This window comes from Acidovorax sp. AC410 (assembly GCF_979253235.1).
Genome location: NZ_CEEDCG010000001.1, coordinates 1,387,675 through 1,432,500, shown reverse-complemented (window position 1 = coordinate 1,432,500; position 44,826 = coordinate 1,387,675). Strand labels below are relative to the sequence as shown.

General features: G+C 66.6%; 42 protein-coding genes and 2 rRNA genes (2 of these 44 cut by a window edge). 28 read left to right on the top strand and 16 right to left on the bottom strand.

Translation table 11 applies throughout. The features are described from left to right. Positions 1-2,579, top strand: a 23S ribosomal RNA gene (locus AC0IZS_RS06645) (it extends 300 nt beyond the left edge of the window). 130 nt (positions 2,580-2,709) lie between these two features. Continuing rightward, positions 2,710-2,822: ribosomal RNA gene (gene rrf, locus AC0IZS_RS06640) — 5S ribosomal RNA — on the top strand. Between the two features lie 302 nt (positions 2,823-3,124). Here the strand turns inward: rrf and AC0IZS_RS06635 are convergent. Genes AC0IZS_RS06635 through AC0IZS_RS06620 form a run of 4 tightly spaced genes read right to left on the bottom strand, consistent with a single transcriptional unit; the run spans position 3,125 to position 5,919 of the window. Then, entirely contained in the window at positions 3,125-3,892 is a 768-nt protein-coding gene (locus tag AC0IZS_RS06635; protein ID WP_471634901.1) for a class II glutamine amidotransferase, read from the bottom strand. 29 nt (positions 3,893-3,921) lie between these two features. Next, the gene (locus tag AC0IZS_RS06630; RefSeq protein ID WP_471634900.1) at positions 3,922-5,415 is read right to left on the bottom strand and encodes an MFS transporter; all 1,494 of its coding nucleotides are present in this window, start codon (positions 5,413-5,415) and stop codon (positions 3,922-3,924) included. Positions 5,416-5,443: 28 nt separating this feature from the next. Then, on the bottom strand, positions 5,444-5,632 hold the full coding sequence (locus tag AC0IZS_RS06625; RefSeq protein ID WP_471634899.1) for a 4-oxalocrotonate tautomerase: 189 nt from the start codon (positions 5,630-5,632) through the stop codon (positions 5,444-5,446). A 41-nt stretch (positions 5,633-5,673) separates the two neighbouring features. Then, positions 5,674-5,919 (bottom strand): cysteine-rich CWC family protein, encoded by a 246-nt coding sequence (locus AC0IZS_RS06620; RefSeq protein ID WP_471634898.1) that lies wholly within the window; start codon positions 5,917-5,919, stop codon positions 5,674-5,676. Between the two features lie 182 nt (positions 5,920-6,101). Here AC0IZS_RS06620 and AC0IZS_RS06615 point away from each other — a divergent pair, with 182 nt between their 5' ends. From AC0IZS_RS06615 to AC0IZS_RS06595, 5 genes are all read left to right on the top strand, one after another. Then, on the top strand, positions 6,102-6,890 hold the full coding sequence (locus AC0IZS_RS06615) for a GntR family transcriptional regulator (protein WP_471634897.1): 789 nt from the start codon (positions 6,102-6,104) through the stop codon (positions 6,888-6,890). Between the two features lie 225 nt (positions 6,891-7,115). Next, on the top strand, positions 7,116-7,700 hold the full coding sequence (locus AC0IZS_RS06610) for a malonic semialdehyde reductase (protein WP_471634896.1): 585 nt from the start codon (positions 7,116-7,118) through the stop codon (positions 7,698-7,700). A gap of 290 nt (positions 7,701-7,990) precedes the next feature. Next, positions 7,991-8,770, top strand: coding sequence for a Bug family tripartite tricarboxylate transporter substrate binding protein (locus AC0IZS_RS06605; protein WP_471634895.1), 780 nt, complete (start codon positions 7,991-7,993; stop codon positions 8,768-8,770). A gap of 43 nt (positions 8,771-8,813) precedes the next feature. Next, a complete protein-coding gene (locus AC0IZS_RS06600) occupies positions 8,814-9,746 on the top strand; it encodes a fumarylacetoacetate hydrolase family protein (RefSeq protein ID WP_471634894.1) in 933 nt (310 codons plus the stop codon). A gap of 75 nt (positions 9,747-9,821) precedes the next feature. Next, a complete protein-coding gene (locus AC0IZS_RS06595) occupies positions 9,822-10,373 on the top strand; it encodes a VOC family protein (protein WP_471634893.1) in 552 nt (183 codons plus the stop codon). Positions 10,374-10,445: 72 nt separating this feature from the next. Here the strand turns inward: AC0IZS_RS06595 and AC0IZS_RS06590 are convergent, their stop codons facing one another. Next, entirely contained in the window at positions 10,446-11,372 is a 927-nt protein-coding gene (locus tag AC0IZS_RS06590; RefSeq protein WP_471634892.1) for a 2-hydroxyacid dehydrogenase, read from the bottom strand. A 12-nt stretch (positions 11,373-11,384) separates the two neighbouring features. Then, entirely contained in the window at positions 11,385-11,801 is a 417-nt protein-coding gene (locus AC0IZS_RS06585; RefSeq protein ID WP_471634891.1) for a VOC family protein, read from the bottom strand. A gap of 94 nt (positions 11,802-11,895) precedes the next feature. On the opposite strand from AC0IZS_RS06585, the gene AC0IZS_RS06580 reads away from it, so the two are divergent. From AC0IZS_RS06580 to AC0IZS_RS06570, 3 genes are read left to right on the top strand one after another with little or no spacing between them, the layout of a single operon-like run. Further along, complete coding sequence (locus tag AC0IZS_RS06580) at positions 11,896-12,825, top strand: alpha/beta hydrolase (protein ID WP_471634890.1); 930 nt, start codon at positions 11,896-11,898, stop codon at positions 12,823-12,825. 41 nt (positions 12,826-12,866) lie between these two features. Next, positions 12,867-13,775: a dihydrodipicolinate synthase family protein gene (locus AC0IZS_RS06575; protein ID WP_471634889.1), complete on the top strand. Its 909-nt coding sequence runs from the start codon at positions 12,867-12,869 to the stop codon at positions 13,773-13,775. Continuing rightward, positions 13,772-14,185, top strand: coding sequence for a RidA family protein (locus tag AC0IZS_RS06570; protein ID WP_471634888.1), 414 nt, complete (start codon positions 13,772-13,774; stop codon positions 14,183-14,185). The genes AC0IZS_RS06575 and AC0IZS_RS06570 overlap by 4 nt, the downstream gene beginning before the upstream one ends. A gap of 171 nt (positions 14,186-14,356) precedes the next feature. Here AC0IZS_RS06570 and AC0IZS_RS06565 read toward each other — a convergent pair whose 3' ends face one another. Continuing rightward, positions 14,357-14,827: an Lrp/AsnC family transcriptional regulator gene (locus tag AC0IZS_RS06565; RefSeq protein ID WP_007860817.1), complete on the bottom strand. Its 471-nt coding sequence runs from the start codon at positions 14,825-14,827 to the stop codon at positions 14,357-14,359. Between the two features lie 106 nt (positions 14,828-14,933). Between AC0IZS_RS06565 and kynU the strand changes: the two genes are divergently transcribed. The 5 genes from kynU to AC0IZS_RS06540 all read left to right on the top strand — a co-directional run bounded on the left by kynU (position 14,934) and on the right by AC0IZS_RS06540 (position 21,470). Then, positions 14,934-16,223, top strand: coding sequence for a kynureninase (gene kynU / locus AC0IZS_RS06560; RefSeq protein ID WP_471634887.1), 1,290 nt, complete (start codon positions 14,934-14,936; stop codon positions 16,221-16,223). 46 nt (positions 16,224-16,269) lie between these two features. Then, positions 16,270-17,322 (top strand): porin, encoded by a 1,053-nt coding sequence (locus AC0IZS_RS06555; protein WP_471634886.1) that lies wholly within the window; start codon positions 16,270-16,272, stop codon positions 17,320-17,322. A gap of 14 nt (positions 17,323-17,336) precedes the next feature. Beyond that, positions 17,337-19,007 (top strand): LVIVD repeat-containing protein, encoded by a 1,671-nt coding sequence (locus AC0IZS_RS06550; protein WP_471634885.1) that lies wholly within the window; start codon positions 17,337-17,339, stop codon positions 19,005-19,007. A 23-nt stretch (positions 19,008-19,030) separates the two neighbouring features. Beyond that, the gene (locus AC0IZS_RS06545; protein ID WP_471634884.1) at positions 19,031-20,170 is read left to right on the top strand and encodes a branched-chain amino acid ABC transporter substrate-binding protein; all 1,140 of its coding nucleotides are present in this window, start codon (positions 19,031-19,033) and stop codon (positions 20,168-20,170) included. Positions 20,171-20,354: 184 nt separating this feature from the next. Further along, the gene (locus AC0IZS_RS06540; RefSeq protein ID WP_471634883.1) at positions 20,355-21,470 is read left to right on the top strand and encodes a porin; all 1,116 of its coding nucleotides are present in this window, start codon (positions 20,355-20,357) and stop codon (positions 21,468-21,470) included. Positions 21,471-21,534: 64 nt separating this feature from the next. Here AC0IZS_RS06540 and AC0IZS_RS06535 read toward each other — a convergent pair whose 3' ends face one another. After that, complete coding sequence (locus AC0IZS_RS06535) at positions 21,535-23,751, bottom strand: malate synthase G (protein WP_471634882.1); 2,217 nt, start codon at positions 23,749-23,751, stop codon at positions 21,535-21,537. Positions 23,752-23,923: 172 nt separating this feature from the next. Between AC0IZS_RS06535 and AC0IZS_RS06530 the strand changes: the two genes are divergently transcribed. Both AC0IZS_RS06530 and AC0IZS_RS06525 read left to right on the top strand, forming a co-directional pair. Continuing rightward, a complete protein-coding gene (locus tag AC0IZS_RS06530; RefSeq protein WP_471634881.1) occupies positions 23,924-24,856 on the top strand; it encodes a LysR family transcriptional regulator in 933 nt (310 codons plus the stop codon). Positions 24,857-24,916: 60 nt separating this feature from the next. Next, entirely contained in the window at positions 24,917-25,561 is a 645-nt protein-coding gene (locus AC0IZS_RS06525) for a LuxR C-terminal-related transcriptional regulator (protein ID WP_471634880.1), read from the top strand. Positions 25,562-25,570: 9 nt separating this feature from the next. On the opposite strand, the gene AC0IZS_RS06520 is transcribed toward AC0IZS_RS06525, so the two are convergent. After that, positions 25,571-28,225 carry a hybrid sensor histidine kinase/response regulator gene (locus AC0IZS_RS06520; protein ID WP_471634879.1) on the bottom strand — a complete coding sequence of 885 codons (2,655 nt, stop codon included), beginning with the start codon at positions 28,223-28,225 and terminating at the stop codon, positions 25,571-25,573. 231 nt (positions 28,226-28,456) lie between these two features. Between AC0IZS_RS06520 and AC0IZS_RS06515 the strand changes: the two genes are divergently transcribed. Both AC0IZS_RS06515 and AC0IZS_RS06510 read left to right on the top strand, forming a co-directional pair. Beyond that, a complete protein-coding gene (locus AC0IZS_RS06515) occupies positions 28,457-29,821 on the top strand; it encodes a dicarboxylate/amino acid:cation symporter (RefSeq protein ID WP_471634878.1) in 1,365 nt (454 codons plus the stop codon). Between the two features lie 183 nt (positions 29,822-30,004). Next, positions 30,005-30,451 carry a DUF2214 family protein gene (locus tag AC0IZS_RS06510; RefSeq protein WP_471634877.1) on the top strand — a complete coding sequence of 149 codons (447 nt, stop codon included), beginning with the start codon at positions 30,005-30,007 and terminating at the stop codon, positions 30,449-30,451. Positions 30,452-30,607: 156 nt separating this feature from the next. On the opposite strand, the gene AC0IZS_RS06505 is transcribed toward AC0IZS_RS06510, so the two are convergent. Continuing rightward, a complete protein-coding gene (locus tag AC0IZS_RS06505; RefSeq protein WP_471634876.1) occupies positions 30,608-30,958 on the bottom strand; it encodes a PsiF family protein in 351 nt (116 codons plus the stop codon). Positions 30,959-31,168: 210 nt separating this feature from the next. On the opposite strand from AC0IZS_RS06505, the gene argS reads away from it, so the two are divergent. The 6 genes from argS to AC0IZS_RS06475 all read left to right on the top strand — a co-directional run bounded on the left by argS (position 31,169) and on the right by AC0IZS_RS06475 (position 37,501). Further along, on the top strand, positions 31,169-32,878 hold the full coding sequence (argS, locus tag AC0IZS_RS06500) for an arginine--tRNA ligase (RefSeq protein ID WP_471634875.1): 1,710 nt from the start codon (positions 31,169-31,171) through the stop codon (positions 32,876-32,878). 16 nt (positions 32,879-32,894) lie between these two features. Continuing rightward, positions 32,895-33,566: an SPOR domain-containing protein gene (locus AC0IZS_RS06495; protein ID WP_471634874.1), complete on the top strand. Its 672-nt coding sequence runs from the start codon at positions 32,895-32,897 to the stop codon at positions 33,564-33,566. Positions 33,567-33,639: 73 nt separating this feature from the next. Then, positions 33,640-34,296 (top strand): thiol:disulfide interchange protein DsbA/DsbL, encoded by a 657-nt coding sequence (locus AC0IZS_RS06490; RefSeq protein ID WP_471634873.1) that lies wholly within the window; start codon positions 33,640-33,642, stop codon positions 34,294-34,296. A gap of 110 nt (positions 34,297-34,406) precedes the next feature. Then, a complete protein-coding gene (gene lptA, locus AC0IZS_RS06485) occupies positions 34,407-35,057 on the top strand; it encodes a lipopolysaccharide transport periplasmic protein LptA (protein WP_322591219.1) in 651 nt (216 codons plus the stop codon). Beyond that, positions 35,054-35,836, top strand: a complete 783-nt coding sequence (gene lptB / locus AC0IZS_RS06480) for an LPS export ABC transporter ATP-binding protein (protein ID WP_471634872.1) — start codon at positions 35,054-35,056, stop codon at positions 35,834-35,836. The genes lptA and lptB overlap by 4 nt, the downstream gene beginning before the upstream one ends. Positions 35,837-35,899: 63 nt before the next feature. After that, complete coding sequence (locus AC0IZS_RS06475; protein WP_471639474.1) at positions 35,900-37,501, top strand: RNA polymerase factor sigma-54; 1,602 nt, start codon at positions 35,900-35,902, stop codon at positions 37,499-37,501. A 7-nt stretch (positions 37,502-37,508) separates the two neighbouring features. Here the strand turns inward: AC0IZS_RS06475 and AC0IZS_RS06470 are convergent, their stop codons facing one another. The 3 genes from AC0IZS_RS06470 to AC0IZS_RS06460 are packed head-to-tail and all read right to left on the bottom strand — an operon-like array spanning position 37,509 to position 38,933. Next, positions 37,509-37,877 carry a VOC family protein gene (locus AC0IZS_RS06470; RefSeq protein ID WP_471634871.1) on the bottom strand — a complete coding sequence of 123 codons (369 nt, stop codon included), beginning with the start codon at positions 37,875-37,877 and terminating at the stop codon, positions 37,509-37,511. Beyond that, on the bottom strand, positions 37,877-38,425 hold the full coding sequence (locus AC0IZS_RS06465; RefSeq protein ID WP_471634870.1) for a hypothetical protein: 549 nt from the start codon (positions 38,423-38,425) through the stop codon (positions 37,877-37,879). The genes AC0IZS_RS06470 and AC0IZS_RS06465 overlap by 1 nt, the downstream gene beginning before the upstream one ends. A 19-nt stretch (positions 38,426-38,444) precedes the next feature. Beyond that, the gene (locus AC0IZS_RS06460; RefSeq protein WP_471634869.1) at positions 38,445-38,933 is read right to left on the bottom strand and encodes a glutaredoxin domain-containing protein; all 489 of its coding nucleotides are present in this window, start codon (positions 38,931-38,933) and stop codon (positions 38,445-38,447) included. Between the two features lie 198 nt (positions 38,934-39,131). Here AC0IZS_RS06460 and AC0IZS_RS06455 point away from each other — a divergent pair, with 198 nt between their 5' ends. The 3 genes from AC0IZS_RS06455 to AC0IZS_RS06445 are packed head-to-tail and all read left to right on the top strand — an operon-like array spanning position 39,132 to position 41,373. Beyond that, the gene (locus AC0IZS_RS06455; protein ID WP_322591225.1) at positions 39,132-39,575 is read left to right on the top strand and encodes an acyl-CoA thioesterase; all 444 of its coding nucleotides are present in this window, start codon (positions 39,132-39,134) and stop codon (positions 39,573-39,575) included. 24 nt (positions 39,576-39,599) lie between these two features. After that, the gene (locus AC0IZS_RS06450; protein ID WP_471634868.1) at positions 39,600-40,892 is read left to right on the top strand and encodes a THUMP domain-containing class I SAM-dependent RNA methyltransferase; all 1,293 of its coding nucleotides are present in this window, start codon (positions 39,600-39,602) and stop codon (positions 40,890-40,892) included. Further along, the gene (locus AC0IZS_RS06445; RefSeq protein ID WP_471634867.1) at positions 40,882-41,373 is read left to right on the top strand and encodes a putative toxin-antitoxin system toxin component, PIN family; all 492 of its coding nucleotides are present in this window, start codon (positions 40,882-40,884) and stop codon (positions 41,371-41,373) included. Before AC0IZS_RS06450 ends, AC0IZS_RS06445 begins: the two co-directional genes overlap by 11 nt. A gap of 8 nt (positions 41,374-41,381) precedes the next feature. On the opposite strand, the gene AC0IZS_RS06440 is transcribed toward AC0IZS_RS06445, so the two are convergent. The 3 genes from AC0IZS_RS06440 to AC0IZS_RS06430 all read right to left on the bottom strand — a co-directional run. Beyond that, on the bottom strand, positions 41,382-43,106 hold the full coding sequence (locus AC0IZS_RS06440; protein WP_471634866.1) for an ABC transporter ATP-binding protein/permease: 1,725 nt from the start codon (positions 43,104-43,106) through the stop codon (positions 41,382-41,384). A gap of 259 nt (positions 43,107-43,365) precedes the next feature. Further along, positions 43,366-44,205: a BUD32 family EKC/KEOPS complex subunit gene (locus AC0IZS_RS06435; protein WP_471634865.1), complete on the bottom strand. Its 840-nt coding sequence runs from the start codon at positions 44,203-44,205 to the stop codon at positions 43,366-43,368. Then, positions 44,202-44,826, bottom strand: partial view of an FMN-binding glutamate synthase family protein gene (locus AC0IZS_RS06430; RefSeq protein ID WP_471634864.1) — the end only. It continues 1,118 nt past the right edge of the window; the window shows 625 of its 1,743 coding nt (coding positions 1,119-1,743); its start codon lies off the right edge, out of view — the gene reads right to left on this strand; the stop codon is at positions 44,202-44,204. The genes AC0IZS_RS06435 and AC0IZS_RS06430 overlap by 4 nt, the downstream gene beginning before the upstream one ends.

The window sequence follows — 44,826 nt, the reverse complement described above, 5'->3', positions numbered from 1 at the left end:
GAAAGTCCGGCCATAGTGGGTGATAGCCCCGTATGCGAAAACAGACGTGTGGTACTAAGCTGGAGAAAAGTAGGGCGGGACACGAGAAATCCTGTCTGAATATGGGGGGACCATCCTCCAAGGCTAAATACTCGTAATCGACCGATAGTGAACCAGTACCGTGAGGGAAAGGCGAAAAGAACCCCGGGAGGGGAGTGAAATAGATCCTGAAACCGCATGCTTACAAAAAGTAGGAGCCCGCAAGGGTGACTGCGTACCTTTTGTATAATGGGTCAGCGACTTACATTCAGTGGCAAGGTTAACCGAATAGGGAAGCCGTAGAGAAATCGAGTCCGAATAGGGCGAATCAGTCGCTGGGTGTAGACCCGAAACCAAGTGATCTATCCATGGCCAGGATGAAGGTGCCGTAACAGGTACTGGAGGTCCGAACCGACTAGTGTTGCAAAACTAGCGGATGAGCTGTGGATAGGGGTGAAAGGCTAAACAAACTTGGAAATAGCTGGTTCTCTCCGAAAACTATTTAGGTAGTGCCTCAAGTATTACCGTCGGGGGTAGAGCACTGTTTAGGCTAGGGGGTCATGGCGACTTACCAAACCTATGCAAACTCCGAATACCGACGAGTACAGCTTGGGAGACAGAGCACCGGGTGCTAACGTCCGGACTCAAGAGGGAAACAACCCAGACCGCCAGCTAAGGTCCCTAAAATTGGCTAAGTGGGAAACGAAGTGGGAAGGCTAAAACAGTCAGGATGTTGGCTTAGAAGCAGCCATCATTTAAAGAAAGCGTAATAGCTCACTGATCGAGTCGTCCTGCGCGGAAGATGTAACGGGGCTAAGCCAGTTACCGAAGCTGCGGATGTGCAATTTATTGCACGTGGTAGGAGAGCGTTCTGTAGGCCTGTGAAGGTGTCTGGTAACGGATGCTGGAGGTATCAGAAGTGCGAATGCTGACATGAGTAGCGTTAAAGGGGGTGAAAAGCCCCCTCGCCGTAAGCGCAAGGTTTTCTACGCAACGTTCATCGGCGTAGAGTGAGTCGGCCCCTAAGGCGAGGCAGAGATGCGTAGCTGATGGGAAACAGGTCAATATTCCTGTACCGATCAATAGTGCGATGTGGGGACGGAGAAGGTTAGCTCAGCCAACTGTTGGATATGTTGGTTCAAGCCTGTAGTCGTGCCTGGTAGGCAAATCCGCCGGGCTTAGATGAGGGGTGATAACGAGTCTGCTTGCAGACGAAGTGAGTGATACCCTGCTTCCAGGAAAAGCCACTAAGCTTCAGCTATTGACGACCGTACCGCAAACCGACACTGGTGCGCGAGATGAGTATTCTAAGGCGCTTGAGAGAACTCAGGAGAAGGAACTCGGCAAATTGATACCGTAACTTCGGGAGAAGGTATGCCCCAAGTAGGTGAACTCGAACAGAGGGAGCCCAACGGGGTTGCAAAAAATCGGTGGCTGCGACTGTTTAATAAAAACACAGCACTCTGCAAACACGAAAGTGGACGTATAGGGTGTGACGCCTGCCCGGTGCTGGAAGATTAAATGATGGGGTGCAAGCTCTTGATTGAAGTCCCAGTAAACGGCGGCCGTAACTATAACGGTCCTAAGGTAGCGAAATTCCTTGTCGGGTAAGTTCCGACCTGCACGAATGGCGTAACGATGGCCACACTGTCTCCTCCTGAGACTCAGCGAAGTTGAAATGTTTGTGATGATGCAATCTCCCCGCGGAAAGACGGAAAGACCCCATGAACCTTTACTGTAGCTTTGTATTGGACTTTGAACAGATCTGTGTAGGATAGGTGGGAGGCTTTGAAGTGATGTCGCTAGATGTCATGGAGCCAACGTTGAAATACCACCCTGGTGTGTTTGAGGTTCTAACCTAGGTCCATTATCTGGATCGGGGACAGTGCATGGTAGGCAGTTTGACTGGGGCGGTCTCCTCCCAAAGCGTAACGGAGGAGTTCGAAGGTACGCTAGTTACGGTCGGACATCGTGACGATAGTGCAATGGCATAAGCGTGCTTAACTGCGAGACTGACAAGTCGAGCAGATGCGAAAGCAGGACATAGTGATCCGGTGGTTCTGTATGGAAGGGCCATCGCTCAACGGATAAAAGGTACTCTGGGGATAACAGGCTGATACCGCCCAAGAGTTCATATCGACGGCGGTGTTTGGCACCTCGATGTCGGCTCATCTCATCCTGGGGCTGTAGCCGGTCCCAAGGGTATGGCTGTTCGCCATTTAAAGAGGTACGTGAGCTGGGTTTAAAACGTCGTGAGACAGTTTGGTCCCTATCTTCCGTGGGCGCTGCAGATTTGAGGAAGCCTGCTCCTAGTACGAGAGGACCGGAGTGGACACACCTCTGGTGTATCGGTTGTCACGCCAGTGGCATTGCCGAGTAGCTAAGTGTGGAAGAGATAACCGCTGAAAGCATCTAAGCGGGAAACTCGTTTCAAGATGAGATCTGCCGGGGCCTTGAGCCCCCTAAAGAGTCGTTCAAGACCAGGACGTTGATAGGTCAGGTGTGGAAGCGCAGTAATGCGTTAAGCTAACTGATACTAATTGCTCGTGAGGCTTGACCCTATAACTTTGATAGCGCGTAATGTGCTTCAATGATTGTTATGCCAAGTTGACGCAGTCAAAACACATAAAATCTGATTCCACTCTATGAATTCGTTGTGTTGCTCCCAGAGCAGCGCGACACCCAGTTATGCCTGATGACCATAGCAAGTTGGTACCACTCCTTCCCATCCCGAACAGGACAGTGAAACGACTTTGCGCCGATGATAGTGCGGGTTCCCGTGTGAAAGTAGGTCATCGTCAGGCTCTTACAGCCCCAAATCCCCTCAGTCCCCAAAGGACTGGGGGGTTTTGCGTTTGGGGATGCGAAAAAGCGCGTTCAAATACCCCATTCGATGGGAAAAAAGGCCTGCTGCATGCCCCATGCCCCGCCACCGATTCGTGAGTGCTGCCGGCCGCGTGATCGCCGCAGCGTGAGCGGTGGCATGGAATCTCGCTGGGCCGGGCCCGCGGTCTGCTGCCAATAGATGCTGAGTCCAAAGAAGCCGCTCCGCCAGCGGCGTGGACAGCAATGGCCATCTTCCCGTGTGTCGGGACTCCGAAAGCGCTCAGCAGCCCTGGCGCTGCCCATCCACGAACACCAGCAGCTCTTCCTTGCCGAATGCCGTCCACTCCTCATTGGTGGTGAGTGGTGCGGTGACGATCACGGCCACGCGGTCGGTGGCGGTGGTCTGGGTGGCAAAGTCGATGCGCACGTCTTCGTCCGACAGTTGCGCCTCGCTGAACGGATGCTTGCGCTCGATGTAGTACAGGCCCGTGGAGGCATGGGCCCACAGCGCCTGCCCATTGGAGAGCAGGAAGTTGAAAGTGCCGTGCGGTGCGATGCGCGCGGCAAGCTCCTTCAAGGTGATGGTCAGCTCGGCAATGCTGGGCACGCTGGCATGGGACTTGGCCAACTCCTGCATGATCCAGCAGAACGCATGCTCGCTGTCCGTATCCCCCACAGGGTGGAAATGCGCGTGCAGTCGGGGGCGAAAGTCCTTCAGGTCACCGTTGTGTGCAAACACCCAGTACCGGCCCCAGAGCTCGCGCACGAACGGGTGGCAGTTCTGCAGGCTCACCAGGCCCTGGGTGGCCTTGCGGATGTGCGCAATCACGTTGCGGCTCTTGATGGGGTAGCGGCGGATCAGCTCCGCCACGGGGGAGTCCACGGCAGGCAGGTGGTCCACGAAGTGGCGCAGCCCGCGGTCCTCGAAAAACGCGATGCCCCAGCCGTCGGCATGGTCGGCCGTGTTGCCGCCGCGCTGTGCGAACCCGGTGAAGCTGAAGGTCACGTCGGTCGGCGTGTTGCAGTTCATACCGAGCAATTGGCACATGGTCGAGAGAAGTCCGGATCAGTCGGCCATCAGGCCTGGGGTGGGGGAGAGGTGTCGGCCGGCGCCGCAGGTGCTTCACGCAGCTGCCAGGCGGCCACCAGGGCCAGCAGGCACAGTGCGGTCAGCATCAGAAAGGTTTCGCCAAAGGCGTCGATGCGGGCTGCGTTGCTCGCGCCCGAAGTCAGCGATGCACCATGCGCGCCCAGGCGCCATTCGAGCACGATACCGCACAGGCTAACACCCGCAGCACCGCCGAGCATGCGCAGAAAGCCGATGGCGCTTGATCCCTGCGAGATCAGCGACTTGTCCAGCGGCCGCATGGCACCGAGGTTCAGGGAGGGCAGGATGAACCCGAGGCCGATGCGGCCCAGGATCGCAAAGGCCACCAGCATCCACAGCGCCGAGCCCAGGCCCACCAGCACCATGAGCCCGAACGAGAGGGCCAGCAGGGCCAGGCCAATGCTCACCAGCAGGTGCGTGGGCTGTCGGTCGGCCAGCCGACCCACCATGGCGATGGTGATGGCCAGCACGAAGCCAGCGGGCAGCATGATGGTGCCCACATGCGAGGCCGAGAGCGAAAGCCCCAGCTGCATGAACACCGGCAGCAGGTAGGTGGAGCCGAACAGCGCCGTGCCATAGATGAAGGCCACGATGCTGCCCATGGCGAACTGCCGGTATTGGAAGAGCCGCAGGTCCATCAGCGGCTTGCGGCCCTGCGCCAGTTGCCGGCGCTGCCAGCCGATGAACAGCCCGGTGGCCACGACCGCACCCGCCAGCAGCAGCACGGCCTCGGATACGGTGCCCCCGTGCAAGGCCACCAGTCCATTGAGCAGGCACAGCGTGCCGGCCGTGCCCAGCGCCAGACCGCGCCAGTCGAGCGCCTCGCCATTGCGATTGGCCGCCACGCCGCCCGGCGCGGTCACCGGCACGAACTTGTAGGCCAGCCAGAGGGATGCCAGGCACAGCGGCACCACCATGAAGAAGATCGAGCGCCAGCCGAACCAGTCGACCAGCAGCCCCCCGATGCTCGGGCCGATCGCCGGCGCCAGCACCACGCCCATGCCGAAGATGCCGCTGGCGCGGCCTTGCTCATGGGGTTGGAACGCATACAGGATGATGACGGCGGGAATGGGCTGCACCACCCCGGCCGCAAGGCCCTCGGCCACGCGCGCCACAAGCACCAGGCCGAAATCGCGCGCCAGCCCACCGCCGATGCCGCCCGCCAGCAGCAACAGCATGGCCCCCACATAGGTGGCGCGGTAGCCATAGCGCGACAGCAGCCAGGGCGTGGTGAGCATGGATACCGTGGTGGCCACCATGAAGCCCGAGGTCACCCACTGGGCGCGCTCCTGGCCCAGGGTGAAGTAATGGCTCATGTCCGGGATGGCCACGTTCACGATGGTCGAGGACATGATCGACGCCATCGTGCCGACCATGACTGACAGCAGCAGCAGCCAGCGGTAACGCTCGCCATGCCGCTCGCGCAGGGCGGAGAGGGAGCCGGAAGACGGCTGTGCGCTCATGGGGCCTGGCGGGTGCCTTAGCGGGCCATCACGTCCGTTCGGACCACAGCTTGCCGCCGGTGGCCCAGTTTTCGCGCTGGATGTCGGTGATCAGGATGTCCACCGACTCGGGCGAGCCACCCAGCACCTCGACGGACACGCGGGTGATCTCCTCCACCAGCTTGCGCTTTTGTTCGATCGTGCGACCTTCCATCATTTCGACGTGGTACGTGGGCATGGTGTGCTTTCTTCAGGAAAAGAGTTTGTGGGAAGTCCAAATCATATCGGCTGGGGGCCTGGTGGCTGGGCCGTTCCCGTGCTCCCGTCCGGCCCGCGCGCGCAGCCAGGGCAGATGCAGCGAAGGCCCCGCTGCTCGGCGGGCAGGCGCGCCAGCGCCGCGGGCGACACCGGGGTGTGCATGCACCAGCAGTCCTGCGCGGGCAGGCCGGCGGCAACGGCGCATTGGTTGGGCTGGCCGCACAAGGGGCAGCGCGACGGACTGGAAGGCGCGGGGGCGTGGGACATGGCCTGTCCAGTGTAGGCGCTGCCCGTGCCTGGAGGGGCGCCGGCGGACGTTCCACGACGCCGATGGGCAGAGCGCACCATGGTGCGTGCTTCTTGGCATGGGGCAGGTGTGCGGTTCAACCTGCACCGCCCTGGTGTGCAGCTGGCTAGAATGGAACGCACTTGCAAGGGTAAAAAATACAATGTCCACCATTGCTGCCAAAGTTCAGTCCCAGATCTCCGAACTGATCATCAGCGGTCAGTTCAAGCCCGGCACCCGCCTCGACGAGCGGGTGCTGGCCGAGCACTTCAACGTGTCGCGCACCCCCGTGCGCGAGGCATTGCGCCAACTCGCAGCACGCGGGCTGACCCAGTTGCTGCCCATGCGCGGTGTGGTTGTCATGGAAATCAGCGTCAAGGAGCTGGCGGAGATCCTGCACGCGGACTGCGAGCTGGAGGCCCTGTGCGCGCGGCTGGCCGCCGAGTCCATGACCACCATGGAGAAAACCGAACTGCGCTACATCCACGAGCGCTCCAACGAATACGTGGCCAAGGGCGACCTCGACAAATACCTCGAGGCCAACCGCGAACTGCATCGCCTCATCCTCGAAGGCGCGCACAACGCGGTGATCAGCCAGATGGTGGGCGAGATCCGCGATCGCCTGAGCCCCTACCGCCAGTACCACCCGGCCGAGACGGACCGCCTTGTGACATCGCACGATGCCCACAAGGAGATCGTCGATGCCATCGCCGAGGGCCACGGCGAGAAGGCCTACCTCGCCATGCGCGCACACAACGCGCACCTGGGCAATGCGGCGCTGCGGGCCCTGCGCCAGGCGAAGGAAGCCGAAAACACCGTGGAGCAGGCGCCTTCCCCGACGCCGCCAGCAGGCAAGCGTGCCCGTTCGACGGCTGCGCCCTCGGCGAAGATGGGCGTGCCCCCCGCTGCACGCAAGGCCAAGATGCCCACTTCAAAGAATACCAAAAAATAATTTGGTATACCAGGTGATGAAAATCGCCTAGAATCGCGGCAGCTTCTTCAGAAGGTGCCGCGCTGGTTTGCGCGCTGTCGGTCCTGCTTTGCAGGGGCGGCCCGGCCATCGGCCGCAGGCGCGTCTTCCACCGTCTCTGCCGGCGCATGCGCCGTCGGGTCGTTGATGGGTACCGGCGACCGGACGGGGGACGCTCGCACTCTTCAACTTCGACAAGGACTGGTGATGCTCGACAAGGCAGGCATGCACGCGCTTTTCCAGGGCGCGCGTTCGCACAACGGATTCCTGGACTCCCCGGTGCCCGAGGCACTGCTGCGCGATCTGTACGACCTGGTGAAGTGGGGGCCGACCAGCGCCAACTGTGCGCCCCAGCGCATCCTCTTTCTGGTCACCCCCGAAGCCAAGGCACGCCTGCTGCCTGCCCTCAGCCCGGGCAATGTGGCCAAGACGGCGTCTGCACCCGTGACCTGCATCCTGGGCTATGACCGGCGCTTCCACGAACACGCCGAGACCCTGTTTCCGCACAACCCCGGGCTGTACGACAGCTTTGCCCGCGACGAGCGCCATGCCGAGACCACGGCCTTTCGCAATGCCACGCTGCAGGCCGGCTACTTCCTGCTGGCGGCCCGGGCCCTCGGGCTCGATTGCGGCCCCATGTCCGGGTTCGACGAAGACCTGGTCAACACCCGCTTTTTCCCGGACGGCCGATGCCGTGTGAACTTCCTGTGCAACCTCGGGCAGGGCGATCCCGCCAGGCTTTTCGGCCGGTTGCCGCGGCTGCCGTTTGACCAGGCCTGCTCGGTGCTGTAGGCCGCGGGTGCGGCCCCACGTGCCGCCTGGCATGCAGGGTGGGGAAGCCTCTCATTGAAGTTTTGTATTTTATTGTGTATTCTTGGTATACCAAATAAAAACGAAAGGATGACAATGTACCGAGTGCTCGCAGGAATCGCCTTGGCGTTGTGCGCCACCACCGGCCTCGCGCAGGCCTGGCCGGCCAAGCCCATCACCATCGTCGTGCCGTTCGGCGCGGGGGGAACACGGACACGATCGCGCGCCTCACGGCCAGCCATCTCACCAAGGCGCTGGGCACTGCCGTGGTGGTGGACAACCGCCCCGGCGCCTCGGGCCTCATCGCCGCCAAGCAGGTGCTTGGGGCCCCGGCGGACGGCTACACCCTGTTCATGGCCACGGCCACGCAGATGGTCACGGCGCCTTTCGTGAACCCGAACTTCAACTACGACCCGGCCAAGGATTTTGCGCCGGTGGTCAACATCGGGGCCAACGCATTCGTCATCGCCACCAAGGCCGCGCTGCCGGTGAAGAACCTGGGGGAACTGGTGGCCCTGGCCAGGCAGCAGCCCGGCAAGCTCAGCTACGGCAGCGGAGGGACGGCTGCGCTCACCCACCTGTCGGCCTACATCCTCACCAAGCGGGCAGAGATCGACATGGTGCACGTCCCCTACCGGGGCGCCGCACCGGCCATGACGGACCTGCTGGGCGGCGTGATCGACATGTACTCGGCCAGCCCCTCCGAAGTGATTTCCCAGGCGAGCGGGGGAAAGATCCGGCTCCTGGCCATCTCCAGCGCCACGCGCTCGAAGGAGCTGCCGAATGTGCCGACCATCGCCGAGACCTTTCCCGGCCACGAAGTCACCACCTGGAATGGCCTCGTGGCGCGCGCAGGCACACCGCCCGAGGTGCTGGACCGCATCGCCGCGGAGGTGCTCCGCATGAAGGACGACCCGGTGGCGCTGCAAAAGCTCGAAGAGGCCGGTGTGGTGCCGCTGTTCACGGCGCGCGCCGCATTCGGTGCGCAGATCCAGCGTGAGCTGGTGATGTGGGGCAAGGTGCTCAAGAACTCCGGGATCCGCGCCGAATGAGGCCGCGGCCCGCAACTGCATGAATTCAAGGAAGGAAACTGCAATGAACTGGTTTGGAATTGCCACCTACATGGCTGGCACGGGCAGCACGGTGCCGCGCATGGGCCTGGTGGTCGACAATGCTGTCTACGATGCGCTGGCTGCCGTTCAGGCGGTCACGCCCGCCGCGCAACCGGTGCCTGCCGACCTGGGGGCCTTGCTGGCGGGCTGGGATGCGTCTGCAGCCACACTCCAATCGCTGGAGTCGGCTGCACTGGCCATCCGCGAGGGGCGCATCCAGCCACCGCGGCAAGCGGGGGCGCTGGCCGTTCCCTATGCGCCCGCCCGCATCTTTGCGACGGCCTCCAATTACTACGAGCATGCCGCGGAGATGGGCACCCAACTGGCGGCGCGCAGCGAGAGCTCGCCCTACATCTTCATGAAGGCCGAGACCAGCGTGACGCCCACGAAGACGGCTGTCGTCATGCCCGCCAGCACGATGAAGCTGGACTGGGAGGTGGAACTGGCGGTGGTCATCGGCCGCGGTGGCCGCCATATCTCGGAGAAGGATGCCTACGAGCACATCGCCGGCTATACGGTGATCAACGACGTCAGTGCCCGCGACCTCACGCGCCGCACGGACTACCCCTTCTCGCACGACTGGTTCCGCGGCAAGAGCTTCGACACCTTCGCGCCGATGGGACCGTGGTTCGTTCCCCGCGATTGCGTGGGGGACCCGATGGACCTGCGCATGCAGCTCACGGTCAACGGCGAGAGCATGCAGGACGCGAGCACGAAGGGCATGATCTTCAACATTGCCGAACAGATTGCCTACCTGTCGAGCATCCTCACGCTCAAGCCGGGCGACCTGATCGCCACGGGAACACCCACGGGCGTGGGCATGGGGCGCGGCCTGTTCCTCAAGCCGGGCGACGTAATGGTGGCCTCGATCGCGCAGATCGGTGCCATCGAAAACCACGTCACCGCGGCTTCCTGAAACAGCGCGCGCCATCCCCGCTCATGCCGGGATGCGCCGCGCCGCAAGCAAGATTCAAACGCAACGGAGTTCGCCATGGAAAAACTCAAACCCCGCCGCCTCGGGCACATCGTGCTCATGGTGCGCGACATCCACAAGTCGGCCAGGTTCTATACCGAGGTGCTGGGCCTCGAGGTATCGGACTGGATCGGCGAGAACATGGTCTTTCTGCGCGCGGGCACGGACCACCATGACCTCGCGCTCGCGCAACTGCCCGCCGACTCGCCGGACCTGGACGACCTGCCGCGCTACTCGCGACCGGGCCTGGAGCATTTCTCCTACCTCATCGACAGCCTGGAGGAAATGGAGCGCTCGGTCCGGGTGCTGCAGGCGCATGGCGTGGAGATCGTGCGCGGCATCGGCCGCCACGGACCCGGCAACAACCTCTTCCTGGTGTTCAAGGACCCCGATGGCAACAACGTCGAGGTCTACTGCGACATGACCCAGATCCCGCAGGATGCCGGTCACCAGGCCGAGGTCTGGGAGCGCAACCTGGAGAGTTTCGACCAGTACCGGCTCGAACGCTTCGTCGTGCCGCCGCCACCGCATCTGCTGGCGTCCAAGACCGGGGGGAACAAGGGTTCCTGAGCGGACTGGGATCGCCACAGGGGAAAGAGGCGGTGCTCCAACGGGGCACCGCCTCTCGTCTTGCAAGCCGCGTCAGCGAAGGGGGACGGCCGTGGCGGGCTTGCGTCCCGCAAAGCAGTCCGCCAGGCTGGCGAGCAGCGCCGCCGTCTGTGCCGCCTGGGATGCCGGCGAGCGCCCCGCCAGGTGCGGGGTGAGCAGCACATTGTCGAGCGCGCGCAGCGCAGCAGGAACCTCGGGCTCGTACTCGAACACATCCAGGCCTGCGCCGGCAATGCCGCCGGTGCGCAGGGCCTGCACCAGGGCTTCGGTATCGACCACCGAGCCCCGCGCCACGTTCACGAAGAAACCCTCAGGGCCCAGGGCTGCCAGCACCGGGCCATCCACGATGTGGTGGGTGGATGCACCGCCCGGGCAGGCGGCCACCAGGTAGTCGCTCGCGCCTGCGAGCGCGAGCAGACTGGGCTCGTGGCGGTAAGGCAAGCCGTCGCGCGGGCTGCGCGTGCAGTAGCGAACCTGCATGCCGAAGCCGAGCGCGCGCAGGGCGATGGCCTGCCCGATGCGCCCCATGCCGATGATGCCGAGCGTGGCGCCGTGGAGCGTCGGGCGCGCCGCCCGCAGGCCGCACCAGCCGCCCGCGCTCACGGCCGCGGTGAGCGCGCCGTAGCCACGGCTGAGGGCGAGCAGAAAACCCAGCGCATGGTCGGCCACCGTCTCGTCGTTGGCGCCAGGGGCATGGGCCACAACGACGCCGCGCCGCGTGGCCGCGCCGAGGTCCACCGCCTCATAGCCCGCGCCGAAGGCGCAGACGATGCGCAGCGCGGGCAGCCGCTCCAGCTGCGCGGCGGACAGGCCCGTGGTGCCGTTGGTGACCACCGCCGCGATCTCTTCCCAGGGCACGGAGTGGGCGTCCATGCCGTCGTGCAAGGTGTAGGTGCTGGCCAGGGCTGCCCGCGTTGCCGCGGGCAGCGGGATAAGCGCCAGTACGTGGAAGGGCTGCACTGTGCGCTCCGCTCAGTCCGCGGCGGCGGCGGGCGTCACCTCTTTGACCGCCCCCTTCCAGCCGGATTCGGTGATGTCGAACACGATGCCGTCGGGCGTGCGGTACTTCACCTCGTAGAACACATTGGGGTCGGTTTCCTTGCGGCCCGTGAGGTAGCTGCCGCCTGCGGCGACCACGCGCCTTTCGGCCTCTTCGAGGTTGTCCACCCACATGCCGAAGTGGATCACGCCCCGCACGTCCTTGAGTTTCTCGTAGCCGGGAACCGCTTCGTCCTTGAAGTTCAGCAAGGCCACGTTCATCACGCCATCGGTCATGTACCAGCCGCGCATGGCGCGACCGGCGCGGGTCATACCGAAAGCCTGCTCGAAGAACTGGGCCGCGGCCTCGGGGTCGCTGACCGACAGGGCGATGTGCCTGAGTCTTTCCATGGTGAATTCCTCCTGTTGTGTATATCTACCAAGAAATTATAGTGACAACAAGTTTGTTTGGTATACCAAAACATCAATGTGTATAATTTTCTGCATGAACAACGCATCGCAGCCTTTGGGCTCGCTCAGCGCGCAGGACCAGGCCTTGCTGGATGGCATCGGTCCACGCTGGGCCCAGGACATCAACCGGCACCGTGACCTGGTGGTGCGTGCCTATACGCCCCTGGTCCTGCAGGCCGACAACCGCGGCATCGAGGTGGCCCGTGACCTGCCCTACGGCGCAGCGCCGCGCCAGGTGCTCGACGTGTACAGCCGCAGCGACTGGGCCGGGGGCGCACGCAACGTGCTGGTCTTCTTCCATGGCGGGGCTTTCATCCGTGGCAGCAAGAGTGCCAACGGCGCCATCTACGACAACGTGGCCTACTGGTTCGCGCGCCAGGGCTGCGTGGCGGTGAACGTGGAATACCGGCTTGCCCCGCAAACCGCGTACCCGGGCGGCGCCGTCGACGTGGTGGCCGCTGCCCGCTGGGTGCGGGCGCACATCGGGCGGTTTGGCGGCGATCCGGCTCGCGTCTTCCTCATGGGCCATTCGGCCGGGGGAGCACATGTGGCCAGCGCACTGTTCGACCCGGCGCTGGCGGACCGCCTCACCCCGGCCGAGATCGCGGGGGCCATGCTCGTCAGCGCACGGCTGCGCGCCGATGTGCTGCCGGACAACCCCAATGCCGATGGGGTGCGCGCCTACTTCGGCGAGGACGCCACGCTGTACGAGCAGCGCTCGCCCGCCAGCCACGCGGGCCAGAGCAATGTGGCCCTGTTCATCGCCGTGGCGCAGTACGAGAACACCCACCTCGACCGCTATGGCCAGGAGTTCCACGCCCGCGCCCTGGCCAGCGGGCGCACGGCGCCCACGCGCTTCGCCTTCATGCCGCGGCACAACCACACCTCCATCGTCGCCCACTTCAACAGCGGCGAAGAAACCCTGGGCCCGCAGCTGCTCGATTTCATGCGCGCAGCGCGCTGACCCCCCCCGACCACTCCTCCACTCCCTTGCGCACCGACACCATGCAAAGCACCCGCCCCCTCAAGGTCCTCGCTCCGGCACTCACCCCCTTCCATGCCGACCTGTCCGTCAACCGACCGGCGTTCATCGCGTTCTGCCGCTGGCTGGTGGCGCAGGGCGCCGGGCTGGCCGTGTTCGGCACCAACAGCGAGGCGAATTCGCTGGGCCTTTCCGAAAAGATCGAGCTGCTCGAAGCGCTGGTGGATGCCGGCCTTCCGGCCGGTGCCATGGTGCCCGGCACCGGTTTGTGTTCGGTGCCCGAGACCGTGGCCCTGACCCGGCGAGCTGTCGAGTTCGGTTGTGCCGGTGCGCTGGTGCTGCCGCCCTTCTATTTCAAGCCCGCAACCGATGACGGCTTGTTTGCCCACTATGCGCAGGTGATCGAAGCCGTGGGGTCGGAGCGCCTGAGGCTCTACCTGTACCACATCCCCCAGTTCACGGGCGTGCCCATCTCCTGCGCGCTGATCGAGCGGCTTCTCCAGGCCTACCCCGGTACCGTGGCCGGCATCAAGGACAGTTCGGGTGACTGGGCCAACACCGAGCGCGTGCTGCGCGAATTCCCGGGGTTCGAGGTCTTTCCCGCGTCGGAGGCGCTGCTGGAAAAGGCCTTGCCGCTGGGGGCTGCGGGCTGCATCTCGGCCACCGCCAACGTGCAGCCGGGTGCCATCGCGCGGGCGCTGCAGGCCTGGGGGACCCCCCGTTTCGGGGCCCTGCAGGCGCAACTCAAGGTGGTGCGCAGCCTGTTCCAGGCCCACCCCATGATCCCCGCGCTCAAGGAGGTGGTGGCCCGGGAGTTCGAGGACGGCACCTGGCGCCATGTGCGCCCGCCGTTCGCGCCGGCCGAGGCGGCCTGGGCCGAAGGCCTGTGCACGCAGCTCGCCCAGGCCGGCTTTCGCATGGAGCGCCCATGACGGCCGCCACCCTGCCACGCCCCCTGGGTGCCTATGCGCGCTGGCGGCGGGCCGGTGACCTGGTGTTCGTGGCCGGCGTCAGCGCCCGCCTGCCAGGGGGCGAGATCGACGGTGTCCTGCGCGAGGGCGACGCGGTGCGCCACGACGTGGCCGCACAGACCCGCCGCGTGCTGGAGACCATCGACGCGCTCGTGCAGGAAGCGGGCGGGACAGGCCTGGCCGACTGCGTGGACATGCAGGCCTTCCTGGTGCGCGCCGAGGACTTCGCCACCTTCAACGCTGCCTATGGCGCCTTCTTTCCCGGCGACGCCCCCACGCGCACCACCGTGGTCGTGCGCGCCCTGCCGCACCCCGACATGGTGGTCGAGATCAAGGCCGTGGCCTGCATCCCCAGGGCGTGCAGCGAGTAACCACGGCCGCCCCCGTGCTGCGCGCCACTCACGGTGCGTGAGACTGGCGCGGCCAAAGCCAGTGCTCCCGCGCAAGGGCCGCCCCGCCGCGCTGGGAGCGTCCCCCTCCCGAGCCGCGTAGCGGTTCGAGAGAGGGGTGAAGGCGCGAAGCGACTCAGGGGGTGTTTCGCTTTACGCGGGGACCGGCATCCCCTGCAAGGCCTTCACTTCCTGCAGGGAAAAGCTCGTGCGCACATGCTTGACGCCGGGCAGGCGCCGCAGCCTGTGCTGCATCAGTGCCGAGTAGGCATCCAGGTCCTGGGCGACGACCACCAGCACGAAGTCCTCGGGGCCCGAGACACCGTGGCACATCACCACCTCGGGGATGTCGCGCACGGTGGCTTCGAACGCCAGCGACAACGCCTCGTCCTGGCTGTCGATGGTGATAGTGGCAAAGGCCATCACACCCCAGCCCAGGGCGCGCCGGTCCAGCCTGGCGCTGTAGCCGCTGATCAGCCCCATGTCTTCCAGCCGCTTCACGCGCCGCCAGCACGGCGACTGGGAGAGGTGGGCGCGTTCGGCCAGCTCGGAAGAGGTGAGCCGCGCGTCGCCCTGCAGGGCATTGAGCAGCAGTCGGTCGGTGGCGTCGAGGGCAATGGGCATGGTGTTTCCTGAAAGTGCTGATGGCGGGAATATCTAGACCTGTCCCCCCTGAAACGGGGGCGAGATTGCAAAGAAATTTCGGCAGTCACGGCATAGACTACGTTTCATGAATACAAAAATCAATTCTGGTATTCCAGATGTGGCCATTCATGTCCAGAACGCCACTACCATCTCCCGGGAAGATTGCCTGGCACGTGACGCCGCCGACCCCCTGGCCCCGGTGCGCCAGCGATTCCAGCTGCCCGAGGGCGTCATCTACCTGGACGGCAACTCCCTGGGAGCGATGCCGCGCGCGGTGCCGGCGCGCATGCACAGGGCCATCGAGCAAGAGTGGGCCACCGGGCTGATCCGCTCCTGGAACGACGCCGACTGGTACCCGGCGCCCCAGCGCGTGGGGGCGCGCATCGCCCGGCTCGTGGGGGCCGAGGACAACGAAGTCATCGTGGCCGACTCCACCTCGGTCAACCTGTTCAAGCTGCTCGTGGCGGCGCTGCGCATGCGGCCCGGGCGCAGCCTGATGCTGGGCGAACGCGGCAACTTCCCCACAGACGCCTATGTGGCCCAGGGCGTGGCCGAAATCACCGGCACGCAGTTCCGCGCCGTGGAACCCGAGGAGGTGCTGGCCGCGCTGAACGAGGACGTGGCCGTGCTCGCGCTCACGCATGTCAACTACAAGAGCGGCCAGGCCTACGACATGGCCGCCGTGACGCGGCGCGCGCACGAGGTGGGGGCGCTGGTGGTCTGGGACCTGGCCCACACCGCAGGCGCCATGCCGTGCGCGCTCAACGACTGCCAGGTCGATTTCGCCGTGGGCTGCGGCTACAAGTACCTCAACGGCGGACCGGGGGCTCCGTCGTTCGCCTTCGTTGCGCGGCGACACCAGGAGGGGCTGCGCCAACCGCTCACGGGCTGGCACGGCCATGCGCGGCCCTTTGCATTCACCCACGGCTACGAGCCAGCGCCGGGCATCGACCGCATGCTGGTGGGCACGGCACCGCAGCTTGGCCTGATTGCGCTGGAGGCCGCGCTCACCGCCTTCGACGGCGTGGACATGCAGGCCCTGCGGTCCAAGAGCGTGGCACTGACCGGGCTGTTCATCGCCCTTGTGGACCAGGAACTGGGCGCCTACGGCTTCGGCCTGGCCACGCCGCGCGATCCCGCGCTGCGTGGCAGCCAGGTCTCGCTGACGCACCCTGAGGGCTACGCCATCGTGCAGGCGCTGATCGCGCGGGGCGTGATCGGCGATTTCCGCGCACCCGACATCCTGCGCTTCGGCTTTGCCGCGCTGTACCTGGGCCATTGCGACGTGTGGAACGCCGTCGCAGCGCTCAAGAGCGTGATGGCCGAAGGCGACTGGCGCAAGCCAGAGTTCATGGCCCGCAAGGCCGTCACCTGATTCCCGTCCTGCAGACCATTACCACCATAACGAGGAGACAAAGAACGTGAATCGAAAGAACACCATCCGACGCTGCCTGCCTGCCGCGGTCGCGGCCTGGGCCATCGCACCGACCCTTGCGTTCGCGCAGGTGACGCTGTCTGGCTTCGTCGACCTGAATTTCGAGGTCGCCAAGTCCGGCGGAGGCACCCAGCGCAACCTGGTGTCGGGGGGGCTGAACACCTCGCGCCTGCAGTTCAAGTCCGTGGAGGACCTGGGGGGCGGACTCAAGGCCACCGCCGTGCATGAGCTGACCTTCCGCGCGGACTCCGGCCAGGCCGGGTCGCCGCGCCACACCTATGTCGCCCTGGGCAGCAAGGAATGGGGCGAGGTCAGCGCGGGGCGGCGTGACCTGCCCTCGGCCGAAATGTACGGCTACATCGACCCGACCTTCTCGGGCGACTACAGCCCCATCAGCAACACGCTGCTGTACTTTGCTCCCTGGCGCGAAAGCAACGGGATTTTCTACACCTCGCCGCGCGTGTCCAATATCCAGGCCCGTATCGGCACCACCTTTGGCCGCGAGGACGGTAGCAAGGACGCCAAGGCCACGAGCATCGCCATCGACTACTGGAACAAGGATCTGTACCTGATGGCCGCTGTCGACCGGCAGTACCGCCGTGACCTGGACAGCCCCGAGCGGATGCGCCATTCCAGCGACCACTACCTGGGCGCGGTGTACTCCATGGGGCCGCTGGACCTGACCTTCCTCTACCACCGCTACAACGGCTACTACGCCTATCCGCCCTATGTCGGCTTCGCCTCCAAGGGCAATGACGTGCAGCTGGGCCTGCGCTACGAGTTCAATGCCCTTCAGCGCGTGTTCGCCAGCGTGGTTCGCAAGAACGACCGGCCGAACGCCGCGCTGTCGGATGCCACGAGCTGGGTGGCCGGCTACCTGCATGGCCTGTCCAAGCGCACCGACCTGTACACGATCGTGGGTGCGGTGCACCACGCACGCGACTCGGAGCTGCGGTTCCCGGTGAGTTTCAACCACGCCACCCCCCTGGCCAACGAAAACCCGCGCGGCCTGCAAATCGGCATGCGCCACAAGTTCTGAAGGAGCGAATGACCATGAAACCCACCACCACCACCACCATCCTGGCCTGCCTGCTGAGCGCCGGCCTGGTCGCACCCGCGCTGGCCCAGACCATCGTTCCGCCCCCCGAGGGCGCCGCCCGGCTGTCCGTCAAGGAGGACCGCGAGGAAGCCAAGGGCACGCCCGGCGAACCGGCGCGGCCCGCTGCCGGCAGCTATGGCCTGGACGCCAGCGGCGCCTTCCGGCACCCGGCCGAAGCCCCGGGCATCGGCGGCACGCACCCCTTCAAGGGCAGCCTGGACTACCTGGACCAGAATAGCTACCTGCACAACACCAAGGTCGAGGCGCGCTACCCCGACATGCTGGGCAGCCCCTACCACTCGTGGCAGACCACGGTGGACATGGAGGGCCGGCGCTACATGGTGATCCACGAGAAGTCGTTCTACAAGGTGTTCGACATCACCGACCCGCGTGCTGCGAAGAAAGTGGCCGAGAAGAAGTGGGCCTGGGGCAGCAATGAACATCCCTTCGGCCCGCTCACCATCCAGTTCAATGAAAAGCTGGGCAAGCATGTCGCCGTGCAGTGCTATGAAGTCACGCGCTTTGGCATCCTGGAGAACAAGTACAAGCCCGAGCAGAAGGCCAAGATCGACACCATCCGCCAGCAGCCGATCCTGCGCGGCTTCCGCGTGTTCGAGGTGGGCAGCCCCGACCCGGCGCAATGGAAGAAGCTCTCCGAGCTACCGCTGGACAGCAAGGCCGTGGCTGACCAGTTCCCGCAGCAGGGCTCCGGCTGCGGCGACGTACCGGTGTACTGGGGTGGCAAGTACCTGTTCGTCTCGGGCGCACCCGACGACAGCTTTGCCAACCAGGAGTACGCCAACTTCCTGTACAACCCGGCGCAGATGGCCTTCGACCTGAGCGATCCGCGCAAGCCGCAGCGGCTGTCGACCTGGTGGGTGCCGGGCGCGCGCACGGGTGAAGAAGAGGAATACCGCAAGAATCCACGGGTCGGCAAGAAGACCGCGTGGATGGGCGCGCGCATGCCGCTGTTCATCCCGCGCGATCCCGAAAAGGGGGGCAAGTACGGCTACGCGGCCATGGGCGGCATGGGCTTCCATGTGATCGACGTGTCCAACCCCGGCGCGATGAAACGCGTGGGCCACCTGGACATGCCTGTCAGCCAGGCAGGCACCGAAGGCGACAACGTCGACGTGAGCCAGGTGGAGAAGACCGGCATCGTCTACTTCAGCGGCTACCCGCTCAACGAGGATTGCTACGAGCCCTACAAGGACATCTATGCGATCGACGTGAAGGACCCGACCAAGCCGCGCATCCTGGCGACCCTGCCGCGCCCCACGCCACCCCAGGGCGCGCCTTTCACCGACTACTGCCAGCGCCGCGGCAGTTTCGGGCCCAAGCGCAGCGGCTACTGGCACCAGCCGGGAACGCCGAGTGGCAAGTACCTTGTCTACGCCTTCTACAACGCGGGCGCGCAGATCTTCGACGTGAGCAACCCGGCGCAGCCGAAGATCGCAGGCTACTTCGTTCCCCCCACCGTCGACCCCAAGGTCAACCAGCACTTCGGTGACCAGACGCATGGTGTGTTCATCGAGTGGGACCGCAATCTGATCTGGGTCTTCACCAACCACGGCGCCTATGCCGTGTCGTCGCCGCTCCTCGGGGCTCCCAAGTCCGGCCTGTGAATCTGCAAGAAGAAGGAAGATTGATGCCATACAACCAACATTGGATGATCGGCGCCACCCTCGCGCTGCTGGGTGCCGGCGCCTGTGCGCAGGACGTCGTGCGCATCGGCCACGTGGGCCCCACCAGCGGTCCCATCGCCCACCTGGGCAAGGACAACGAGCTGGGGGCGCGCATGGCCATCGATGAACTCAACGCCAAGGGCGTGGTCATCGGCGGCAAGAAGGTCAAGCTCGAACTGCAGGGCGAGGACGACGCGGGTGACCCGCGCCAGGGCACGGCGGCCGCACAGAAGCTCGTCGATGCCAAGGTGCATGCCGTGGTCGGCCACCTCAATTCGGGCACGACCATCCCTGCGTCCAAGATCTACAGCGATGCGGGCATCGCACAGGTCTCGCCCTCGGCCACCAACCCCAAGTACACGCGCCAGGGCTACAAGACCACCTTCCGGGTGGTGGCCGACGACGTGCATCTGGGCGGAACGCTGGGCAAGTACGCGGTGAACGTGCTCAAGGGCAAGAGCATTGCCGTCATCGACGACCGCACGGCCTACGGCCAGGGCGTGGCCGCCGAGTTCGAGAAGGGCGCCAAGAGTGCGGGCGGCGCCATCGTCGGCCATGAGTTCACCACCGACAAGGCGGCGGACTTCATGGCCATCCTCACCAGCCTCAAGGCGAAGAAGCCCGATGTGATCTTCTTCGGCGGCATGGATTCGGTGGCCGGCCCCATGCTGCGGCAGATGAAGCAGCTGGGCATCCAGGCCCGGTTCGTCGGGGGCGACGGCGTCTGCACGGCCGAGCTGCCCAAGCTCGCCGCGGGCGACATGGCCGATGGCCAGGTGGTCTGCGCCGAAGCCGGTGGCGTGGAGGGCGCGCAGAAGAAGGCCATGGACGATTTCCGCAGCCGCTTCAAGGCGACCACCCGGAGCGAGGTGCAGGTCTACGCCCCGTACTCGTACGACGCGGTCGGCGTGATCGTGGCCGCCATGGTCAAGGCGGGCTCCTACGAGCCCGCCAAGTACCTGCCGGTGCTGGCGCAGACCAAGGGCTACCAGGGCGTCACGGGCAGCATCAGCTTCGACGCCAAGGGCGACCTGCAGGGCGGCGCGTTGACCTTGTACACCTACAAGGCAGGCCAGCGCGAGGCCATCGGCGTGGTGCGCTGACTCGCCGCGGCCAGCGAGCGACCAAGGTTTGCCTCCATGCCCTGCGGAATGGAGGCTTTTTTTTGGGCGCGTGGAGAGCGCAGGGAAGGGAGTGGATCCTCCATTGCTCGTGATTGGTCTTTTTGGTATACCTAAACATGTTTATGTATTCATTGTGAAGACATTACCAACCACGAGGATCTCTATGAACTCTTCCATGCACCGGGTACTGGCCCTGGCGGGTTCCGCCGCCCTGCCGCTTGCCGCACTGGCCCAGCCGGCGGATGCCGCCCGGGTCAGCCTCTATGGCTTTCTCAAGGTCGATGTGGAGCAGGTGCGCGCATCGGGCACCGCGGGGGCTGCGGCCCTGCGCGCCAACCGCCTGTCCAACAACCTGTCGGTGCTGGGTTTCCGGGCCCGGGAGGACCTGGGGGGCGGGATGGCCGCCTGGGCCCAGTTCGAGGGCAATGTCCGCGTGGACACCGGGGACGGGCCGTTCAGCGGGCGCAACACGGCGCTGGGGCTCTCCACCCCGGCAGGGGAGCTGGTGCTGGGGCAATGGGAGGCGCCGCTGCGGTTCACCTCGGTGTATGCCATCGACCCCTTCACGGCCGGCATATTCGCCTCCAATTCCATCATGGGCAACGGCTTTGCGACCGCGGCCAACGGCCAGTCACCGGCCTCGTTCGACCGGCGCCAGCCGAATCTGCTGCAGTACTGGTCGCCGGCCATGGGGGCCTGGTCGCTGCGGCTGGCCTATGCCATGCCGGAGGAGAAGACCGACCAGTCCTCCCCCGACATGGTCAGCGGCCTGCTGAGCTACCGGGACGGCCCGCTCTACGCGGCCTGGGGCTACGAGCTGCACCGCGCCTACTTCGGCGCGCACAGCCACGACGATGCCCACCGCCTGGCACTGGCCTACACCTTCGGGCGAACCCGGCTGCGTGGCAGCTGGGAGCAGTTGCGCTACGAGCCCGCCCCGGGCCAGTCCCTGCGGCGCAGCGCATGGCAGGTCGCCGTAACCCACCAGCTCGACGACTGGCAGGAACTTGCGCTGTCCTATGTGCAGGCCCAGGCAGCGCGGGGCAATGCCTCCAGTGCCGTGGGCGGCATCGGCATCCCGGGCAGCGATTCGGGCGCCCACCAGATCTCGCTGGGCTACACCTATCGCCTGTCCAAGCGCACGGACCTGTGGGCGGCCTACACGCGCATCGCCAATGGTGCTACAGCGGCCTACAACCTGTCGGCCAACGGCATCAACGGCCTCAAGCCGGGGCAGGACCCTTCGGGCATGGGTTTGGGCCTCACGCACCGCTTCTGAGGCAGGGCTGCCCAGCAAGAACGGCACCCGAAGGTGCCGTTCTTGCTGGTGCGCGCGGGTGGACTCAGGCTGCCGCAGCAGCCTTGAGCTTCAGGCGCCAGGCGTGCAGCAGTGGCTCGGTATAGCCGCTGGGCTGCGCCATGCCCTTGAAGACCAGGTCGCAGGCCGCCTGGTAGGCCATGCTGGTGCCGAAGTGGCCGGCCATGGGCTGGTACAGCGGGTCGCCGGCGTTCTGGCCGTCCACCACGGCGGCCATGCGCTCGAAGGTTTCCTTCACCTGGGCTTCGGTCACCACGCCATGGCGCAGCCAGTTGGCCATGTGCTGGCTGCTGATGCGCAGGGTGGCGCGGTCTTCCATCAGGCCCACGTTGTGGATGTCGGGCACCTTGGAGCAGCCCACGCCCTGGTCCACCCAGCGCACCACATAGCCCAGGATGCCCTGGGCGTTGTTGTCCAGCTCCTGCTGCTTCTCGGCATCGGTCCAGTTGGGCGTGGCGGTCACGGGCACGGTGAGCAGGCCGGTCAGCAGGTTGTCGCGCTCGGCGTTCACGTCGGTCTTTTCCAGGCCGATCTGGATCTCGCTCACGTTGACCTGGTGGTAGTGCAGCGCGTGCAGCGTGGCGCCTGTGGGGCTCGGCACCCAGGCGGTGTTGGCTCCGGCCTTGGGGTGGGCGATCTTTTGCTTGAGCATTTCGGCCATCAGGTCGGGCATGGCCCACATGCCCTTGCCGATCTGCGCCTTGCCGCGCAGGCCGCACGACAGGCCCACGAGCACGTTGTTCTTCTCGTACGACTGGATCCAGGCGCTGGTCTTCATGTCGCCCTTGCGGATCATGGGGCCGGCCAGCATGGCGGTGTGCATCTCGTCGCCGGTGCGGTCCAGGAAGCCGGTGTTGATGAAGGCCACGCGGCTCGCTGCGGCGGCGATGCAGGCCTTGAGGTTCACGCTGGTGCGGCGCTCCTCGTCCATGATGCCCAGCTTGACGGTGTCGGTGGGCAGGCCCAGCAGCTGTTCCACGCGGCCGAACAGCTCGCTGGCAAAGCCCACTTCGGCGGGACCGTGCATCTTGGGCTTGACGATGTAGACGCTGCCCTTGCGCGAGTTGCGAATACCGTTGGCGCCGCGGCCTTGCAGGTCGTGCAGTGCAATCGTCGTGGTGACCACGGCATCCATGATGCCTTCGGGGATCTCGCGCTCTTTGCCCTGGGCGTCGGTGTACAGGATGGCCGGGTTGGTCATCAGGTGGCCCACGTTGCGCAGGAACATCAGCGAGCGGCCATGCAGGCGCACGCCACCGGCCTTGCCATCGGGCGCCGTGTACACGCGGTCGGCATTCAGGCCGCGCGTGATGGTCTTGCCGCCCTTGGCGACCTGCTCGGTCAGCGTGGCCTGGATGATGCCCAGCCAGTTGCTGTAGCCCAGCACCTTGTCCTCGGCGTCCACGGCGGCCACGGAATCCTCGAGGTCGAGGATGGTGGACAGTGCCGCTTCCAGCACCAGGTCGCTCACGCCGGCGGCGTCGCTCTGGCCGATGGGCGTGGCGCGGTTGATCTGGATGTCGAGGTGCAGGCCGTTGTGCTGCAGCAGCACCGACGACGGGGCTGCGGCGTCGCCCTGGTAGCCCTTGAACTGCGAAGCGTCCTTGAGGCCCGTGCTGCTGCCGTTGGCCAGTGACACCACCAGCTGGCCGCCTTCGATGCGGTAGCCGGTCGAATCCTTGTGCGAGCCGCTGGCCAGGGGGGCCGTGTCGTCCAGCACCTGGCGCGCGAAGGCGATCACCTTGGCACCGCGCACCGGGTTGTAGCCCTTGCCCTTGTCTGCTCCATCGGTCTCGGGGATCGCGTCGGTGCCATACAGCGCATCGTACAGGCTGCCCCAGCGCGCATTGGCGGCGTTCAGGGCATAGCGGGCGTTCAGGATGGGCACCACCAGCTGCGGGCCGGCCTGGGTGGCCAGCTCATCGTCCACGTTGGTGGTGGTGGCCTGCACGTCGGCAGGCTGGGGCACCAGGTAGCCGATCTTTTCGAGGAAGCCGCGGTAGGCCACCATGTCCGTGATGGGGCCGGGGTTGGCCTGGTGCCAGGTGTCGAGCTCGGTCTGCAGGCGGTCGCGCTCGGCCAGCAGGGCGATGTTGCGCGGTGCCAGGTCGGCGACGATGCCGTCAAAGCCCTTCCAGAAGGCGGCGCTGTCCACGCCGGTGCCGGGCAGCACCTTGTCTTCGACGAAGCGGAACAAGGACGTGGCCACTTGCAGGCCGTGGATGGAAGTGCGGTCGGTCATGGGAGTGCCTCAGGCGTTGGATGTGAACAAAAGCGGAGCCCGCCACTGCAGGCGATGGACAGACTGTATTGCAAATATTTGTCGATATAAATATGCTCAAAAGCTGTAAACCAATGACTTTTACGCACAAGTGGGCGTGCTTTCAGCGCGCGCACTCCCCATAATCGGCTCCATGGACAAGCTCAAGGCCTTTGAATCCTTCGTATCGGTGGCCACGCGTGGCAGCCTCACCGCCGCCGCCAAGGCCGAGGGCGTGGCGCCCGCCATCATGGGCCGGCGGCTCGATGCGCTCGAAGAGCACCTGGGCGTGAAGTTGCTGGTGCGCACCACGCGGCGCATCAGCCTCACGCACGAGGGCAGTGCCTTCCTGGAAGACTGCCAGCGCCTGCTGTCCGACGTGGCCAACGCCGAGGCCAGCGTGTCCGAGGGCGGCGTCAAGGCCACGGGGCACCTGCGCATCACGGCGCCGGCAGGTTTTGGCCGCAGGCATGTGGCGCCGCTGGTGCCGCGCTTTCGTGCCGAGCACCCGGACGTGACGATCTCGCTGAACCTCAGCGACCGCGTGGTGGACCTGGCCGGTGAGGGCTTCGATTGCGCCGTGCGCGTGGGCGACCTGCCCGATTCGTCCCTGGTCAGCGTGCGCATTGCCGACAACCGGCGGCTGTGCGTGGCCACGCCCGGCTACCTCAAGCACCACCCGGCCCCGCGCCACCCGGGCGAGCTGCCCTCGCACGACTGCCTCACCCTGTCCAGCGAAGCCTCGCAGACGCGCGGCTGGGCCTTTCGCATGCCGCTCGATGGCGGGGGGACCGAGGTGGTTCACCTCAAGCCCGGCGGGCCGCTCGACTGCTCCGACGGGCAGGTGCTGCACGACTGGTGCCTGGCCGGCTACGGCATCGCCTGGCGCAGCACCTGGGAAGTGGAGGCCGAGATCGCGGCCGGCCGTCTGGTCGAGGTGCTGGAGGACTTTGCCGCCCCGCCCAACGGCATCTACGTGGTGTTTCCCCAGCGCAAGCACATGCCGCTGCGTGTGCGGCTGTGGATCGATTTCCTCAAGCACCACTATGCGCAGCCCGCTTTCTGGCGGGGTATACCGGCCCACTGACCAGGGTCTGAGGGGCGTGGCGGGATGCCCGGGGGCCGGCCGTGGCAGACTGCGCACTCCATGTCCGAGCCCACGCTGCTGGTCGCTGACGACCACCCCCTGTTCCGCACCGCCGTGCTGCATGTGCTGCGCGAGCGCCTGCCCCAGTTCCGCACGCTGGAGGCCGCCAGTGCGGCCACGCTGGGCACGGCGCTGCAGGAGCATCCCGAGGTGGAACTGGTGCTGCTGGACCTGAGCATGCCGGGCGCGCGCGGCTTCTCGGCCCTGCTGCATGTGCGTGGTGAGTACCCGGAGCTGCCCGTGGTGATCATCTCGTCCAATGACCACCCGCGCGTCATCCGCCGCGCCCAGCAGTTCGGCGCAGTGGGCTTCATCCCCAAGTCCGCTCCCGCCGAGGCCATGGGTGCGGCCATCGAGGCGGTGTTGGCCGGCGACAGCTGGTTTCCGCCCATGGCGGCCGAGCGCTCCGAGGCCGATGCCGAGCTGGCTGCCCGACTGGCGCAGCTCACGCCGCAGCAGTTCCGCGTGCTGCTGTGCCTGGCCGACGGCCTGCTCAACAAGCAGATCGCCGGCGAGCTGGGCCTGGCCGAGAACACCGTCAAGGTGCATGTCACTGCCATCCTGAAAAAGCTCGCCTGCCACAGCCGCACCCAGGCCGCGGTGCTGGTCAAGAGTCTGGAGACCGAGGACGCCGCCTCCGCCTGAAGCGGGGCCTCATCGCTCCCGCAGGCGCAGCAAGGTCTGGCTCATCAGCGCCCGCAGCGCTGGCGCGCGCACCGGCTTGGCGAGAAAGCCCCATCCGCGTTCAGCCGCCTGGCGGCGCAGCGTGGCATCGTGCTCGGCTGTAACGAGGATCACGGCGGGCGACTGGCCCCAGCGCTGGCACAGCGCGGCATAGACGTCGGGGCCGTGGTGGCCGCCGCCCAGGTGCACTTCCAGCAGCACCAGCTGTGGCGCCTGGCCGGCTTGGGCATGCTCCAGCGCGTCGGTCGCTCCGCCGGCCAGCGCTACCTGGCAACCCCAGCGCTCCAGCAGGGCCCGGGTGGCAGCGCAGGTCGGAGCGTCGTCCTCGATCACCCAGGCGCTGCTGCCTTGCAGCGGCGCGTCCTCGGGCGCTTGCGGTGCGGTCGTGGGTGGCGCCATCTGCTGCTGCAGGGCGGCTGGGTTGCCCAGCGGCACCAGCACCCAGAACACGCTGCCGCGCCCGAGCTGCGAGCGCAGCCCGATGGGGTGGCCCAGCAGGCGGCCCAGGCGCTCCACGATGGCCAGGCCCAGGCCCGCACCCCGGTCGTCGGCACGGCCCTCGTCCAGGCGGCGGAACTCCTCGAAAATCTCGCGCTGCAGCGCCTCGGGGATGCCCGGTCCCTGGTCATGCACCTCGATGCGCAGGTGGCCGGTGCCCACGCGCCGGCAACCCACCACGATGCGCCCGCGCCGGCTGTAGCGGACGGCGTTGGAGACGAAGTTCTGCAGGATGCGGCGCAGCAGGTTCTCGTCGGTGCGCACCACCTGGCGCGTGGCCACGCAATGGAGCGAGAGGCCCTGGCTTTCGGCCAGCACGCCGAAGTTGTGGGCCAGCACCTGCAGCAGCGGGCCCAGGGCCACGTCGTGGATGCGCACCTCGAGCTGGCCGGACTCCATGCGCGAGATGTCGAGCAGGCTGTTGAGGATCGCGTCCTGCGCGGCCAGGGCCCCATCGATGCTGTCGGCCGCATGCCGGCTGGCATCGTCGTGCAGGTGGCTGCGCAGCAGCGAGCTGAACATGCGCGCCGCGTTCAGCGGCTGCAGCAGGTCGTGCACGGCCGCCGCGACGAAGCGGGTCTTGTAGCGGTTGGCCTGCTCGGCCTCGCGACGGGCGGCGTCCAGGTCGCGCGTGCGGTCGGCCACGCGCTGCTCCAGCGCATCGGCCAGCGAACGCAGCTCGCGCGCGGCATTCTTGTAGCTGGTGATGTCCGCGTAGCTGGTCACGAACCCGCCCTCGGGCAGGGGGGTGCCGCGGATCTCCAGCACCGTGCCGTCGTCCTTGGCGCTTTCGTGCAGGTGGGGCAGGCCGCTGCGCAGGTGCGACAGGCGCCGCTCGATGGATTCGTCGACCGGGCCAGGGCCCAGCAGGCCGCGGCGCGCGTTGTGGCGCAGCAGGCCCTCGATGGGCTGGCCCACCTGCATCAGGTCGGAGGGGTAGCGAAACAGCTGCACGTAGCGTGAGTTCCAGGCCACGAGGTTCAACCTGGCATCGATGATGACCACCCCCTGGGGCAGGTGCTCCAGGCTGCGCGCCAGACCCATGTCGGCCTGCTGCGCCGCCTGCACGATGCCGTCCTGTGCCGTGCGCAGCTCCTGGGCGTGCTGCTGCAGCACGGTCTCCAGCTCCTGGCGGCTGCGCTGGCGCAGCGAGGCCAGGCGCTGGCGCTGGCGCACGAACAGCACCAGCAGCGCCAGCGCCAACCAGCCGCCGCCGCCCGCCGCTGCCGCCCAGCGGCTGTCCGCCACGCTGCTGTGGGTGGCATGCACCAGGTGCAGCTGCCACGGCGTGCCCGGCAAGTGCTGGGTCTGCCACAGCAGGCGGCCGGGCAGGTCGGGGGTCAGCACACGCACCAGGCGGCCGCCGTTGTCCATGTGGTCGTCCACCCGGTAGTCCAGGGGGCGCAGGGGTTGGTCCGAATACTGGCGCGTGGCGGCCAGCTCACCGCGCTCTGCCTCGGTCAGCGGTTCCAGCAGCCGGTAGCGCCAGGCATCCTGGCTGGCCAGGAAGACCACACCGTGCGCGTCGGACGCGAGCACGATGTCCTCGGTCTGCAGCCATTCGCGCTCCAGCTCCTGCAGCGCGATCTTGATCACCACCAGGCCGAGCGGCTCGCCCCGGTCGTTGCGGATGGCCTGCGACAGGAAGTAGCCCGGCTCCCCCGTCGTCACCCCGATGCCGTAGAAGCTGCCGCTGCCCTGGGCCAGCGCCTGCTGCACATAAGGGCGAAAGCTGTAGTCCACCCCTACGTTGCTGGTGGCGCTGCGCCAGTTGCTGGCCGCCACGGCCAGGCCCTCGCGGTTGATCAGGGTCAGGGTGGAGGACTGGCTGGCCCCGTTGGCGCGCTCCAGCTTGAGGTTGAGCTGTTCCACCTGTGCCGGGCTGCGGGGGCGGCTCAGCGCCTCAAACAGCTGGGCATCCAGCGCCAGCACCTCGGGCAGGGTGCGGTAGCGGTCGATGCGCTGGCCCAGTGTCTGCCCATACAGGGCCAGTTGGCGCTGCACACTGTCGCTCTCCTCGTACAGCGAATGCCGCCAGGCCCATTGCCCGGCCACGAACATGGAGCCGGCCATGCCCGAGAGCAGGATCAGCACAGTCCAGAACTTGCGGCGGTGGGACGGGGTCATGGCGGGGGGAGGTTGGTGGAAGGCGCCCGCAAGCGCGCGTCTGGTGCACAAGGGAGTGTGCCGCACCTTTCTCGGTCGCTCAGTGTTTTCCCTAGGTTCTGCCCGCGCGCCCCCTATGGCGGCGCCGGCGACTACTACCAATTAGCTATCTGCGGAAACAGCGCGCAGCGGTACAAACAGCACCCTCGACGCACCCCGGTGGTGCAGCTTTCGCGACTTCTGGAGTCCCCCATGCACGCCATTCCTGCCCAGGCCACCCAAGCGGTGCCCCTGCCGTTCTACCGCCAACTGTACTTCCAGGTGGTGCTCGCCATCGTCCTGGGCGTGCTGCTGGGCCATTTCGAGCCGGCGTACGGCGAGGCGCTCAAGCCGCTGGGCGACGCCTTCATCAAGCTGGTGAAGATGATCATCGCCCCGGTGATTTTCCTGACCATCGTCACCGGCATCGCGGGCATGTCGCAGCTCAGCTCTGTCGGCCGGGTGTTCGGCAAGGCCATGGCGTACTTTCTGTTCTTCTCCACACTGGCCCTGGTCATCGGCATGATCGTGGCCAACGTGGTGCAGCCCGGCGCGGGCATGAACATCAACCCCGCCGATCTGGACCAGACGGCCGTGAAGACCTATGTGGCCAAGTCGCACGAGATGACGCTCACCGGCTTCGCCATGGACATCATCCCCAAGACCCTGGTCAGCCCCTTCGTGGGCGACAACATCCTGCAGGTGCTGCTGGTGGCCGTGCTGTTCGGCATTGCGCTGGCGATGGTGGGTGAGGCCGGCCGTCCCGTGCAGAACTTCCTCGAAGCCCTGACGACCCCGGTATTCAAGGTGGTGGGCCTGGTGATGAACGCCGCCCCCCTGGGGGCCTTCGGTGCCATGGCATTCACCATCGGCAAGTTCGGGCTGGGGTCGCTGGTCAACCTGGCCTGGCTGGTCGGTGCGTTCTACATCACCTCGCTGCTGTTCGTGCTGGTGGTGCTGGGCTTCGTGGCGCGCCTGTGCGGCTTCTCGGTGCTCAAGCTGTGCCGCTACCTCAAGGCCGAGCTGATGCTGGTGCTGGGTACCTCGTCGTCCGAGTCGGCCCTGCCCTCGCTCATGGAGAAGATGGAGAAGGCCGGCTGCAGCAAATCGGTCGTTGGACTCGTGGTGCCCACGGGCTACTCCTTCAACCTGGACGGCACCAACATCTACATGACGCTGGCCGCGCTGTTCATCGCCCAGGCCACCAACACCGAACTCACGCTGGGGCACCAGGTCGCCCTGCTGCTGGTGGCCATGCTCAGCTCCAAGGGGGCCGCTGGCGTGACGGGCGCAGGCTTCATCACCCTGGCCGCCACCCTGGCCGTGGTGCCCGAAGTGCCGGTAGCCGGTATGGCCCTGATCCTGGGTGTGGACCGTTTCATGAGCGAATGCCGCTCGCTGACCAACTTCATCGGCAACGCCGTCGCCACCGTGGTCGTCTCGCGCTGGGAAAACGCACTCGACTACGACCGCCTGAATGCCGCGCTGGACGGCCATCCGCTGCCCGACGTGGTGGCTCCCGTGTCGGCACCGGTGGTTCCGGCCGCTGTGGCTGGCGTGGCGCGCACGGCCGCCTGATCGCTGACAGGCCCCTGCTGCGGGGACCTGGTCTGGCAAGAAAAGGGGATGCCTGCAGGGGCATGCCCCTTTTTTGCGTGCAACCGCGCATCTCGGGAGGGGTCAGGTAAGGTGCCTGCCTCGGCCGGGCCGTTCCTCGCGCACAATCGCCGCGAAACTGCCCAACCCCAAAAAGGATCCGCGATGACCCTCGAAGCCGTACTGGCCGCCCTGCACATAGTGGCCATATTGACCCTGGTGGTGTTCCTGTCGAGCCAGGCCGCGCTGTGCCGCACCGAATGGCTCAACGCCGCGGTGGTGGAGCGCCTGGCACGGCTGGACGCCATCTACGCCGCATCGGCCATGGCGCTGGTGGCCACGGGGCTGGCGCGGGTGTTCTTCGGGGTCAAGGGCATGTCCTGGTACATCTCCCAGCCCATGTTCCACTTCAAGATCACGCTGGTGGTGGCGATTGCCATCCTGTCCATTTTCCCGACCATCGCCTTCCGGCGCTGGCTGCGCCAGTTGCGCGCCGATGGCACCCTGCCGGATGCGCGCGAAGTCGCCAGGGTGCGCCGCCTGGTGATGCTGCAGGCCCATGCGATCCCGGTGGTGGCCGTGATCGCGGTGTTCTGGGCCCGGGGCTGGTAAGCCCATGAAAGAGGGCCCCCACGCTCCACCGATGCGCGGGTCACGGCCCCTGAGAGGTGTTTTCATCCTGGGGCGGCCCGGCGATGAAAAAACCCGCCGGGCACAGGTGCCGGGCGGGTGGGTGGCAGGAGCCAGCGCTGCGGCGGGCTCAGCAGATCACTTCTTCAGGCACTCGCTCATGAAGGCCTTGCGCTCGTCGCCCTTCTTGCCGGTGGCGTCGGCGTTGCAGGTCTTCATCTTGTCCTGCTGGGTCGCAGGCTTGTTGGACAGGCAGGTCTTCATGAACGCTTTGCGCTCGTCGCCCTTCTTGTCGGCCGCCTCGGTATTGCAGGTGGCCATCTTGGTCTGTTGCTTGGTGGGGGCGGCCGCCGAGGCTGCAGGTGCGGCCGGGGTGGCGGCTGCCGCCGGTGCAGCCGCCTTGGCGGGCGCCGCAGGGGCATCGGCAGCATGTGCTGCGCCCAACGAAAGAACCAGGCTCAGGGCCGCGAGGGAGAGAAGCTTTTTCATATAGTGCTCCGGTGGTAAGGGCATCCAATGCAATCCGCATCGGATTGCCCGATTACAACGTACGGGCATCGGGCCGCGCTGACATGCCTGCGCGGCGGCAAGAATTCTTTACGATCTGTTGCTCTGCTGCACAGGCCAGTGCGGGCATTTGGTGGCGCGGGCAACACACCTTCTCAGGGAGGGGACCGGGCCGCCCCGTAAAATCCCCGGATGCTCTCTGTCAAACACGATCTGCTGGCCGCGCTCGCGGCCGAGCTGGACACCCTTTCCCCAGGCGCGGGCGCCAAGGCGGCGTTCGAATCCCCCAAGGTGGCTGCGCACGGCGACTTCGCCTGCACGGCGGCCATGCAGCTGGCCAAGCCGCTCAAGCTCAACCCCCGCGCCCTGGGTGAACAGCTCAAAACCGCGCTGGAGGCCACACCCGCCTTTTCGCGCTGGGTCGAGGCCATCGAGATCGCCGGCCCGGGCTTCCTGAACATTCGCTTGAAGCCCGCCGCCAAGCAGGAGGTGGTGCGCGAGGTGCTGGCCGCTGGTGAGCGCTTTGGCTACCAGACCGACCGCGGTGCCAAGGTGCTGGTCGAGTTCGTCTCGGCCAACCCCACGGGCCCGCTGCACGTGGGCCACGGCCGCCAGGCCGCCCTGGGCGATGCCATCTGCAACCTGTTCGCCACGCAAGGCTGGGGTGTACACCGCGAGTTCTATTACAACGACGCGGGCGTGCAGATCCACACGCTCACGCACAGCACGCAGCTGCGCGCCAAGGGCTTCAAGCCCGGCGACGAGTGCTGGCCCACCGACCCCGACAACCCGGCCAGCAAGGCCTTCTACAACGGCGACTACATCCAGGACATCGCCAACGACTTCCTGGCGAAGAAGACCGTCAAGGCCGACGACCGCGCGTACACCGCCAGCGGCGATGTGGACGATGTGGAATCGATCCGCCAGTTCGCCGTGGCCTACCTGCGCAACGAGCAGGACAAGGACCTGCAGGCCTTCAACCTGAAGTTCGACGAGTACTACCTCGAATCGAGCCTGTATACCAGCGGCCGCGTCGAGGCCACGGTGGGCAAGCTGGTGGCCAACGGCAAGACCTACGAGCAGGACGGCGCCCTGTGGCTCAAGAGCACGGACTACGGTGACGACAAGGACCGCGTGATGCGCAAGCAGGACGGTACCTACACCTACTTCGTGCCCGACGTGGCCTACCACATCGCCAAGTGGGAGCGCGGCTACACCAAGGTCGTGAACATCCAGGGCACCGACCACCATGGCACCATCGCCCGCGTGCGCGCCGGCCTGCAGGCCGCCGAAGTGGGCATTCCACAGGGCTACCCCGACTACGTGCTGCACACCATGGTGCGCGTGGTCAAGGGTGGTGAAGAGGTCAAGATCAGCAAGCGTGCGGGCAGCTACGTCACCTTGCGCGACCTGATCGAGTGGACCAGCAAGGACGCGGTGCGCTTCTTCCTGCTCAGCCGCAAGCCCGACACCGAGTACACCTTCGACGTGGACCTGGCCGTGGCGCAGAACAACGACAACCCGGTGTACTACGTGCAGTACGCGCATGCGCGCATCTGCTCGGTGCTGCGCGGCTGGGCCGAGCAGGGCGGCGGCGATGTCGCCTCGCTCCAGGGCGTGGACCTGTCCGCGCTCGAAGGCCCGCAGGCCCAGGCGCTGATGCTGCAATTGGCCAAGTACCCCGAGATGCTCACCGCTGCGGCCGATGGCGAGGCCCCGCACGACGTCACGTTCTACCTGCGCGACCTGGCCGCCAGCTACCACAGCTATTACGATGCCGAGCGCATCCTGGTGGACGACGAGGCGGTCAAGCGCGCCCGCCTGGCCCTCGTCGCCGCCACCGCGCAGGTACTGCACAATGGCCTAGCTGTGCTGGGCGTATCGGCTCCGGCCAGAATGTAAGCAAGCAACCACTACCATGAAGAACAAGCAACTGGGCGGAACCATCATCGGCTTTATCGTGGGCGTGATCTTCGGCCTGGGGGCCGCACTGGCGGTCGCCGTCTACGTGACCAAGGTGCCCGTGCCCTTCCTGAACAAGGGGGGGGCACGCGGCACCGACCAGGACGCGGCCGAAGCGCAGAAGAACAAGAACTGGGACCCGAACTCGCCGCTGTACGGCAAGAACCCGGCGCGGCCCCCTGCGGCCGCAGCGTCGGCACCCGCCACGGCAGGGGTGGCACCGGCGCCAGCGCCCACCGCCTCGGCACCTGCCGTGGCCGCGGCGGACCCGCGTGCCGCCGCCTCGTCGGCCAAGCCTGCCGCCGCCGCAGCCACCAAGCCCGGCAGTGCCGACCCCTTGGGTGATCTGGCCGCTGCCAAGGCCGCGGCAGCGCCCGGCAACAGTGCCGACCCCTTCGACTACTTCGTGCAGGCGGGTGCCTTCCGCACCCAGGCCGATGCCGATGCGCAGCGCGCCAAGCTGGCCATGCTGGGCTGGGAAGCCCGCGTGAGCGAGCGCGAGCAGAACGGCCGCACGGTGTTCCGCGTGCGCGTCGGTCCCTTCACGAAGCGCGACGACGCGGCCCAGCTCAAGGACAAGCTCGACACCACGGGTGTCGAATCTGCCCTGGTGCGGGTGCAGCGCTGAGCGCAGGCCTGCCTGAACTTTTTTCCGGGGCGTGGCTCACACCCCCACACCCGACCCTAGGAGAGTCACTTTCATGAAACGCCGCGAGTTTTCCCTGTCTGCCGCTTCCGCAGTGGCCGCATCCGCCCTGACCCTGCCTGTGGCAGCACCCGCCCTGGCGCAAGCGCGCCAGTTCAAGGAGGGCAAGGACTACCGCAAGCTCGACAAGCCCGTCACGCCCGACGCGCCAGCGGGCAAGGTCGATGTGATCGAATTCTTCTGGTACAGCTGCCCCCACTGCAATGCCTTCGAGCCCACGCTCGACGCCTGGGTCAAGGCCGCTCCCAAGGACCTGAGCATCCGCCGCATCCCGGTGGCCTTCAACGCCAGCTTCGTGCCACAGCAAAAGCTGTACTTCACGCTCGAAGGCATGGGCAAGCTCGATGCCCTGCACGCCAAGGTCTTCCGTGCCATCCACGTGGAGAAGGCCAAGCTGGCCAAGGACGATGAAATCATGGCCTGGGTCGCCACGCAGGGCGTGGACGTGGCCAAGTTCAAGGAAATCTACAACTCGTTCACCGTCTCCAACCAGGTGCGCCGCGCCTCGCAGCTGCAGGATGCGTATGGCGTGGAAGGCGTGCCTTCGATGGGCGTGGCCGGCCGGTTCTACACCGATGGCACCATGGCAGGCAGCATGTCGGTTGTGCTGCAGGTGGTGGAGCAACTGGTGGGCGTGGCCCGCAAAGGCTGACCATTTCTTGGCGGGGCTGGTTCCTGCAGCCACCAAAAGCCCGCTGATGCGGGCTTTTTTCATGGCGTGTCGCCAGGGGTGGCTACAATGATCTGCAAGATTCGTGCCCTATGAACTACCGCATCCTCCCGATCCTCCTCCTCTCGGCCCTGGGCTTTGTCCAGGGTGTGGCCCATGCCGAAAAGGCCGACCGCAACAAGCCCATGAACATCGAGGCCGACGCATTGCGCCACGATGAGCTCAAGCAGACCAGCGTGTTCACCGGCCGGGTGGTCATGACCAAGGGCACCATCGTGCTGCGTGGCGCGCGCCTGGACGTGCGCCAGGACGCCGATGGCTACCAGTTCGGCGTGGTCACGGCCGAGCCGGGCAAGCGCGCCTTCTTCCGCCAGAAGCGCGACACGCTGCCCGGAGCGCCCGACGAGTTCATCGAGGGCGAGGGCGAAGTCATCGAATACGACGGCCGGGCCGACAACGTGAAGTTCATCACCCGCGCCGAGTTGCGCCGCTTGCGCGAATCCACGCTGACCGACGAGATCACCGGGCAGATCATCGTCTACAACAACCTGACCGACGTGTTCACCGTGGACGCCAAGCCGCGCGGCGGTACCAATGCCGCGGGCGATGCCCCGGCGCCCGGCGGCCGCGTGCGCGCCATCCTGTCGCCCAAGGAAACACCGGCCAGCGCCGCTGCCCCTGCCCCTGCGGCACCGGGCACCACCCTGCGCCCCAGCAGCACCCTGAGCGGCGGCGCCAAGTGAGCGGGGCCGACGTGAGCACCGTCGCCGGGTCCCCGGCGGACAGCCGGCTGGAGGTGCACCACCTCGAAAAATCCTACGGCAGCCGCAAGGTCGTCAAGGACGTGTCGCTGGTCGTGCAAAAAGGCGAAGTCGTGGGATTGCTCGGCCCCAACGGTGCGGGCAAGACCACCTCGTTCTACATGATCGTCGGCCTGGTGCGCAGCGATGCCGGCGACATCCGCATCGACGGCCACTCGGTGGCCCACATGCCCATCCATCGGCGCTCGCGCCTGGGCCTGTCCTACCTGCCACAGGAAGCCTCGATTTTCCGCAAGCTCACGGTCGAGGAGAACGTGCGCGCCGTGCTTGAGCTGCAGCGCGGCGAGGACGGCCAGCCGCTGCCGCGCCAGGCCATTGAGGAGCGCCTCACGGCGCTGCTCACGGAACTGCGCGTGGAGCACCTGCGCGCCTCGCCCGCGCTGGCCCTGTCCGGCGGCGAACGTCGCCGCGTGGAGATCGCCCGCGCGCTGGCCACGCAGCCGCGCTTCATCCTGCTGGACGAGCCCTTTGCCGGCATTGACCCCATCGCGGTGATCGAGATCCAGCGCATCATCGGCTTCCTCAAGGCGCGCGGCATCGGCGTGCTCATCACCGACCACAACGTGCGCGAGACGCTGGGCATCTGCGACCACGCCTTCATCATCAGCGATGGCCACGTGCTGGCCCAGGGTACCCCCTCCGAAATCGTCGACAACGCCGAAGTGCGCCGGGTGTACCTGGGTGAACACTTCCGCATGTAGCAGACCGATGGACCACCTGTTCGCCATGCACCTGCCTTCGTGGCAGTCCCCGGGGGCTGTGCGATGAAGCCCGGCCTGTCACTGCGCGTATCGCAGCACCTGGCGCTCACGCCCCAGCTGCAGCAGTCCATCCGGTTGCTGCAACTGTCCACGCTGGAGCTGGGCCAGGAGGTCGAGCAGATGCTCGACGAAAACCCGTTCCTTGAACGCAATGCCGACGAGGCCCCGCGCGAGGAGTTTGGCGTGGACACGGCCGACGCGCCCGCGCAGCCGGACGACTACAGTTCCGACGATGCGGTCTACTCCAGTGCCCCGGGCTCCAGCACGTCGACCGAGACCCCGGCCGACAGCCCGCAGGGCGATGCGGAAGTGGGCAGCAGTGCGGGCGACGAGCCCGACTGGAGCGGCGATGGCACCGTGGACGTGTCCCCCAACGATGCCGAGTGGGGTGGCGATGCGCCGGCCCGCAACCGCAATGATTCGGAGGGCGACGAGGCCGATGCCACCGAACTGGCCCGCACGCACGAATCGCTCACCGCCTTCCTGCACCGCCAGGCCCTGTCGCTGCGGCTGTCCGAGGTGGACCGCGCGGCGCTGCGCTTCCTGATCGAATCGCTCAACGACGATGGCTACCTCGAGGACCCGCTCGAAGAGCTGGCCATCGCCCTGGCCGGCCCCGACGACCTGGAGCAGATCGAAGAGCTGGTGCATCGCTTCACCGTGGCGCTGCGCCTGCTGCAGAGCCTGGAGCCCGTGGGCGTGGGTGCGCGTGGCCTGGGTGAATGCCTCACACTGCAGCTCACGGCCCTGGCGGCCGACGAAGACAGCGAGCTCGACCCTGACACCGTGCAGACCGCGCTGCGCGTGTGCCAGCAGCCGCTGGAGATGCTGGCGCGCCGCGACATCCGCCGCCTCACGCAGCTGTGCGGCGACGGCGAGGAGCGCACGCGCGCCGCCATGGCCCTGATCGCGCGGCTGGAGCCGCGCCCCGGGCGCAAGTTCGTCGACGTGGAGCGCAACATCATCGTGCCCGACGTCATCGTGCGCAAGGCCGGGCGGGCCAATGGCCGCGACGGCCAGCACAACTTCATCGTGGCCCTGAACCCCGACGTGATGCCGCGCCTGCGCGTACACGACATCTACGCCGGCGCCCTGCGCGGCCACAAGGGCGGCGAGGGCCACCAGGCCATGCAGCAGCGGTTGCAGGAGGCGCGCTGGTTCATCAAGAACATCCAGCAGCGCTTCGACACCATCCTGCGCGTCTCGCGCGCCATCGTCGAGCGGCAAAAGAGCTTTTTCACCCATGGCGAGCTGGCCATGCGCCCGCTGGTGCTGCGCGACATCGCCGACGAGCTGGGCCTGCACGAGTCCACCATCAGCCGCGTGACCACGGCCAAGTACATGTCCACGCCCATCGGCACCTACGAGCTCAAGTATTTCTTCGGTTCGGGCCTGGGCACCGAAACCGGCGGCAACGCATCGAGCACGGCCGTGCGCGCCCTCATCAAGCAGTTCGTGGCGGCCGAAAGCCCGGCCAAGCCGCTCTCGGACAGCCAGATCGCAGAGATGCTCAAGGAGCAGGGCATCGAATGCGCACGCCGCACCGTGGCCAAGTACCGCGAGGCGCTCAAGATCGCGCCGGCCAACCTGCGCAAGGCGCTCTGATCCGCTGTCAGCCTGGCTGGCGGAACGCCCGGCTGGAGATGCTGACGGCATTGCCGTCCGGGTCCTTGGCATTGGCGAACGCATAGCCATTGGCCTGGTGCGTGCTGCCGAAGGCCAGGCCCTGTGCCAGCGCACGGACCTTGAAGGCTTCCACGTCCGGCACATGAAAGCACAGCTTCACCCCCGCCTGGCCGAGCTTCACGCTCTTGGCCGCCTGGTGGACCAGGATGCTGGCCCCTCCGTCCGGGGCCTGGAGCTCGATCAGGCCCTCCACCACGTCCCCAGTGGTCTCAAGACCGAAGTGCGTGCGGTAGAACGCTGCGCTGCGCTGCATGTCGCGCGCGTAGACCATCACGGTGCCGAGGATGGGGGGCATCAGGGCGCTTTCGAGGCCGGTGCGCGCCGCAGCGAGCGCAGCAACTCCAGCGCCTGGGCCACAGGCTCCTGCGGAGCGCCGTTGACGAGCACCGTGAAGGTCACGCGCAGCTCGTTCATGCCCAGCATGCCCTGGGTCAGGTGCTTGTAGCCGTCCGGCTCGGGGGCGCGGTCGGTGGCCGAGAAGTAGTAGCCCATCTTGCCCACGGCGCCCAGGTCCTTGAGGGGCAGATCGCTCTCGACGGCCTTGGGCTGGGCCCGGGTGGCACCCGCCTGCACCAGCCCCCGCAATTCGTCGGCCGTGGGGCCCCTGGGCGCACTGCCCACAGGCCAGATGGGCGTGATAAGCATCTGCAACGCCTTGGCGTCAGGGCCGCTGATGGCCACCGAGGGCGGCAACTCCCCGTGCGGGCGGCGCACCTGGGCGCGCCATTGCGCGGGCAGGTCGATCACCAGGTCATCGCGGCCGGGCAGGGGAACGCGCAGTTCTTCGGCGAGAACGGGCAGGCACAGGGCAAAGGCCATTGAAGCGAGTACGGTGCGGAGCATGGAGCGAAAGAGGAGGGGGTTATTGGCGTTTGGCAAAGACGGCGTCGTAGGACGGGGCGCTGAAGCCGTTCACCCGCTGGCCATTGGTGAGCAGCACCGGCACGCCGCGCGCACCCAGTTGCGCAAAGGCGGCCTTGCCGGTCGGGGTGTCCACGTCGAATTCCCGGTAGGCAATGCCTTTGCCGCCCAGGTAGGCCTTGGCCGCCTTGCAGTAGCCGCACCAGGTGGCCATGTAGAGCGTGACCTCGCCCCGGGGCTGGACGGCTTTCTGGGCTTCTGCGGGTGCCTGGCCGGGCGTGGCGGGTGGCAGCGGGTTGCCCGGGACCACGCTGACGGGCAGGCTTTCGAGTTTCAGGGTTTTTTGCACCGCGCCCGAGGCGGGCGGCTGGTCGCTGTAGACGACCTTGCCGCTCGCATCCACGGATTTGTAGAGCGCCTGGGCATGCGCCGTGCCCGTGAGCGCGGCCGCAAGCAGGGCGAGGATCAGGCTGCAGCGCAGGGTGTGCATGGGGGGCTCCGGGTAAAATCGGCTATCCCGGGAGCATAAGAGACTTCTGCCGCCCCGAGGCCCGCTGGGGCAATGCCTCACCCGTATGGGCCATTCTTGCCATCCGGGCTGCAGCATCGCTGATGCCCTTTGCAGGCTTCTTCGGGGGCACCTTGTCCCGTTTCGCTGTCTTTTCTCGACCCTCTGTTTCCCTGCCCCATGGCCCGCATTGTTTTCGACCTTCCCGCGCATTTCGGCTTTGCCACCGAGCTGCAGATCTACATCAGCCACGTCAACCAGGGCGGGCACCTGGACAATGCGCAGCTGCTGAGCCTGGTGTCCGAGGCACGCGTGCGCTTCTTCCAGTCGCTCGGCTACCCCGAGGCGGACGTGGGCGGCCTGTCCACCGTGGTGGGCGACATCGTGGCGCAGTACAAGTCCGAAGGCTTCCACGGCGAGACCATGCGCGTGGAGATGGCGCCCGAGGACCTCAACCGCTACGGCTTCGACCTCGTCTTTCGCATGACGGAAAAGACCTCGGGCCGCGAAGTGGCGCGGGGCAAGGTCGGCATCGTCTTCATCGGCCGCAGTGACCGCAAGGTGGCACCCATTCCCGAATCCATCCGCCAGCTGCTGCTGGCGCGCGCCTCGTCCCCTGCATAAGCGCGTATCCTGTCGCCCAGTGCCATGAACCAACTCCAACTCTTTCTCCCCTGCGCCGCCGGTGTCGAGGGCTACCTCGCCGACGAGGTACACGCCATCACCGGCCTCACGGGCCAGGACCTGCTCATGGGCCGCGGCGGCGTGCTGCTGCGCGCCTCGTGGCGCCAGGCGCTGCTGCTCAACCTGCACAGCCGCCTGGCGCAGCGCGTGCTGGTGCAACTGGCGCACCGGCCCTACCGCTCCGAGAACGACCTGTACAGCATCGCCAGCGAGGTGGCCTGGGAAATCTGGTTCACCACGCGCCAGACCTTCAAGGTGGAGGTCACGGCCCAGCACAGCCCGCTGCAGAGCCTGAACTTCGCCGGCCTGCGCGTCAAGGACGCGGTGGCCGACCGCTTCCGCGCCAAGACCGGTGTGCGCCCCGACGTGAACACCCAGTGGCCCGATGTGCGCATCCACCTGCACCTGACCACCGAAGAGGCCACGGTCTACATCGACACCTCGGGCGAGCCGCTGTTCAAGCGCGGCTGGCGCGAGGACAAGGGCGATGCCCCGCTCAAGGAAACCCTGGCCGCCGCGATGATCGCTGCCAGCGGGTGGGACCCGCTCGGTGATGCGCCCGTGCCGCTGTACGACCCCTGCTGCGGCAGCGGCACCATCGCCATCGAGGCGGCGCAGATCGCCTGCCGCATCCCCGCCGGCATGCTGCGCCGCTTTGCCTTTGAAAAGCTGCTGCCTTTCCAGGGCCATGTGTGGTCGGCCATCCAGGCCGAGGCCGAGAGCGCCATCCAGGCGAGCCCCGTGCCCATCTTCGGCAGCGACGTGGCCCACCGCATGGTCGATTTTGCCCAGCGCAATGCCGAGCGTGCAGGCGTGGCCGATGCCGTGCAGCTGCGCGGCGGTGACGCGCTGCAGCGCATGCCGCCGAGCGAGCAGCCCGGCGTCATGCTGCTCAACCCGCCCTACGGCGAGCGCATTGCCGCCGCCGGCGCGGCCGGCCAGAACGCCAACGAGCGCGCGGCCGAACGGGCCCTGGGCGCCAGCGTGGGCCGCGAGGCGGCCCACACCGACGATGGCGGCGAGTTCTTCAGCCAGTTGGCCACGCACTGGAAGAAGAACTATGCGGGCTGGACGGCCTGGATGCTGACGCCCGACCTCAAGCTGCCCGGCAAGATGCGTCTGAAGGAGTCGCGCCGCGTGCCCATGTGGAACGGCCCCATCGAGTGCCGCATGTTCCGTTTCGACATGGTCAAGGGGTCGGTGCGCGCCAAGCCATCGTCCGAGGCAACACCGGTCGGCCCGCGCGATGCGGGTTGAGCTGGCGCTGCCGGCCCAGGCGCCGGCCGGCGAACCGGTGCGCCCCGTGGTGGTGGACACCAACGTTGCGCTCGACCTGCTGATCTTCTCCGACCCGGCCACCGTGCCGCTGCGCCAGCTGCTCGCCGAAGGGCGGCTGGACTGGATCGCCACGCAGGTCATGCGCGACGAACTGGAGCGCGTGCTGGCCTACCCGCACATCGTGGGCCGCATGGACTACTACCGTGTGGACGCGACGCAGGTGCTTGCCGGCTTCGACGCACAGGCACGCCTGGTGGACATTGCGCCGCGCGTGGCCTATGTCTGCAAGGACACCGACGACCAGAAGTTCATCGACCTGGCCGCTGCGCACCGCGCCATCCTGCTGAGCAAGGACAAGGCCGTGATCTGCATGCGCAAGCGCCTGCTGACGCTGGACGCCCACGTGGCGACGGCGCTGGTGTGGGAGGTGGCGGCCGAACCCGCCAGCGCTGACGCCTGATATTCCCGTCAGCGGTCGAAGCTGAAATCGCCCGCCGCGTACACCTGCCACGCACCCTCGCCCTTGAGTTCGAGCACATGCGTATGGTGCTTGAGCACGGCCGGGCGGTGGGCAATGCTGATCAGCGTGGTGCCATTGGCGCGCAGGCGCTCGTAAAGCGCTGCCTCGTTGGCGCTGTCGAGGGCGCTGGTGGCTTCGTCCAGGATCACGATGCGTGGCGCACGCGCCAGCACCCGGGCAAACGCCAGGCGCTGCTGCTCGCCGATGGACAGCTGCTTTTCCCAGTCGTGCGAGGCGTCGAGCCCGCCCACGCGTTCGGCCAGGGATTCCAACTGCACTTCCTGCAGCAGCTCCAGCAAACGTTCGTCCGCCAGATCGGTCTCGTTCATGGGGTAGATGATCTGGCTGCGCAGCGTGCCCATCTGCATGTACGGGCGCTGGGGCAGAAAGAACACATCCTCCATGGGTGGGTGCTGCACGGCGCCGCTGCCGGTACGCCACAGGCCCGCAATGGCGCGCAGCAGCGAGCTTTTGCCGCAGCCGCTGGGACCCGTGATCAGCAGCGCATCCCCGGCCTGCAACTGCAGCGACAGGTCCTGCACCAGCAGGCGGCCGAATTGCGGGGTGTAGAGGGTGAGCCCCTCGATGGCCATGGCCTCGCCGATGCGCGAGGAGATCTGCGGCGCGGGCTCTGCAGGGGGCTCCTGCGGACTGTCGGTGCGCGGTGCGGCGGCAGGTTCGGCCCAGGGGGTGGGTGCGGCAGGGGTCTTGAGGACCATTTGCGACAGCGCGTGCAAGCGGTCAATGCCGGCCACGAAGCGGCTCAGGCTCTCGAAGTTGTCCACGATGAGCGACACCGCACCCAGCACCGCCGCAAACGCGCCGGCGGCCTGGATGGCGCGCCCCACTTCCAGCTCGCCCGAGAGCACGGCGTTGGCCAGGATGATGCTCGGCAGCACCAGCGTGAGCTGGCTGAACGAGCGCTGAAAGAGGTTCAGCCCGCGCTGCTTCTTGATGAGCCGCGCGTAGTTGGTGAACGCCGCCTCGAAACGGTGGTTGATCTGCGCGCGCTCCTGCGGCTCGCCGCGGTAGAAGGCGATGGACTCGGCGTTTTCGCGCAGCCGCATCAGCCCGAAGCGGAAGTCCGCCTCGCGCCGAATCTGCCAGAAATTGAGCCGGATCAGCGGCGCGCCAAACAAGTACAGCGCCCCGAACGTCCCCAGCAACGCATACACCGCCAGAAAACCCACCAGCACCTTGGAAATGGACCACAGCACCGCGCTGAAGGCCACGAGTTGCATGAGCGATCCCAGGAAGATCAGCAGGAAGTGCGTGGACCGGCCGGTGAAGGTGTTGATGTCCTCGCTGATGCGCTGGTCGGGGTTGTCGATGTCGCTGCCGGTACCGAGCTCGTAGTACTTGCGCTCACCCAGGTAGCCATCCAGAAAGCGGTGCGTGAGCCAGCGCCGCCAGTGGTTGGAGAACGCATCGCGCATGTAGTAGTAGAAGGCATACACCGGCACCGCGAAGGCCAGCACGATGAGGCTGGCGCGCACCGCGTCCCAGAAGCGCTCGGCCTGCTTGGCGGCCAGGGCCGAGGTCATCTCGCCAGTCTTGTCGATCAGCATCACGGCCAGCTGCGTTTCGCAGACCATCAGGCCGATCAGCAGCGCGAGCAGGCCCCAGGCGGTTCTTTTCTTGTCCCCCGTCCAGTAGGGACGGGCCACGCTCATGAACTGTTTCCATGCCGAGAGCGAGAGGGTGGGAGGGCGGCGGCGACGGGGCTTCTTCGCGGCCGGTGGCGGCATGGCGGGAGCAGGTGGTGCTGAAAGGGTGGCGGCAGGAGTGGGCATAGGAGAGGCAAAAGGAGGCAAACGGGAGCACCGCCAGCACGATAGGCGGGCGGCCGGTCTGTCTCTGTCAGCCAATACCTACAGCCCGCTAAGGACGGGCACGCATCACATGCTGCTCACGTGGCCAGCGTGCGCGGTGTCAGGGCCTGAGCAGATCGTACGCGGCGCGTACGCGCTGCATGTCGCGGCCGAGCTTGCGGTTCTGCGGCAGGTGGCGCATCCAGGCCATGCGCCGAATGCTGGTGGCCATCACGGCCTGCAGCTCGGGGCTGCCGGCGGACACCCAGGCGGTCCACATCGTGCGGGCATCGTCGAGCGCGCCGACCAGGCGCAGGTAGATGGCGGTGGAATGGGCATAGCACAGCGCATCGCGCGCATGGCACACCGGCAGCGGCAGCACGGCAGCCGGGTCGTCCTCGAAGTCAATGTAGCCCACCACGCGGTCGGGGCAGCGCACCAGGTTGCGCGCAAAGGCCTGGCTCAGGCAGGTGCCGCTGGCATGCACCTGCGCCATGGCGGCCAGGCCCTGCTGCCACAGCGCCAGCACGGCGGCGGGCCCGGCGGACACGGCATGGTCGATCTCGTTGCCCAGCGAGGGCGTGTGCTGCGCGGGGCGGCCCAGGTGGCGCATCAGGAAACCGTCTTCCTGCGCGGCGAGCACGGTGGGCACGCGCAGGCCGCGTGCCTGCAGGTCGCGCAGGCGCCGCACTTCGATGGCTATGGCCTCCCGGCCACCCGGGTTGGGCACCGGGCGCAGCACCTCCAGGCGCAGCACCGAGGCCAGCGCGGCCATGGCGCGGTAGCGGCCGGGGCCGTGGGGCGCACCCGCTTTCTTGAGCCATACCTGCTCATCACCAAGGCGGTAGCTGGCCACGTTGAACTGCTGCTGCGCGAGCTGCTGGCGCAGGTAGGCCGCGTAGTCGATGGTGCCGTCGCTGTCCAGGGTGCTATCAGGGACCTTGCCTGCATCCATCGTCATACGGCGGCGTTGGCGGGCAGATCGCTGGTGGCGGCAACCACGACGGCGTGGGCCATTTCCACATGGTGGGGCACCGACGGCTCCAGCGCCGGCTCGCTGGCCGCAAAGCTGTGCGCGCTGGCCAGCGGCCAGTACAGGCGGAACACGTTGTGCTGGGCGTCGAGCGGGCCCAGCAGTGCGCCGGGCTGCATGCGCGTGATCAGGTTGGACAAAAGACGCACCTCGGTATCGCTGATGCGGCGCACGATGTGGTGGGCCGTGATGTCCTTGGGGTGCTGCAGGCCCGCGGCCTGCACCAGCTCCTGCAGCGCATGCAGGGTGCTGCGGTGGAACTGCGCCACGCGCGAGGCCTTGTCGGGCACCACCAGGGCCTGCTGGCGCTGCGCGTCCTGCGTGGTCACGCCCGTGGGGCAGTGGCCGGTGTGGCAGCTTTGCGCCTGGATGCAGCCCAGCGCCATCATGAAGCCGCGCCCGGCATTGCACCAGTCGGCACCCAGCGCCATCATGCGCGCGATGTCGAAGGCGGTGATCACCTTGCCCGCGCAGCCGATGCGCACGCGCTCGCGCAGGTTCACGCCCACCAGGGTGTTGTGCACCAGCAGCAGGCCTTCCTGCAGCGGC

Coding starts and splice junctions, on each gene's coding strand:
- kynU (WP_471634887.1), top strand. CDS start 14,934: ATGAATACAAAAATCAATTCTGGTATTCCAGATGTGGCCATTCATGTC.
- AC0IZS_RS06635 (WP_471634901.1), bottom strand. CDS start 3,892: ATGTGCCAATTGCTCGGTATGAACTGCAACACGCCGACCGACGTGACC.
- AC0IZS_RS06575 (WP_471634889.1), top strand. CDS start 12,867: ATGCAAAGCACCCGCCCCCTCAAGGTCCTCGCTCCGGCACTCACCCCC.
- AC0IZS_RS06570 (WP_471634888.1), top strand. CDS start 13,772: ATGACGGCCGCCACCCTGCCACGCCCCCTGGGTGCCTATGCGCGCTGG.
- AC0IZS_RS06630 (WP_471634900.1), bottom strand. CDS start 5,415: ATGAGCGCACAGCCGTCTTCCGGCTCCCTCTCCGCCCTGCGCGAGCGG.
- AC0IZS_RS06545 (WP_471634884.1), top strand. CDS start 19,031: ATGCCATACAACCAACATTGGATGATCGGCGCCACCCTCGCGCTGCTG.
- AC0IZS_RS06475 (WP_471639474.1), top strand. CDS start 35,900: ATGAAGCCCGGCCTGTCACTGCGCGTATCGCAGCACCTGGCGCTCACG.
- AC0IZS_RS06585 (WP_471634891.1), bottom strand. CDS start 11,801: ATGGAAAGACTCAGGCACATCGCCCTGTCGGTCAGCGACCCCGAGGCC.
- AC0IZS_RS06460 (WP_471634869.1), bottom strand. CDS start 38,933: ATGCACACCCTGCGCTGCAGCCTGATCCTCGCCCTGCTTGCGGCCGCG.
- AC0IZS_RS06610 (WP_471634896.1), top strand. CDS start 7,116: ATGCTCGACAAGGCAGGCATGCACGCGCTTTTCCAGGGCGCGCGTTCG.
- AC0IZS_RS06595 (WP_471634893.1), top strand. CDS start 9,822: ATGGAAAAACTCAAACCCCGCCGCCTCGGGCACATCGTGCTCATGGTG.
- AC0IZS_RS06580 (WP_471634890.1), top strand. CDS start 11,896: ATGAACAACGCATCGCAGCCTTTGGGCTCGCTCAGCGCGCAGGACCAG.
- AC0IZS_RS06620 (WP_471634898.1), bottom strand. CDS start 5,919: ATGTCCCACGCCCCCGCGCCTTCCAGTCCGTCGCGCTGCCCCTTGTGC.
- AC0IZS_RS06455 (WP_322591225.1), top strand. CDS start 39,132: ATGGCCCGCATTGTTTTCGACCTTCCCGCGCATTTCGGCTTTGCCACC.
- lptA (WP_322591219.1), top strand. CDS start 34,407: ATGAACTACCGCATCCTCCCGATCCTCCTCCTCTCGGCCCTGGGCTTT.
- AC0IZS_RS06450 (WP_471634868.1), top strand. CDS start 39,600: ATGAACCAACTCCAACTCTTTCTCCCCTGCGCCGCCGGTGTCGAGGGC.
- AC0IZS_RS06530 (WP_471634881.1), top strand. CDS start 23,924: ATGGACAAGCTCAAGGCCTTTGAATCCTTCGTATCGGTGGCCACGCGT.
- AC0IZS_RS06435 (WP_471634865.1), bottom strand. CDS start 44,205: ATGACGATGGATGCAGGCAAGGTCCCTGATAGCACCCTGGACAGCGAC.
- AC0IZS_RS06600 (WP_471634894.1), top strand. CDS start 8,814: ATGAACTGGTTTGGAATTGCCACCTACATGGCTGGCACGGGCAGCACG.
- AC0IZS_RS06535 (WP_471634882.1), bottom strand. CDS start 23,751: ATGACCGACCGCACTTCCATCCACGGCCTGCAAGTGGCCACGTCCTTG.
- AC0IZS_RS06510 (WP_471634877.1), top strand. CDS start 30,005: ATGACCCTCGAAGCCGTACTGGCCGCCCTGCACATAGTGGCCATATTG.
- AC0IZS_RS06470 (WP_471634871.1), bottom strand. CDS start 37,877: ATGCCCCCCATCCTCGGCACCGTGATGGTCTACGCGCGCGACATGCAG.
- AC0IZS_RS06525 (WP_471634880.1), top strand. CDS start 24,917: ATGTCCGAGCCCACGCTGCTGGTCGCTGACGACCACCCCCTGTTCCGC.
- AC0IZS_RS06505 (WP_471634876.1), bottom strand. CDS start 30,958: ATGAAAAAGCTTCTCTCCCTCGCGGCCCTGAGCCTGGTTCTTTCGTTG.
- AC0IZS_RS06540 (WP_471634883.1), top strand. CDS start 20,355: ATGAACTCTTCCATGCACCGGGTACTGGCCCTGGCGGGTTCCGCCGCC.
- AC0IZS_RS06550 (WP_471634885.1), top strand. CDS start 17,337: ATGAAACCCACCACCACCACCACCATCCTGGCCTGCCTGCTGAGCGCC.
- AC0IZS_RS06465 (WP_471634870.1), bottom strand. CDS start 38,425: ATGCTCCGCACCGTACTCGCTTCAATGGCCTTTGCCCTGTGCCTGCCC.
- AC0IZS_RS06515 (WP_471634878.1), top strand. CDS start 28,457: ATGCACGCCATTCCTGCCCAGGCCACCCAAGCGGTGCCCCTGCCGTTC.
- AC0IZS_RS06615 (WP_471634897.1), top strand. CDS start 6,102: ATGTCCACCATTGCTGCCAAAGTTCAGTCCCAGATCTCCGAACTGATC.
- AC0IZS_RS06440 (WP_471634866.1), bottom strand. CDS start 43,106: ATGAGCGTGGCCCGTCCCTACTGGACGGGGGACAAGAAAAGAACCGCC.
- AC0IZS_RS06445 (WP_471634867.1), top strand. CDS start 40,882: ATGCGGGTTGAGCTGGCGCTGCCGGCCCAGGCGCCGGCCGGCGAACCG.
- argS (WP_471634875.1), top strand. CDS start 31,169: ATGCTCTCTGTCAAACACGATCTGCTGGCCGCGCTCGCGGCCGAGCTG.
- AC0IZS_RS06495 (WP_471634874.1), top strand. CDS start 32,895: ATGAAGAACAAGCAACTGGGCGGAACCATCATCGGCTTTATCGTGGGC.
- AC0IZS_RS06490 (WP_471634873.1), top strand. CDS start 33,640: ATGAAACGCCGCGAGTTTTCCCTGTCTGCCGCTTCCGCAGTGGCCGCA.
- AC0IZS_RS06625 (WP_471634899.1), bottom strand. CDS start 5,632: ATGCCCACGTACCACGTCGAAATGATGGAAGGTCGCACGATCGAACAA.
- AC0IZS_RS06565 (WP_007860817.1), bottom strand. CDS start 14,827: ATGCCCATTGCCCTCGACGCCACCGACCGACTGCTGCTCAATGCCCTG.
- AC0IZS_RS06520 (WP_471634879.1), bottom strand. CDS start 28,225: ATGACCCCGTCCCACCGCCGCAAGTTCTGGACTGTGCTGATCCTGCTC.